The sequence below is a fragment of the Clostridium cavendishii DSM 21758 genome (genome assembly GCF_900141845.1).
Classification (GTDB): Bacteria; Bacillota; Clostridia; order Clostridiales; family Clostridiaceae; genus Clostridium_AG; species Clostridium_AG cavendishii.
This window is the reverse complement of record NZ_FQZB01000009.1, coordinates 1-54,236: the sequence shown is the minus strand read 5'-3', so window position 1 is coordinate 54,236 and position 54,236 is coordinate 1. Positions and strand designations below refer to the sequence as shown.

Genomic DNA, 54,236 nt, shown 5'->3' with positions numbered 1-54,236 from the left:
TTTACTTGAAAAAATGGTAGACGAAGATTCTGAGCTTATAACTTTATTCTATGGTAAAGACTGTGAAGAAAATAAGGTAAATGAGTTTTTATCTAAAATTGAAGAAAAATATAAAGATTTAGATGTTCAATGCTATAAGGGTGAACAACCATTATATTATTTCATATTATCAGTTGAATAATATTTGAATAAAGATTATTATAAAAAGCGACATTGTCGCTTTTTTCTTTACCTAATAATATGTAGGGAGGTGCAAAAATGAATATTTATAGTGAAATCTCTGTTTTAAAGGGGGTAGGCCCAAAACTTAAGGAAAAACTAAATAAAAGTGGAATTTTTACGATTTTAGATTTGCTTTTGTATTTTCCAAGAGATTATGACTTTATTAATGGAGATATAGATATAAAAGATATAAAAGAAGATGAAAAGATTATTTTAAGATGTAAAGCTATAGCTGTAGAGAAAGATGTTAGGACTAGAACTTCCAAAACTATCTCAACTATTGTTTTTAATTATGGAAATGTTAAGGTTAAAGCTAAATGGTTTAATCAGTTTTACATAAAGAATAATTTTAGAATTGGAATGGAATATAATTTAATTGGTAAATATAAGAGGGTTAGAGATACTTTGGAAGTTGTAAATCCAATTATAGGGTGTAATGAAGCATATGAAAATGAAATTATACCAAAATATTCACTTAAAAATGATTTAACAGCAAATATTTTAGTTAAACTTATTCATCTAATATTACAAAATATCATTATACAAGAGAATCTACCTGAAGGTTTAATACGTAAATATAATTTGCTTTCACTAGATGAAGCTATAAGAACTATACATTTTCCGAAAGATAAGGAAACTTTAAAGAGAGCAATAGAAAGACTAAAATTTCAAGAATTATTTACTTATTCTATTAAGCTTTTAATTATAAAAAAACATCTTAAAAATTCGAAAAATGGTATAGCATTTAATATTTGTGAAGAACTTAAAGCTTTAAAGGAATGTCTCCCTTATAATTTAACTAATGCCCAATCAAGGGTGGTTAGAGAGATACTTATAGATCAGAAAAGGAATTCACCTATGAATAGACTTGTTCAAGGTGATGTTGGTAGTGGAAAGACAGTAGTTGCTTTGATTGCTATGTTTAATGCTTATATGAATGGTTATCAAGTAGCTATGATGGTTCCTACTGAGATTTTAGCTACTCAACACTATTTAGAGGCGAGAAAGCTTTTAGATGGGTTTAATGTGGATATAGAACTTTTGACAGGGAGTACTTCTAATAAAGAAAAATGTAGAATAAAAGAAAAAATAAAAATGGGTGAAAAAATCATAGTAATAGGAACTCATGCTCTTATACAAGAAGATGTAAAGTTTGAAAATTTAGGATTTATAGTTACAGATGAACAACATAGATTTGGGGTTGAACAAAGAAGCAAACTTATAAATAAGAGTAAGGAAACAGATTGTTTAGTTATGACAGCAACTCCTATACCAAGAACATTAGCTCTTTATCTTTATAGTGATTTAGATGTATCTATTATAGATGAGTTGCCACCAGGGCGTAAGAAAGTAGAAACTATGTTTTATGATGTGAATAAGAGACAAAATTGTTATAGTCTTGCGAGAGAGGAGGTTTTAAAAGGAAGGCAAGTATATATAGTATCTCCTTTAATAGAAGAAAATAATGAAATGAAATTAAAATCGGTAGAAGAGCTTTATGAAGAATTAAAAAGAGGTGTATTTAGTGATATTAATATAGAAATGCTTCATGGGAAAATGTCACCTAAAGAAAAGGATGAAGTTATAACTAAATTTAAAAATGATGAGACTAAGGTTATAATTTCTACAACTGTTATTGAAGTTGGAGTAAATGTTCCAAACGCTAGTATTATGATAATTGAAAATGCAGAGAGATTTGGACTTGCGCAGCTTCATCAACTGAGAGGAAGAGTTGGTAGAGGACAGTACCAATCTTACTGCTTACTTATTGCGAATGCTAAAAATGAAGTCACTAAAAGAAGAATGGAAATAATGACGGAAAGTAATGATGGTTTTTATATTTCAGAACAAGATCTTAAAATAAGAGGTTCTGGAGATATGTTTGGTATGAGACAAAGTGGAGATGCTGGTTTTATATTAGCTGATGTAGTAGAAGATATGAATATTTTGAGGTGCGCAAGTGAGGATGCAAAAAAGGTTATAAATAGCAATGAAAGAGAAGATGTTGTACTTTGTAATGAAATAATGAAAAATATAGAAAGAAGTAGTACGTATATTTGTTTTAACTAACAAATAATTGTGTACCTATGATGAATATGATAAAATAATATCTAAAGACATAAGAGGAGGCATATAAAAATGAGAATAATTTCAGGCAAAGCAAAAGGAAGAAAAATATTATCGCCAGCAACTAATGAAACAAGACCAACATTAGATAGAATAAAAGAATCAATATTTAATATTATACAAGGTTATATTATAGATTCAGTAGTTATAGATGTGTTTGCAGGTACAGGTAGCTTAGGATTAGAAGCAGCTAGTAGAGGAGCTAAAGAAGTATACTTAATAGATAAAAGTCCAGTAACTTATCCTTTATTAAAACAAAATATTGAAAATCTTAAATTTGAAGATGTTTGTACATCCGTAAATACTGATGCATATTCAGCTTTAAGAAGTTTTGCAAGTAAAGGAGTAGTATTTGATTTAATATTTATAGATCCACCATATATGAAGGATTTAATACCAGAAGCTATGGAGATTGTAGATAAAAATAAGATGCTACATGAAGATGGGATAATTGTTTGTAAAATAGATACAAGTGAAGAAATATTTGAGGGTACAGAAAATATAAAATTGGTCGATAAAAGAAAATATGGAAATACAACAGTTTGTTTTTATAAGGTAGAGGAGAAATAAAATGAAAGTAGGAATATATCCAGGAAGCTTTGATCCTATAACTAATGGTCATTTAGATATTATAAAAAGAGGGGCTAAAGTTTTTGATGAACTTATAGTTGGAGTTTTAGTTAATGTGGATAAAAAGGGATTGTTAGAAATTGAAGAAAGAGTAGAACTTATAAAAAAAGTAACAAAAGATATTCCTAATGTAAGAGTTCAAAGTTTTACTGGTTTACTGGTAGACTGTATGAAGGAAACCAAGGCTAGTGTTATTTTAAAAGGATTAAGAGCAGTTTCGGACTTTGAATATGAATTTCAAATGGCTCTTATGAATAATAAATTAGATCCAGAGGTTGAAACTGTTTTTATGATGACTAGTGCTGAATATTCATATTTGAGTTCTTCCGCAGTCAAGCAAGTGGCTAAATTTGGTGGCTGTATTGAAGGTTTAGTACCAGATGAAGTTATTCCTATAGTTATAAATAAAATAAAAGCTAAATAAGGGGGGTATGGATATGGCTGAAAATAATGTAGATATAATAGAACTTTTAGAATATTTACAAGATATTGTAGATGGGGCTTCTAAAGTTCCTATTACAGGTAAGGTTGTAGTTGATAAAAAGGAAGTTCTTGAAATTATAGAACAAGTGATAAACTGTCTTCCGGATGAATTCAAAAAAGCAAAGTGGATGATTGGAGAAAAAGAAAGAATTTTGGGTGAGGCTAGAAAAGAATATGAAGATTTAAGAAAGCAAACATCTGAATTTATGAAGAAACAAGTAGAAAACCATGATGTTGTAAAAGAAGCTAAGTTTATAGCCCAAGAAATAGTAGCTACAGCTCAAAGAGATGCTAAGGCTATTAGGCTTGGTGCTAGAGAATATGCAGATGAAATTTTAACTCAGCTAGAAAATGAAATCGAAGAAAAAACTGAGGAAATGGTAAATGTAATAAAAACTAATGTAGAGACTGTAGCTGTTAGCCTAAACAATGATATGACTAAAACAGCCTCTACTATAAGAGAAAATATAAAAGAATTAAGAACGTCTATAAAATAACTTAAAAAGTACAAGTAATATTATTGTTAATATTAAAAATAACATTAACGGGCTTAAGAATAATGCTTGAACAGGGCCAAAATGACTAGTTTCAACAGTAGCCAAGCTATTACCGATTAGTAGGTATAATATAGCGGTTATAAAAATGCTTATTATTCCTTGTAATAACTTGTACATAAAATATTTAGTGGTAGATATATTTAGATTTTGGAAAAAAGAGCTTGTTTGGGCTATTACAGAAAGACCACCAAAGGAAGATAAAAAGCTTATTATGCATAGTTTTGTTAAAGTATTTAGGTTAGGGCTTGAAGCTATTAAGTTACAGCCATTTGTAACCTCTATACTGCCAAGAAAAAGTCCTGAGATTAGTGAACTTTTAATATTATGTGTATTAAGAATGCTTGAAATAGGATTCGTTTTCAATATGTTTATAATAACCGAAAAAATTATAACATATCCAGCTATAAGTAAAGTTGTATTTAAGGCATCTTGTATAGAGTCCTTGATGGCTTCACCTATATTTAATTTTTTAGATGTAATATTGGTATCTAAATTTATATTGTTAGTTTTAAGAGGGGTTTTAAACTTCTCTTTTTTTAATGTTATGAAACCCATAAAAAATATACTAAGATAACTTGTGAAAAGCAATAAATAACCTAAATATGTATTAGAAAGTAGAGCTGTTCCTACTGCGCCTACTAAAAATAAAGGTCCTATATTACTAGCTATATTTATAAGTCTTTTAAATTCTTCTAGTGTTATTAGTTTGTTTTTATAAAGCCAAGTTGAATATTTAGCACCTAATGGATAACCACATAGCATACTAGCGACAATTGCAAAGCTACAATTATAATTAAGTTTAAGAGGTTTACAAATTATTGGGCCTAGAATTTTAGAATAAATTTTTATTCCGTCAAAAGCTATTAATAGATTACACATAACCATAAAAGGAAAAGTTGTAGGTAGTATTGCGATAACGAAAAGTTTGGCACCATCTAATGCATATTTTATACTAGCGTTTGGGGCTATAAAAAAGTATAGAATAAAAATACTTATTATAAAAACTATAAATAAGTTTGAATTTTTATGGATAAGCTTAGCTAAAATTAGAGAACTAATTATAAATAAAACACTAAAAAATAAAATACTATACATGAAATCTCCTCCTTCATATATAGTATTTATGCTTTGTATTATTAAATTATGTTATTTAATAATTATAGGACTTTTTAAATAATCCTCATAAAGTCTAATGTTAGAAACTAGTAAACTGTATAGATTTGTTGCTTTTATATCTAAAGAAAGCATTGGATCGTCAATAATTTTAGGAAGTTTGGTTATTATTTTAATATCTGAATTTTTCTTTATTGTCTTTAAGATTTTAGCGCCATTAGGATTAAAGCCAAGAACTCGTATATAATTTGGAGCTTTATTTCTTAAGGTTAAAGTATTTGAGTCAATATCTAAAAATAAACTACACAAAATCCTAGAAATTCTAGAGTAAGTATATCGTTTGCTCTTAACATTTAAAATAAATTCATCAATGTTAGAACTTTTTTTTAATTCGTTTATTATTTTATAACTTAATCCATCCTTTGCCTCTGGAATATTATGAACTAAATTTTCTGAAGAGATTATCTTATATTTAATATAAGAAAAGTATTTGTCATATGAGGCAAATGAATACTTATTTTCTAAGAAAGTATTTAAAATTTCATAAGATGAATCCGGTACATAAGGTTTTATTAAACTTAAATCTTGGTTCTGTTGTAAACTTTTCCTTATAGCGGAAGCAGAAGCATATAAATTATCTAAGTTTTCACTATTATAATTACTTCCTTCTCTCTTTATTGTATAGGCGTTTATATTGCTGTTTAGCCTATGTAGAGCTTTCATGTATTCTATTCCTAAAATATTATTAGAAGAGCTTAAAAAAGCATATAAATTATCATCTGACAAACAGTTATTATGTTCTTTTAAAATTGCTTTTAAGGCTTCAGCTCTTGCTTTAGGAAATGGAAGGCCTGAGTGTAATTTTTCTTTTAAATCTTTTCTAAAATTGAATGGTTCATCTACTAAAATTCTAGCTGTTTCTTTAATCAAAGATAATTCTCCTGCCTCAGATCCAAAACATAAATTGTCTATAATGTTAAGAGAATTTAGAGTAGATACAGCTCCAAATGCAAAAAATTCAGCTGATGATATAGCGTGAATTGTAGGAAGTTCTAGAACTAAATCTATACCGTTCTTTAAAGCCATATCAGTTCTGGTCCATTTATCAAGTAGGGCCGGCATACCTCTTTGTACGAAATTTCCACTCATCACACAAACGGTAAAATCGGAAGAGGAAATTTGCTTACTATTACTTAAATGGTAACTATGCCCTAGGTGAAATGGGTTATATTCTGTTATTAATCCTGTAACTTTCATATTATTACCACCTGTAAAAATTTTTAGTATCTTAATAATAATAACTTAAAGCTCTCAAATAATAAATACTAAAGGCTTATATAAAAATAATTCAGACTATTTTTAATATAAAAAAATATAAGCTTTGGCTATTTTTTGTTACTTTCAGGTTGAAATATATACTAATATAGGAGTATAGTATTATATGTAGATATATCCGCTTCTATTGATGAAAGGAGAAATGAACATGAAACTTATGGAACAAATATGGGAATCAGCACGTAAAGATATAAAGAAAATCGTGCTTCCTGAAGGTAACGAAGAAAGAACTTTAGTAGCAGCCCAAAAAATAAGAGAAGAGGGCTTAGCAGATGTTATTCTAGTAGGAGCTATTGACGAAATAAAAGCAAAAGCTTCATCTTTAGGGGTTAACTTAGAAGGAATAGAAATAGAAGATCCTTCAACTTCTAAAGTTTTTGAAAAATATGCAGAAGAATTTTATGAATTAAGAAAAAATAAAGGGATGACTTTAGAAAAAGCTAAGAAAATAGTTAGAGATCCTCTTTATTTTGGAACTATGATGGTAAAAATGGATGATGCAGATGGTATGGTATCAGGAGCAGTACATACAACAGGGGATCTTTTAAGACCAGGCCTTCAAATAATCAAGACTGCACCAGGAGTATCTGTGGTATCAAGCTTTTTCATAATGGTTGTACCAGGATCTAAATATGGTGAAGAAGGAATGTTATTATTCTCTGACTGTGCAGTTAATCCAAATCCTACATCTGATCAATTAGCAGCTATAGCTATAGCTACAGCTGATACAGCTAAAAAATTATGTAAGGTTGAGCCTAAGGTTGCAATGTTATCATTTTCAACTATGGGAAGTGCTGATCACGAATCAGTAGATAAAGTAAGATTAGCAACAGAAAAGACTAAAGAATTAAGACCAGATTTATTAATAGATGGTGAGATGCAACTAGATGCTGCGATTGTAGAAAAGGTAGCAAATCAAAAAGCTCCAAATAGCGAAGTTGCAGGAAAAGCAAATGTTCTTGTATTTCCAGATTTACAATCAGGAAATATAGGATATAAATTAGTTCAAAGATTTGCTAACGCAGAAGCTATAGGACCTGTATGTCAAGGTTTTGCAAAACCTATAAATGACTTATCAAGAGGTTGTAGTTCTGATGATATAGTAAATGTTGTTGCATTAACAGCAGTTCAAGCACAAAAATAATTACAGAAGCTTTATGAGGAGGAAGAAAAATGAATATTTTAGTTATAAATTGTGGAAGTTCATCATTAAAATATCAATTAATTAATATGACAAACGAAGAAGTCCTAGCTCAAGGTATAGTAGAAAGAATAGGGATAGACGGTTCAATCTTGACTCAAAAGGTTGAAGGTAGAGATAAATATATAATAGAAACTCCAATGGAAAGTCATAAAATAGCAGTTAAATTAGTTTTAGATGCTTTAGTAGATAATAAAAATGGAGTTATAAACTCTATGGATGAAATAGCAGCTGTTGGACATAGAATAGTTCATGGTGGAGAAAGATATGCTAAATCAGTTTTAGTAGATGATGAAGTTGTAAAATATATAGAAGAGTGTATAAAACTTGCACCACTTCATAATCCAGCACACATAATAGGTATAAATGCATGTAAAGAATTAATGCCAAATACAAAAATGGCAGTTGTATTTGATACAGCTTTTCACCAAACTATGCCTGAACATGCATACCTTTATGCCCTGCCATATGAATTATATAAGGAACATAACATAAGAAAATATGGTTTCCATGGAACATCACATAAATATGTTTCAGCTAAGGTTGCTGAAGTTATGGGAAAAGATATAAAGGATTTAAAGATAGTAACTTGTCATCTAGGAAATGGTGCAAGTATTACAGCTGTTAAAGACGGAATTTCTGTAGAAACAAGTATGGGATTTACTCCACTTGAAGGGGTTGCTATGGGAACTAGATCAGGTAATATAGATCCTGCTATAGTAACTTATTTAATGAAGGAAGCTAATTATTCATTAGATGAAGTTAATGAAATTTTAAATAAAAAATCAGGAGTACTAGGTATTTCTGGGGTAAGTAGTGACTTTAGAGATATAGAAGCTGCTGCATCTAATGGAAATCATAGAGCACAATTAGCTTTAGATATATTCCATTATAGAGTAAAACAACATGTAGCGTCATATGCAGCATCAATGGGTGGAGTAGATGTTGTAGTATTTACAGCAGGTGTTGGAGAAAATTCACCAGAAACAAGAGAAGAAGTTTGTAAAGGCTTAGAATTTATGGGGATAAACATAGACCCAGCTAAAAATAAAGTAAGAGGAAAACTTACAGAAATAAGCTCAGATTCTTCAAAAGTTAAAATTTATATTGTTCCAACTAATGAAGAATTAATGATTGCAAAAGATACATTAGCTTTAATAAGCAAATAAATAATAAAATTACTTGACTTTTAAAAAAGTAGTTTATATAATAAGTCTTGTGTTGTCAATAAATATTACTAATATTAACAAGGAGCGTGAATTCTTGTTATGGAATTGAAATTTTCAGAAATTTATTCAAAAAGAGAGAAGAAAAAGCAGCTTGATTTTGCCTTTGAAATTGAATCATTTGATTTTGAAGGTGAAGAGATTAAAGCTACGAAACCAGTACATGTTATTGGTGAGTTAGGATTAATTGGAAGTATCATAGAGCTTACAGTTCATATAAACACTGAACTAGAGTTTTTGTGTTCAAGATGCTTAAGTAGCTTTTTATATACTGTTGATATTGATGCAGTAGAAAAGTTTACAAATAACAAAGAGTATAATGAGGACGAAGATATTGTTGTAATAACCGATGATAGACTAGATATTAATGAGGTTATAATAAACAACATAATTTCAACCTTACCTATCAAGAGATTATGTAACAATGACTGTAAAGGGCTTTGTCAAGAGTGTGGAACTAATCTTAATTTAACTACTTGTAGTTGTAATTCAGGAGATGTAGACATAAGACTTGCTAAGCTTAAGGAATTGTTTAACTGATAAGGAGGTGTTACAATGGGAAATCCAGCTAGAAAGACTTATAGAGCAAAAAGAGACTCAAGAAGAGCTCAAACTTTTAAAGCAAGCATACCAGGTATCGTTGAATGCCCACAATGCCACGAAATGAAAATGGCTCACAGAGTATGTAAAAACTGTGGACACTACAAAGGTCACGAAGTAGTTGCTTCAGAAAAATAAAGAAAGTCTTATGACTTTCTTTTCTTTGTATATAGAGAAAAAAAGGGGTGAAAAATATGAGGATAGCTATTGATGGTATGGGTGGAGATAATGCACCTAAAGCTGTTATAGAGGGAGTAGTACAAGGACTTAAGGATTTTAAGGATATAGAGTTCTATATAACAGGGCCTGAAGAAGTTTTGAAAGCAGAATTAGATAAACATGAAGCAGATTTATCTAGAATTAAGCTTATAAATGCTACAGAAGTAATAAGTCCAAATGAGCATCCAGTTATGGCTATAAGGAAGAAAAAAGATTCTTCTATGGTTAAAGCTTTAAATCTGGTTAAAAATAAAGAATGTGACGCAATAATATCTGCTGGAAGTACTGGAGCATTTTTGGGAGGATCTACTCTTATAGTAGGTAGAATTAAGGGTATAGAGCGTCCAGCATTAGCGCCGATAATGCCAGGTAAAAATGGAGCGTTTATGGTGATAGATGCAGGAGCAAATGTAGACTGTAAACCACATTACTTAGTTCAATTTGCCAAAATGGGTTTAATATATTTTGAATCTGTTTTAAATGTTAAAAATCCGAATGTCGGACTTATAAATATTGGTGAAGAAGAAGAAAAGGGAAATGATCTTACGAAACAAGCGTTTAAACTTTTGAAGGAAGAAGATTTGAACTTTGTAGGTAACGTAGAACCAAGGGAAGTACCAAAAGGTGATGTAAATGTTTTAGTTTGTGATGGTTTTGTAGGTAATACTGTCCTTAAGATGTATGAAGGTGTTGCAAGTACTATATTTTCATTGCTAAAAAATGAAATAATGGCATCCTCATTCACCAAAATAGGTGGATTATTTTTAAAGCCTGTATTCAAATCTCTTAAAAAGAAATTTGATTATAAAGAATATGGTGGAGCACCATTTTTAGGTGTAGATGGTATATGCATTAAGGCTCATGGTAGTTCAGATGCAAGAGCTTTTAAAAATGCTATAAGGCAAGCAGAAAGTTTTTATTCTAATGGATTAATAGATAAGATAAAACTTTCTGTTAAACAAGAAGAAAATAATTAAATTTAAGAATAATCCAAGGATATATTGACTAGGATTTGGATATATAATATTATCTAAGTAGGTTAATATTAGGAGGTGACAATAGATGTTTGAAAAAATAAAAGCGATAATAGCTGATCAATTAAGTATAAACGAGGACAGTATTACTAAAGAATCTTCATTTATAGAAGATTTAGGAGCTGATTCATTAGATATAATGCAACTTATAATGGCACTTGAAGATGAACTAGAAATGGAAATACCAGATGAAGAAGCTGAAAAGTTTGTAACTGTAGGCGATGCTCTTAATTATATCAAGGCTCATAATGAAGAGTAATTAAGTCCCGCTGTAGCGGGATTTAATATTTTTACTTAAATCTAAAATAATTTAAGTTTATTCTTGAATTTGTTTTATAAGTTTAGAGGACAAACTGAAGAATAAACCTTAAGGAGTGAATTTTAAGGTGTTAGACTTTAATATTGAAAAAATAGAAAAAATCCTAAATATAAATTTTGATGAAAAGGAACATATAATAACAGCTTTAACTCATAGTTCTTTTGCTAATCAATTCAAAGATGTTAAATACAATGAAAGGTTAGAGTTTCTAGGTGATTCAGTGCTTCAGCTTTGTATGACGCAATATCTTTATAATAATTATAAAAATAAGTCAGAAGGTGAACTTACTAAAATAAGAGCTCTTATAGTTTGTGAAAATTCTTTATATGAAGTTGGTAAAAAGCTTAACTTAGGGTCAATGATAAGAATGAGCAAAGGTGAGGAACTTACTGGGGGAAGAGAAAGAATATCTATACAAGCAGATTGTGTTGAAGCGGTTATAGCAGCCATATATCTTGATAAAGGTATTGAAGTTGTTAATGAGTTTATAATAAATAATTTTAAAAATATAATAGAAAAAGCAATAAATGAAGAAATAGTTTTAGATTTTAAAACAAAGTTGCAAGAAATAATGCAAAGAAATGGTGAAGTAAACATAATATATGAATTAGTAAAATATGAAGGTCCGCCACATAGAAGAAAATTTTACACAAGAGTTCTTATAGACAGCATTATTATGGGAGAAGGGGCTGGCTTTAGTAAAAAGGAAGCAGAACAAAATGCAGCAAAACATGCATTGTCTAAGATGGAGGAAGTGGTATGAGTAAAAAGCATTACATAATACCTATATTTGTTCCACATGAAGGATGTCCACATGATTGTGTGTTTTGTAATCAAAATAAGATAACTGGTGAAGAAAGTAAAGTAGATAGCGATTTTGTTGTAAATACAATAGAAGAATATTTAGGTACAATAAATAAAAATGATGCTACTTTAGAAGTATCTTTTTTTGGGGGTACATTTACAGCAATAGATATAAATAAGCAAAGAGAATTATTACAAGTAGCAAAAGATTATAAGCAAAAAGGTCTTATAAATTTTATAAGATTATCTACAAGGCCTGATTATATAGATGACTTTATATTAACTCATTTGAAAGAATATTCAGTTGATATAATAGAATTAGGGGTTCAATCTTTAGACGAAGAAGTTCTTTTGAAGTCAGGTAGAGGACATACTGCAGAACAGGTTGGTGATGCATCCAGGCTTATAAAAGAGTATGGCTTTATATTAGGGCATCAGATAATGGTAGGATTGCCAGGTGATGATGCACTTAAATCTATAGATACAGCAAAGAAGTCAATAGCTATGGGTCCTGATATTTGCAGAATATATCCAGCCCTAACTATAAAAGATACTATGATGGAAAAGATGTTTTTAAACGGAGATTATAACCCTTTTTCATTAGAAAAAGCTGTAGAAGTTGTTGAAGAAATTTATAAACTTTATATTGAAAAAAATATAAATGTTATCAGAATAGGACTACAACCTACAGATAATATAAATCTGGGGAAAGATGTAGTGGCGGGACCTTTTCATGCAGCGTTTAGAGAACTTGTAGAAAGTAAAATAATAAATGATAAATTATTTAATGAACTTAATGGTTACAAAGGTGAAGTTACTGTTACAATAAGTAATAGAAGTATTTCAAAATTGTATGCAAATAAAAAGTATTATTTTAAAAAGTTAGATAATTCATTATCAGATATAGAATTAAAAGTTAATGTATTAGAGAAATTTGATATAAATAGTATAAGCTTAAAAAGTGAAAATTTTATTAAAACTATTATAATATAAATATTTAATAAAGATGAAGGAAATTTTTTTGTTGTAACGAATATAACTTCTATAATATAAATTGGGGGAGTTATATATGGATATTTTAAAAGTTTCGACGAAGTCAACACCTAAGTATGTAGCGGGGGTATTAGCTACTATTTTGAGAAAAAATAAAGTCGCAGAGATTCAGGCTATAGGGCCGGGAGCTGTAAATCAAGCTGTAAAGTCAATAACTATAGCCAGAGGCTTTATAGCTCCTAATGGGATGGAATTATTAGTCATACCTGCGTTTTCTGAAGTTCAGATTCAAGGTCATGAAAAGACTGCTATAAAATTTATAGTAGAATCTAGGTAAATAGCCTTAGAGTTAAAACTCTAAGGCTTTTCTTAAGTGATAATCAAAATTTTGAATCAAGCTATTAGAACTTCTTATATAAAGAATGGGCAATAGAGGTTTTATTTATGTATTTTAATGTTTGAAAAGGTGATGGTAGATGATAATTTTGAATAGTCACTTATTGATATTTATAAATATTTACTATAAACTAATATAGAATAAGGAGTGAGATAAATATGAAAAAATCAAGTAGACAAAAAACAATGCAAGTTATATTGATATTTATATTAGCCATGTTTGTTTTAGGTATAATAGGAACAGTTTTAGCACAGCTTAAAATACTATAGGGACAATATTTGGCAACATTTTAATAAGGAGTGAAGTTATGTTTTTAAAATCTCTTGAAATAAGAGGGTTTAAATCCTTTGCAGATAAAACAGAACTTAAATTTAAAAAAGGAGTAACGGCAGTAGTAGGTCCTAATGGTAGTGGGAAAAGTAATATTTCGGATTCGGTAAGATGGGTTTTAGGTGAGCAAAGTGTAAAAACTCTTAGAGGTGGAAAAATGGAAGATGTAATTTTTGCAGGAACCCATTTTAGAAAACCTGTAGGACTTGCTCAGGTTTCACTTACTTTAGACAATACAGATAAAGAACTTGCTACAGATTATTCAGAAGTTACCATAACAAGAAGAATTTTTAGATCAGGTGAAAGTGAATATCTTTTAAATAATACACAGTGTAGATTAAAGGATATAACAGCATTATTTATGGATACTGGTATTGGTAAAGAAGGCTATTCACTAATTGGACAAGGAAAGATAGAAGCTATATTAAGTGGTAAGCCTGAAGAGAGAAGAAATTTATTAGAAGAAGCTGCTGGTATAGTTAAATTTAAGTCAAGAAAAATAGAGGCTGAAAAAAAGTTAGAAAATACAGAACAAAACTTAGTTAGAATTAATGATATAATATCTACTTTTGAAGAAAGAATAGAACCTTTAAGGATAGAAAATGAAAAGGCTAATAAGTTTTTGGGCTATTCAGAAAGGCTTAAGGAAAAGGAAATATCATTAATAGTATATTTTTTGAGAAATATTGATAAAAATATAAATGAGCAAAAAGAAGCAATAGAAGTTTTAAAATCTGAAAACGAAAAAAGTAAAATATCTTATGAAATTAAATCAAAAAAGCTTGGAACGTTAAATGAAAATTTGGACATTCTTGAAAATAATCATAATAATGAAATAAATATATATTATGAAAATAAAGAAAAAATAAATAAAATAAGTTCTGATATAGATATTTTAAAAGAAAGAATAAATAGTATAAAAAATTTAATAAATCTTGATAAAGAATCCAAAACTAAACTAGAAGCATTAAATTATGATTTGAAATCATCTAAAGAAAATATAATTTTAGAAATAGAAAATAAAAGCTTAGAAGAAAAAAATATTTTAACTGAAATAAATGATTTAAAAGAGAAAGAGAACTTCTTTTTAGAAACTACTAAGGATAAAGAAGTATCGTTAAATGAAAAAAGAGATGAAGAGTTTGAAGTTTTAAAAACAATATCAGATATTAATAATAAAAATACAGTGCTTGTTAATCAGGAAAAATCTATAATTTCACTTATAGAAAACTCTAGAAATAATGTAACTAATTATGAGAATGCATTAAAGATAAATCTTTCTACTAAAAATATGCTAAATGTTAATTTAGATAATATAAAGCTAAAGGTAGAGGATTTACAAAAAACAATATTAAATAATAAAACTAGGCTTACAAAATCTATAGCTATTAATAATGAAAATGAGAAAAAATATAAGAATATAAATTTTGAAATAAATAAGCTTGAAGCTAATTCTAATATGTTATCAAATTTAGAAAAACAATATGAAGGTTATAATAGAGCTGTTAAATCTATAATGGAGAGTATTAAAAATTCAAAGCTTAATGTTTCAAAGGAACATTGTCATGTTTTAGGTGAAATTATTAATGTTAAAAGAGGCTATGAAGTAGCTATAGAAATAGCTTTAGGAGCTAGTGTTTCTAACATTATAGTTGAAAATGAAAATTTAGCGAAGGATTTAATATCCTATTTGAAAGCTAATAGGTTGGGAAGAGCTACATTTTTACCACTTACTACAATAAAAGGTAAAAAGATAGAAGTGCCTAAACATATAACATTAGAACAAGGATATCTAGGGGTTGCTTCAGAGCTTATAAGTTTTGATAAAAAGTATGAGAATTGTATTAATTATGTTCTTGGTAGAACATTAATTTGTGAAGATATCGATAGCGCTATAAGAGTAGCTAAGAAAACTAATTATAGTTATAAAATAGTAACACAAGAAGGTGAAGTTATAACTCCAGGAGGGGCATTAACTGGTGGTAGTATTCATAGTAAAAATTCAGGAGTTATTACAAGAAGAGCAGAAATAGATAAATTAGCTTTAGAGCTTAAAAATTTAAAAAATGTAAAACAAGAATTAGAAGTTAAACTTAAGGATTTAAAAACAGAAATAAAAAATCTAGATGAAGAGAATTTAAATCTTAAGGATGAGGTTCATTATAAAAATATTGAACTTACGAAGTTAGAATCTGAAATAGCTAATATTAACAAAGAAAAAAGTAGTCTAGCTAACAATATTGAAATATCAAAAAAAGATATTGAATTAAGTAGTGAGAGATTAGGGAAACTTAAAAATGATTTAGCAGAAAATAATGAAAAATTAGAAGCTGCTACTAAAAAACAAAAAGAGATTAGAGAAACTATTATAAGCTTGGAAAACTATATGAAGGAGGGAAGTGATTTTTTAAAAACAAATCAAGAAAAGCTTACAAGTTTAAAGGTAAACAAAGCAAAGCTTGATGAATATGTTTTAAGTAAGAAAAATGAACTTTTAAGAGCAGAAAAAGATATAGAAGACAACGAAGTTAGACTTAAAGAAATAGCTGTTAATATAGTAAACAATGAAAAACTTATAGAAGAAAATCATTGTAAAATAGATAAATACAATGAAGAAATAGAGGCTACTAAGCTAGCACTAAAAGAGACTGAAGAGCTATTTAAAGAATATGAAGTTAATAAAATTAAATTAAAGGAAGATATAAAATCGATAAGTTCAGAACTGGAATTTTTAAGGCTTGAAATCGGGAAGAAAGAAGAAGAAGTTCATAAGCAAGATATAGTATATACTAAATTGATATCTGAAAAGGATTCTCATTTTACAAGACTTAATGATGAGTTTGAAATTTCTTATGCTGAAGCTTTAGATTATGCAAAGGAAATTGTTGATTTAAGTGCACATAAGGATGAGATAGTCAAATTAAAGGGAAGCATATTTAGATTAGGAACTGTTAATGTAAGTGCAATAGAAGAATATAAAGATGTTTTAGAAAAATATAATTTTATGTCTTCACAGAGAGAGGATTTAGAAAAGTCAAAAGAAGAAATATTAAGTGTGATTTCAGATATGACAAAAAAGATGAAAGAAGTATTTAAGGAAAACTTTAATGTGTTAAATTCTTATTTTGATGAAACTTTTAAAGAGTTATTTAAAGGTGGTAGTGCAGAACTTATACTTTCAGAAGGGGATGAACTTACTGCAAATATAGATATAAATGTAGAACCACCAGGTAAAAAGGTTCAAAATATAAATCTTATGTCGGGTGGAGAGAAGGTTTTATCGGCAATAGCATTATTATTTGCGATACTTAAGATGAAACCAACACCGTTCTGTATACTAGATGAAATAGAGGCTGCTTTAGATGATGCAAATGTCTTTAGGTATGCTGAGTTTTTAAAGGAATTTTCAAAGGATGTACAGTTTATTGTAATTACGCACAGAAAGGGGACTATGGAAGCCTCAGATGTAATGTATGGAGTTACTATGCAGGAAAAAGGAGTTTCAAAAGTAGTTTCAGTAGATTTATCAAAATAAAGAATATTTAATAAAATAATATAAATCATAGGAGGAATTGTATGTTTGGAGGATTTTTTGACAAATTAAAGTCTGGCTTAACAAAAACAAGAGACAATTTAACTGACAAAATAAATGATGTTCTTAATTTAGCTATTAATATAGATGAAGATTTATATGAAGAACTAGAAGAAATACTTATAACATCAGATATAGGTATGGAAACTACTATGGAGATAATCCAAAGATTGAAAGTTAAGATAAGAGAAGAAAAGATAAATGATGTAGCAGAAGTAAAACCAGCTTTAAAAAGAGTAATTGCAGATATGCTAAATGAAGGAGATTACAAGAAGGATGAAACTTCTGAAAAAGAAGTAATACTTGTAATAGGTGTAAATGGTGTTGGTAAAACTACATCAATAGGAAAGCTTGCAGCAAAATCTAAAAATAGTGGTAAAAAGGTTTTACTTGCAGCAGCAGATACTTTTAGAGCAGCAGCTATAGATCAGTTAGAGGTTTGGAGTAAGAGAGCTAATGTAGATATAGTAAAGCATGGAGAAGGATCCGATCCAGCAGCAGTAGTTTTTGATGCAATTAAAGCTGCTCAAGCTAGAAATATTGATCTTTTAATTTGTGATACAGCGGGAAGACTTCATAATAAAAAGAACCTTATGGATGAGCTAGCTAAAATAAATAGAATTATAGATAGGGATCTTGTAGGGTATAAAAAAGAGACTTTATTAGTTTTAGATGCTACCACAGGACAAAATGCTGTAATACAAGCCAAACAATTTATGGAGGCTTGCCCAATAGATGGTATTATTTTGACTAAGTTAGATGGTACAGCTAAAGGAGGAGTGGTTATAGCGATTAAAAATTCTTTAAACATTCCTGTTAGATATATAGGTGTTGGAGAAGGGGTAGAAGATCTTCAAGAATTTAATGCCAGTGATTTTGCGGAAGCATTACTTTAATTTGAGGTATATTATGAAAGTAGTATGATATACTTGCTTGTTTTGTCTCTATTATTTTCTTTCACATAATTAAAATTAAAATAATAACAAAAAAACAAAGTGTTAAGTAAAAATACTTGACACTCTGTTTGAAATCTGATATTATCTTTTTTGTGAGCAAGGTGATTATATGGTAGATAGATTTAAAGTATCAATTTTATTAGATTACTACGGATGCTTACTAACTGCAAAACAACTTGATATTATGACGATGTACTTTAATGAAGATTTATCTTTAGCAGAAATTGCAGAGATAAATCAGACTAGTAGGCAAGCGATTCATGATTTAACAAAAAGGTGTTATAAGCAATTAGTAAGTTATGAAGAAAAGCTAAAGCTTTTACAAAAGAGTAATATAAGAAAAAAACTTAAAGAGGATTTAATTGATAAGCTAAATGTCTATTCTATAGAGGAAGAGCCTAAAGTACTTATCAATGAAACCCTAGAAGAGATATTAAACGCATAGGAGGGTTAACATGGCTTTTGAAGGTTTATCATCAAAATTACAAGATGCCTTTAAAAAATTAAAAGGTAAAGGTAAACTAACAGAAAAAGATATAAAAGAAGCCATGAGAGAAGTAAAGCTTGCATTATTAGAAGCTGATGTTAACTTTAAAGTTGTAAAGCAATTTGTAAGTAATGTTAGCAGTAAGTGTGTTGGTAGTGAGGTGTTAGAAAGTTTAACACCAGCTCAACAAGTTATAAAAATAGTAAATGAAGAACTTACTAATCTTATGGGGCAAACAGAAAGTAAACTTAACTACGCTGATAATGGACCTACAGTATTTATGCTAGTAGGACTTCAAGGTGCTGGTAAAACTACGATGTGTGGTAAACTAGCTTTGCACCTAAGAAAGAAGAATAAAAAACCATTACTTGTAGCGTGTGATATATATAGGCCAGCTGCTATAAAACAACTTGAAGTTGTAGGAAAGCAGATAGATGTTCCAGTATTTACTTTAGGTGATAAGGTAAAGGCGGTAGATATTGCAAAAGCTGGTATAGCTCATGCAAAAGAACATGGTCAAAATATAGTTATAATTGATACTGCAGGTAGACTTCATATAGATGGAGAATTAATGCAGGAACTTGAAGATGTAAAGGCTGCTGTAAATCCAAAAGAAATACTTTTAGTAGTGGATTCTATGACAGGGCAAGATGCTGTAAATGTAGCTGAAAGCTTTAATAATACCTTAGATATTTCAGGTGTTATTTTAACAAAATTAGATGGAGATACTAGAGGTGGTGCTGCACTGTCTATAAGACATGTAACACAAAAGCCTATAAAGTTTGCTGGTATTGGAGAAAAGATGAATGACATAGAAGTCTTCCATCCAGATAGAATGGCTTCAAGAATATTAGGAATGGGTGATGTACTATCCCTAATTGAAAAAGCACAGCAAGCAATAGATGAGGATGAAGCTAAAAAGTTAAGCGATAGGATGATGAATCAAGAATTTAACTTTGAAGATTTCCTTGCAATGATGGATCAGATGAAAAAACTTGGACCAATTAATAAACTTATGGAAATGGTGCCAGGTGTTAATTCAAAACAACTAGAAGGAATAGATTTTGCAGAAGGTGAAAAGCAAATTGCAAAACAAAAGGCAATTATTCAATCTATGACTGCAAAGGAAAGAAGAAATCCAAATCTTATATCTAGTTCAAGTTCAAGAAAAAAGAGAATCGCAAATGGTTCAGGAACTACAATTCAAGAAGTTAATAAGCTCATTAAGGGATATGAAATGGCTAAAAAGCAAATGAAACAAATGAAATCATTACAAAAGAATGCTAAAAAGGGTCTTTTTGGAAAGTTACCTTTTATGAGTTAAATATATAATATTTTTTAAAGGAGGTGAAATAGACATGGCAGTAAAGATAAGACTAAGAAGAATGGGTGCTAAAAAAGCTCCTTTCTACAGAGTAGTTGTTGCAGATTCAAGAAGTCCTAGAGATGGAAGATTCATCGAAGAAATAGGATACTACAATCCAGTTGCTAAACCAGAAGCAGAAGTTAAAATAGACGCTGAAAAGGCAAGCAAATGGTTAGGAAATGGTGCACAACCAACAGATGTTGTTAAAAGACTTTTTGTTAAAGCTGGAATTAACAAATAATACTTGGGAGGTGAATTCTGTTTAGCTTATGTTAAACAGAGGTTTATGAGAGAATTAGTAGAAGTAATTGCTAAATCACTAGTAGATAATCCAAGTTTAGTTAACGTTAATGAAATTGCAGGAGAACAATCTATTATCCTACAGCTTAAGGTTGCACCTGAAGATATGGGGAAAGTAATTGGCAAACAGGGAAGAATAGCTAAGGCTATTAGAACTGTGGTTAAAGCTGCTGCAATGAAAGAAAACAAAAGAGTAGTTGTAGAAATCATTTAAAGAAGAGTTAGGGTAACCTAGCTCTTTTTAAATATATAATAAAACATGAGGTGAAGTTATGAGCGAAATGTTAAATGTTGGTCAAATTATAAACACACATGGAGTAATAGGTGCTGTTAAGGTTCATCCTTTAACAGATAATATGTATAGATTTGATTATTTAGAAGATGTTTATATCGATGGAAAAAAGTATTACATAGAAGAAGTTAAGTATCTAAAGGATAAAGTTGTACTTAAGCTTGAAGGAATAAATTCTATGAATGATGCAGAGAAATATAAGACTAAGTATATACAAATAACTAGAGATCAATCAGTTGAATTAGATGAAGATACTTTTTTTATAACAGATCTTTTAGGTTGCACAGTAGTAGATACTCAGGATTTTGAATATGGTAAGGTTTTTGAAGTTATTCAAACAGGAAGCAATGATGTTTATTGGGTTAAAGGTAATAAAGAGATATTAATTCCAGTTCTTAAAGAAATAGTTTTAGATATAAATGTAGAAAATAAAAAAATAGTTATTAAACCAGCAGGTGAATGGCAAGATGAAGATTAATATTCTAACGTTGTTTCCAGAAATGTTTGATATCTTTAATCATAGTATTATAGGGCGATCTAAAGAAAATGGACTTATAGATATTGAAGCTATTAATATTAGAGATTACACTTTAAATAAGCATAGAAAAGTGGATGACTATCCATATGGTGGTGGAGCTGGAATGGTTATGAGTGCTCAGCCAGTAGTTTCTGCTATAAAACATGTTAAGAATTATAATGATGGAAAGGTTATATTCTTAGGACCTAGAGGAATAACTTTTAATCAGACTTTGGCTACAGAGCTTAGTAAAGAAAACAATTTAATCTTTGTTTGTGGTCATTATGAAGGAATTGATGAAAGAGCCTATAAATATTTTGATATGGAAATATCTATTGGAGATTATGTTTTAACAGGTGGAGAAATGGCGTGTATTCCAATTGTTGATAGCATATGTAGACTTATACCAGGTGTTCTAGGAAAAGAAGAAAGTTTTATGGAAGAATCCTTTTATAATGGACTTTTAGAATATCCTCAATATACAAGACCAGAGGTTTTTGAAGATGAAAGGGTGCCGGAGGTTTTGCTTTCTGGACACCATGAAAATATAAGAAAATGGAGAAGACGTGAGTCTCTACTTATAACTAAAGAAAGAAGGAAAGACTTATTTGATAAGATTGTATTAACCAAAGAAGACATTAAATTATTAAAATAAAAATTATTGATTTAGTGCATAATTTATGTTAAAATAAGCTTTGTGTTAGTACGGACGGTCCTCTGTCATATAATATTGTTAAGAACGTCAAAAAAAACTAAGGAGGGACTACACATGAACGAAATAATAAGATTAATAGAACAAGAACAAGTGAGAACTGATTTACCAGCATTCAACGTTGGAGATACAATCAAAGTTCACGTAAGAATTAAAGAAGGTAACAGAGAAAGAGTTCAAATGTTCGAAGGAACTGTTATCAAAAAACAAAATGGTGGAATAAGAGAAACTTTCACTGTAAGAAGAGTTGCATTCAACACTGGAGTTGAAAGAACATTCCCACTAAATGCTCCAATTATAGAAAAAATTGAAGTTACTAGAAGAGGTAAAGTTAGAAGAGCTAAATTATTCTACTTAAGAGATAGAGTAGGTAAAGCTGCTAAAGTTAAAGAAAGAATGTAATATGTACTTATAAAAGACGGGGACTAATTTAGTCCCGTTTTTTGTTATATAAAAAAATAGGGAGGGATAATTGTATGGCTATTAATTGGTTTCCGGGACATATGGTAAAAACAAAGAGAGAAATAAAGGAAAATTTAAAGCTTGTAGATGCAGTTATAGAGATTAGAGATGCTAGAATCCCAAGAGCTTCATCTAATCCGGAAATAGAAGGTTTAACTCAAGGAAAGCCAAGGCTTATATTACTTAACAAAAGTGATTTAACAGATAGTAAGGTTACCAAAGAATGGATAAAAATGCTTACTAAAGATGATGTAAAGGCTATAGAAGTGAATTCGCTTCAAGGTGACGGACTTAAGAATATAAAACCAGCAGTACTTAGCCTTCTAAAGGAAAAGCATGATAGAATGAAAGCTAAAGGACTTGTAAATATAACAACTAGAGTTATGGTTGTTGGTATACCTAATGTAGGAAAATCTACATTTATAAACAAAATGGCTAAAAATAATATAGCTAAAACTGGAGATAGACCCGGTGTTACCAAAAGTAAACAATGGATAAAAACATCTATTGGACTTGAGCTTTTAGATACTCCAGGTATATTGTGGCCTAAATTTGAAGATGAGGAAGTTGCTTTAAATCTTGCATTTACTGGTGCTATAAAGGATGAAATAATGGATACAGAGGAGCTTGCGTTTAAATTAGTAGAAAGATTAATGAAAATTGCTCCCGAAATGCTTATGACAAGATATAAACTAGAAAGTTTAGATGAAGATCCATTAGAGAATCTAAATTCTATAGCTAGAAAAAGAGGAGCTTTAATATCAGGTGGAGAAATAAACTATAATAGAATAGCTGCTATATTATTAGATGAATTTAGATCAGGTAAAATAGGAAAGATTTCTTTAGAAAGACCATAAAGAGGGTGTTTTTTTGAAAAATGTAATAGAATTTTTAAATATAGATACTACATCACTTAAATTTAAAGATATAAATGAATACGTAAAATCAATAAATGTATCAGAAATAGATGAAGAAATGTTAGACTCTATTATAGAAAAACTTTCATTAGACAGTAGAAAAAATGTTAATATATTAGCTACAAAACTTTTAAAAGATATTAATAAATTAAAAGCAGAGAAGGAAAGAGTAGCATTAATGTATAATTTCGATAAGTCTTTTGGAATCTATAATTTAGTAGCAGGAGTTGATGAGGTTGGTAGAGGTCCTCTAGCGGGTCCTATAGTTTCTTGTGCTGTTATATTAAAAGAAGATAGTATGGATGATCATATATTAGAGATAAATGATTCTAAAAAATTAAGTGAAAGTAAAAGAGAAAAGCTTGCGGAAATAATAAAGGAAAGAGCAATAGCATATTCTATAGCTTTTTGTGATAATAAAGAAATTGATATGAAGGGCATTGGTGTGTGTAATAATCAAATATTTATAGATGCTTGCACATCTCTGAATCCTAAGCCAGATTTAATATTATCAGATGGTTATCTTATAAAAAATATAGATATAGAAAATAAATCAGTTATTAAAGGTGATACTAAAAGTGCAGCAATCGCATGTGCTTCAATAGTTGCAAAAGTGTATAGGGATAATTTAATGAAAGAATATCATAAAGAGTTTGCTGTTTATGATTTTGCGCAAAATGTAGGATATGGAACTAAGAAACATGTAGAGGCAATTTTAGAATATGGACCATGTGAAATCCATAGGATGAGTTTTTTGAAAAATATATTAAGTATATAAAAAAGTGGGTTTAAAATTAAGATGTATTTTGTATCAGACAAGGAGATAGGTTCATCTGATAATTAACTATCAAGTGAACCTATTGACGCAATATGATACATAATAAATTTATTATTTTTGAAAGATATCTTAAGCTATAATCTAAAAGCATCCTTAATAAAATTTATTTTATAAGTATTATCATTATAGTTTAAAATAACTTCCATAATATCGAATCTAACATTTATATTAAAAAATTTTTCTTTAAAAATATAATAATTTGCAGTATTTATGATTTTTCTTATTTTAAAGTAGGTTACAGCTTCACATGGGTTACCATATGAAGCTGAGAACCTACTTTTTATTTCAATAAAACTTAGAATATTGCCTTGTATAGCAATTATATCAATCTCACCCATCCTACATCTGAAATTTTTTTCTAATATTTTATAACCCAAGTTTTTAAGGGTTTTAGAACAAATATCCTCACCATATGAGCCTATTAATTTATTATATGCTTTCAAAAAAATCACCTCCTAACAAAATTATTGACAAAAAAGTACTAAATTAAAAACAGTGATTATTAATTTACTAAATTATGTCAATAATCAATAGATGTAATTATCTTATAAGGAAGTGAGAATATTGACCATAAGTTTAAAGAGTGCAACATTTAATGGAATTGACGGACATATAATTGAGGTGGAAATAGATATAACGCCTGGGATGCCATCTTTTACTATAGTTGGCCTCCCTGATATTTCAATAAAGGAAGCTAAGGAAAGGGTTAGAAGTGCTATTATAAATAGTGAATTTAAATTTCCTCTAGGAAGAATAACTGTAAACCTAGCTCCTGCTAATATAAAAAAAGTTGGTTCGTTGTTAGACTTGCCTATAGCTATAGGTATTTTAATTGTTAGTGAACAAATTTTATTAAAAAGTAATAAGGAATATATGTTTATAGGTGAATTATCTCTAAATGGAGAGATTAGAAGGATTAATGGAGCGCTAACGTCTGTACTTGCAGGGATAGATGAAAATATTAAAGAATTTATAATACCAGAGGAAAATGTTGTAGAATGTTCATCTATAAAAAATGTAAATATATTTTCTTTTTCCAACTTAGACCAAGTAGTTAAATATTTAACTTATGAAGATTTAAAGCCTATAAATAGTAGTTATGCATATGAAGAAATTACTGAGAGTTCTATTGAAGATTTTAAAGATGTAGCAGGGCATGAAACTACAAAAAGGGCATTGGCAATAGCAGCAGCAGGTTATCATAATGTAATACTTCAAGGTCCACCAGGTTCGGGAAAAACAATGTTAGCAAAAAGGATAAATAGTATAATGCCGCCTTTAACTTTTGAGGAAGCATTGGAGGTAACAAAGATATATAGCGTATCAGGACTTTTGAAGAAAAATGAGGGACTAATAACTAATAGACCATTTAGAAACCCTCATCATAATTCGACACCGATTTCTATAGTGGGTGGAGGTAGAGATTTAAAACCAGGAGAGATAACATTGGCGCATAATGGAGTTTTATTTTTAGATGAGCTTTTAGAATTTGATAAAAAAATACTTGATTTACTTAGAGAACCATTAGAAAATAAAGAAATAAATATTACAAGAAATAGTGGATTTATAACATTACCAAGTAATTTTTTATTTATAGCCTCGTATAATCCATGTCGGTTAAGATGTCAAGTTTGACCCAGTTATAAACAACTCTAACAGTTACTTTCTTAATAGAGCCTTCTATAACAGTAGTTGCTATAATTTCTTTAACTATAATTTTTAATAAATCTCTTTTTTCGTCATAATTCAGAGAATCTATACGTTTATTATATTCCTCTAGCTTAATTTCTAATTCTTTTAGCAATTTATCTTTAGATTTTAATTTTTCTAATTGTTTTTCCGTTGTGGCGATTATTCTTTTCATGTTGTTTTCTTCTTTATTGATATCACTTAGTTGTTCTTCTAATTCAGTATCTGTTATTATTTTCTTTCTATATAATTTTAAAATCTCATTTTTTTCGGATTTAATGTTTTTTAATATTGAATCATTTTTTTTTATTTGATTAAGTACTTCACTTAAATTATTGGAATCATCATTATTTTTAATATTTTCTATTTCATTTTTGTAATTTCTAACAAAATGTAATATATCATTCCAAACAACCTGCTCTATTTCATCAACCAATATGTTTCCTGAAGTACACTTAAATCCTAAACGATTTTGTTCAGCACTTCTTTTCCCATTACAAGCATAAACATCATTTTTAGTTTTATAGCTTATTCCACAATAAATTTTGCCGCAATGTCCGCAACGAATAAGGCCTCTTAGAAGATATTCCCTATTCTTCATGCATCTAAAGCTTTCATTTGAATTTTGTTTTTTTTGTTTTTGCGCCATATTCCATAACTCTTCACTTATTAAAGCTGGTACTTTTCTTATTATAGTTTCTTTTCTTCTTGTAGCTTTTTTGCCATACTCATGTACACCTTTGTATGTTGTATTAGAAATAATTCTTAAAACCGAAGATGTTCTCCATTTTCCTGTCATGCTTTTGGTTTTTTGTGTTCTAGTTATACTGTAACTAGGAATATTGTTGGTGTTTAAATAAGTAGCTATCCCTAAAGTGCTTATTTTATCGACTACGTACATATTAAATATTTTTCTAATTACTTTTGCTTCACTTTCATTTATTTCTAAATAACCATCACTATTTACTAAATATCCATAAGGTACAACACCACCGAGCCATTTTCCCATCTTAGCAGCTCTTGTAGCACCTATATACATTCTGTCTAGTATATTATTTCTTTCAAGTTCAGCCATGCTTAAATAGGTCGTAAACTGAAATTTACCAGTTGGGGTATTTAAATCAAATGGTTCAGATACGCTCAATATTTCTATATTTAATTTAGTTAATATTTCTGCAGCATTAAGACCGCTTAAGGTGTCTCTCCCAAATCTATCAATTTTATAAACTAAAACGGCATCAAATAATTTGTTTTTGGCATCTTCTAATAATTCTTTTCCGCCTGGTCTTTCGCCAAATGGAATTGTTCCGCTTACACCATTATCTAAATATTCTTTGAAAATCTCTAAATCTTCTTTTAATTCAATATAAGTATTTAATATCTCAACTTGATTCTCGATTGTGTCACGTTCTTTTTGATCATCAGAAGATACTCTACAATATAGAGCAACTCTTTTCATTACTTATCACCTCTTTGCATTCTAATAATATTAAAGCAATTAATCATATTCATTTGTATTTGCTTAATTTCTAAATCGGATAATTCAATATTATCTAAAGTTAACCCTTCGCTAGAAAAGATTAAATTCATAGTTTCTTCTATATCAGTTACTATATATTTTTGTCCTTCTTCTAAACTGAATAGTTCATTTGTGCTTACATTAAGTGCATTTGCTATTTTTTCTAATGTATCAGCGTTGAGTGTTTGCCTTTTGCCACTTTCTATTTGGCTTATTGTTGCATTACCAACATTAGCGTCTTTAGATAATCTATAGGCGCTCACACCTTTAGACTCTCTTATTTTTTTTATGTTTTGTCCTAATATACTAATCATTTTTTTATTCTCCTCATATACTTTCGTTTATAAAAGTATTATATCAAAAACAATATATACTATACAAGTTAAATTTCATAAACGAAAGTAAAATAAAGAAAAATACTTTCGACAATGAAATTAAAAAACAAAGAATACTGTCGAATACGAAAGGGAAACGGAGCAAATCAAATATAATTACATATATTAGCTTTTTAGGATACTTGTATACTTTCGAATGTGAAAGCATAATAAGAGTATAGTTTCGTTTGCGATAGTAAATAACGAAAAGTAAATGAAATTTATAAATTCTAAAGAAGGAGTAACTAAAGTAAATGAATGGTGAAAAATTAAAACAAAAAATGGAGGAAAGAAAAATTACAGGTTATGAAATGGAAAGAATTACCGGAGTTAGTCAGACAACAATAAGTCAAATTAAAAAAGGTGAGAGAAACAATCCTAAAATTTTGACTGTAAAAAAAATAGCAGAAGCGCTTGATGTTAGAATTGAAGAATTGATTTAGGAGGGATTTTATGGAGGTAACAACAGAATTTATTAATGGCAAAAGAAAATTAGTAATAACTAGAGTATCGAGTGGGGTGGATAAATCTAAAGAATTAATAAGAGCAGTAATGCCGGAATGTACAATTACGTTCAAAGATGAAGTTGAAGAAGGAGGACAAGCTTAATGGATAAGAAAATTCAAATGAAACAAGAGGTAAGAGATTTAATAAAAATAATGGACGAGCATGGAAAGCAACTTGTAGATGCTAGAGAGCTACATGAGTTTTTAGAAAGTAAACAAGATTTTTCGACATGGATAAAAAACAGAATAGAAAAATATGAATTTGTTGAAAATGTTGATTTTTCCACATTCCATAAATTTGTGGAGCGTGAAGGAACAAATTTAGGTTCAAAGAGAACAGAGTATGTTTTAACTATCGAAATGGCAAAAGAGTTAAGTATGGTAGAAAACAATGACAAAGGGAAAGAGGCAAGGAAGTACTTTATAGAGTGTGAAAAAGCTTATTTAAATTCTAATTCACAAGTCAAAAAGCTAACAACAGAAGAAATGTTAGAGCTACAATTCAATTTTACTAAAGAAGTAAAAGCAGAAGTTAAAGAGGTTAAGGATAAAGTAACAGTAATTCAGGAGTTTGTAGATGCAACCGAGTTATCTACGGCTGATAGCAAAAGATTAACAAGTTTAGCAAATAAAATAGTAGTTACTTTACTAGGCGGCAAGAAGAGTAAGGCATATGAAACTCTTAGTAAAAAAGCTTTTTCAGACTTGTACAAGCAGTTACACAGAGAATTTGGAGTGTCTTCTATAGCAGAAATAAAGAAAAAAGATGTTGAGTTAGCTAAAGAGGTTATTCAAAACTATAAAGCTCCAATAGTTCTACAAGAGGAAATTGCAAAAGCTAATAATCAAATTAATTTTAAGGGAGTTATTTAAATATAAAATGAAAAACAGCATAAAAGAATATATGATTATAAAAAATGAAGATGGAACTGAAACAAAGGAGTTAACAAGAGAAATATTTTTAGATTCAGCTCCAACTAGACAAGAAATATATAAACAATACTTAAAAAGAAGAAGAATATGTATTGGGATATATCTATCGCTTAATATAATCATCATCACAATTTTAATGTACTATTATTTAAAATTTAAATAAGGAGAGATTCAGATGGAAAACAACAAAATTCATTCAGTAAGTATTATAAACAATGAGATCAAATTAGATAACTTCAAGGTAGAAGGAGTACTTGATTATAACTTAAAACGTTCAGGAAAAGGAGAGGCTACATTAAACTTAACTTTACTTGTAAGAAGTCAAGAGGTTGAAATTAAACTTGATGGTGAAGAAATGGCTAATACAATTATTCCTTTAGAAAATACAAAATTTATAAATGAGTTATCAAATGCAATAGGCGAAAAATGGGTTAACTGTTCAGGTGAACAAAAGGGGTTACCTTTATTCTCAAAACAGGATGAATTAGAAAGAGCTGAAAAAATAGTTCACGTTTTGGAAGGCATGTCTATTGAATCAGCTCAAGAAATTCTAAGCAAAATTAATAAAGCTTTATTACAATTAATTTTTATTAGTTGATCTCATTATTTCAATAATTTCTTCACAAGTTTCATCAAAGAGTTTCATAAGTTCTGGTAATGACATTTCTTTGACGTTGTAATGAGATTGAATATATAAGGTAGCGACCTTTTCAATACGGTCAACCATGAAAAACACCCCCTTTCAAACAAAATTTTACCATAAAGGGGATAAGAATACAAAAGGAGGTAAAAGGTATGTGTAATCTAGCAAACATAGTTAGATTTAACACAGAAGAAGAAAAGAAAATAGTTTTTGAAGAAGTAACAAGAGATATAAAAGTTAATAGAATAGACTATGGGAAAAAAACGACATTAAAAGATGTAATTTCGCTAATGAGAATAACTTTAACAATAGTAAGGAGGTGCTGATTTGGGAGTACTAATGAGAGAAAAACTAGAGATAGCAGACGAAGCAAGAAGAATTTATTTAGAGAGTAATGGAAGGTTAGCTTATGACGAAGCATTAAGACAAGCTCAAAAAGAATATGAAGAATGGAAATCTATAAAAGGTTATGATGATAAATATTTTATCAGTAACAAAGGAAGAGTTAAAAGCATTAAATATAAAGCTCCTAGAATATTAAAACCTAGAGTAGATAATTATGGATATTACCGTGTTGCTTTATGTGAAGGTAATAAAGTAAAAGATTATAAAATTCATAGATTGGTAGCAAGCGCATTCTTAGAAAATGCAGAAAATAAAACAACAGTTAATCATATAGATGGAAATAAAACTAATAATTCTGTTGAAAATTTAGAATGGGCAACTAGTAGCGAACAAATGTTACATGCTTATAAAAGTAATCTACGAGGTAGCAATAAAAAGAGGATTAGCAAACTTAAAGTAACTGAATCTTGCAGGAATAGAAACTTTAAAAAAGCTAACCCAAATGAAATGTCCAATTTAATTATAAATGAAAATGAAGATATAGACAATAAGGGAATTATAGGGGGATTAGAAAATGGAATGTAAATGTTGTGGCAGAAAGCCAAGTGAAATAGAGGAATATATTGAAATGGTTGAATGTGGAGAATATAAAACAGCGGAATTAGCTGCAAAAGATGATGGAACATATAACCCATCAACAGAGAAGTTCTTATGTACAAGTTGTTATATAAAAGTAGGAATGCCATTAGGGAGGGCTTAGAAATGAATTTGTTAATTGAAAATGATTTAGCTCAGGAAAGAGAAGGATTTAAAATAGAAGACTTAGAGGGTGCTACATGGGCGTTCAGAAAGTTAAGAGCAATAGAAAATAAGCAAGTAGAAATAAAAGCTATAGCAGATGAAGAAATATCAAGGATTAATGAATGGAAAGATGCTGAATTAAAGCAATATGAAGCAGATAGACAATACTTTAACTTTTTACTAGAAGAGTATTACAGAAATGAAAAAACTAAGGATAAGAAATTTAAATTATCAACGCCATATGGTAATGTTTCAGCAAGAAAATCTAAAACATGGAATTATACCAATGAAGAGGCATTAACTAAATACTTAAATGATAATATTCCAGAACTTATAAGAGTTAAGGAAGAAATAAATAAGACAGAGCTTAAGAAAGTATTTAAAGATGGAATAAATCAAGAAACTGGCGAAGTATTACCATTTGTAAATATTGAAGATACTGAAACTATAACAATTAAGGTTAAATAAGGGGAGTATTAGATAATGTTAGAGTTTGATGAAAAAATAAAAGGTCTTAATTTATTTGAGAAGATAGCAAATATAAGTTCAGAAATAGATTATTTACAAAAAGATGATAAGGTTGGTTTTGGAAATAATGCTTATAAAGCTATAAGCTCTGAAAAAGTTATAGGCGTGTGTGCTGAAAAGATGAATAAGTATGGCATAGTTATTATTCCTGTAGATCAAGTTTATAAGAGAACTGATGAATTAGTATCTGTAGATAATGAGGGAAAAAGTAAATATAACAGAATATCAGATGTTGATGTTAAGTATGAGGTTATAAACATTCATAATACTACTCAAAAAATAGTTACTATAGCAAGTGGTACAGGCGTTGATACACAAGATAAAGGAGTAGGTAAAGCGCAAACTTATGCTTATAAAAATATGTTAGTTAAATTATTTGCAATTCCAACAGGTGATGATACAGATAAAGTACATTCAGATGATTATAACAAAAAGTTATATGGGGATACAAAAAAAGAAACTACGATATCCAAGCCTAATAACCAACATTTGCAAACTCATAAGTGTTCTAAATGTGGTGTTGATGTAAATGAAAATGTAGCAAAATTCAGCAATGCAAAATATAAGAAAGTTCTATGTATTAATTGCCAAAAAGCAGAAAAGTAAGGGGGAGTATTTGTGGAGATTAAAAGCGGAGATTTAATGTATTACTTCAACATAGAATTAGATGAAACTGGATTAGTTAAAACAATTGTTAAAACTTATCCAATTATAGCTACAAAAGAAAAGTTTGAAGATAATCAAATTATGGTTATAGATAATTTAAATTATACAACATTACAAACTAAAGATGAAAAGTATTCTACTCATACCATATTTAATAAAGTTAGATGTTACGAAATGAATTATCATAGCAGGGGATTAAAAGATAGTGTAACAGGATATTTGTACACCACAAATTCTAATAAAAAAGTTGCTATAACTAAGATTAAAAAGGCTATGGAAAAGTATCTAAAAGATAAGTATGGTAAGTACGGGAATTTTATAGAATTACTTAATAAAATAGAGGCTTGATATTATGGCGAATAGAAAACAATAATATTAAAATTAACACTATTTCAAAGAAAAAAATGTAGGAGGTAAGTAAATGTCAGAAGGGTGGTTTAAGCTGCATAGATGCTTATTTGAAAAAGCTATATGGCAACAATCTACTCCTGAACAGAAAGTTATATTAATAACCCTTCTAGGTCTGGCTAATCATAAGGGAAGAGAATGGGAGTGGAAAGGAACACAATTTAAGGCTGAACCAGGTATGTTAGTAACTTCACTTGAGAGCATAACTGCAAGGTGTGGCAAAGGAATTTCAATACAAAATGTTAGAAGTGCTATCACTAAATTTAAAAAGTATGGATTTCTAACAGAGGAAGTAACAAAGACAGGAAGGCTCATAACAATACTAAATTGGGGGCTTTACCAAGGTGGCGAATATATAACTAACAAAGATACTAACAATCAAGTAACAAACAACCAACAAAGCACTAACAAAGAGGTAACAAACAGCCAACAAAGAGGTAACAAAGAGGTAACACCTAACAAGAATGATAAGAATATAAAGAATGATAAAAATGAGAAAGAAGGAAAAGAAAGAGAAGAAGAAATATCTATCCTTCCACCTCTATCATTTCCTACCGAATACCATAAAAGTATTTTTGATAAAGTTGGAGAGGTTGGTTATAGAACATGGTTTATAAATTCTAATATTACAGATGGTCCAGTAATAACTATAGAAGCTCCTAATGAGTTTACTAAGAATATTGTAGAAGAGAAATATAAAAAGCATTTAGAGCTTATTTTAAAAAAGAAAATAGAAATTAAGTAAGGAGGATGAATAATTGAAGATATGTATATGTGGTAGAAGAGCAACAGAATTACATCACATAGTTTTTAGGAGTCAAAATAAACCTTTAGAAAATTGTAAATTTAATCATATAGATTTATGCCAGGAGTGCCATAGAGGTACAAGAGGTGTACATGGTTCTAAAGGGCATAAATTAGATATAAAACTAAAGTTAAATTTTCAAAATAAGCTTAATGAGGTATTTAAAAATGAAGAACTAACTAAAGAAGAAATAAGAACAATATTAGATGTAAATAGAAATGCAGTGGACAGGCTATTAAAAGGCGTTAAAGTTAACGGAGATAAATATATTAAAGAGGATGTAATAAGGGCGTGTATGGCGGGGAGATTGATTTTAAATGAGTAACACACCATATGAAGAAGAATACACCGCAGAGGTTAACTTATTTAATAGTATTACAAGACGATTTGAGAGCCTACAAGAAAACGACATAGTAACAGCTTATAATCTTATGAAAGATAGTCTACAAGCTTATAACAGATGGTCAAAGATACGCTGTGATGTAAGAAAAGATTTAACTAGAGGGCAAGGAGCGGAGCTTAAGGACAGATTAGAAGAAATGGTTAAGTATTTAAAAGAGGTTCATGTTGTTAGTAGAATGGTTTGGAAGTCAGCAAGAGAGGATTTTATTAATCATAAAGAAGATTTATAAGAAGAGTTTAGAGATATTGTTTAAAAAGAAAGTTGAGGTTAAGGAGTGAAAAAGAAAATAGGGTTAATAGATGTTGATGGACATAACTTTCCCAACTTAGCATTAATGAAAATATCAGCATATCACAAAAGCATAGGTGATGAAGTAGAATGGTTCTTTGGATTTAATTCATATGACAGAGTATATATGAGTAAGGTATTTACCTTCACAGAAGATTTTCACCAGGTTATAAACGCTAATGAAATAATAAAAGGTGGTACAGGCTACGACTTAAAAAATGAGTTACCACCTGAAATAGAAAATATATATCCTGATTATGATTTATACGAGATAAAAGATACAGCTTATGGATTTTTAACAAGAGGTTGTCCAAGAGGTTGTAAATTTTGTATAGTAGCTGAAAAAGAAGGTAAGTGTAGTAAGAAGGTTGCAGACCTAAGCCAATTTTGGAGAGGTCAAAAAAACATTGAGATTATGGATCCAAATCTTTTAGCTTGTGAAGATTGGAAGGACCTACTACAACAACTTATAGATAGTAAAGCTACAGTAAATATAAACCAAGGTATGGATATTAGATTTATGACTAAAGAAAAAGCAGAAATGATAAATAAACTAAAGATAAAAATAATACATTTTGCATGGGATAATTACGAATTTAGTACGTATGAGAAATTAAAAGAGTTTAGACCACTTTTGAAATTTGATAGTAGAAGATTAAGAGTTTATGTTCTTACTAATTTTAATACAACATTCGAACAAGATTTAGATAGAGTTTATAAACTTAGAGAGTTAGGTTACGACCCATATATAACTATTTTTGAAAAGTGGAATGCGCCAAAGGAAATCAAAAGGTTACAAAGATGGGTTAATAGTAAATTTATTTTTAGAAGTTGTGAGAGATTTGAAGATTATAAGTAATATGAAAATATTGCGAACTAATAATCAGGATTGAGAATACGAATAATGCTCTTTGAAAATTGAATAATACGGTATAAAAATGATTGCCAGATTGTATAAAAATATGATACTATTTCCATATAAATGCAACGAAAGAGGGGATAGTTGGTCATGGATGAAAATTTTTATACTTCTGCACAAAAACTATCAAAAAATCCTTTAGGGATACTGGCATTATTTTTAGTCTTAACTTATGCAATTTTAGCAATAATTACAGGATTTGGACAATTAGATGGTTTGTTAAAAACTATTCTGGTTGCATATCTTATTATTTTTCCATTAGTTGTTCTTTTTGTATTCTATAATCTAGTAGTAAATCATCATAGCAAATTATATGCACCAACAGATTTTAAAGATGATAAAAGTTTTTTAAAATCTATGGAGTTAAATATTAAAAGCTTAGAATTATCGAAAGAAATTGATAAGACTTCAGAAAAAATAGTGCAAAATGACAATTTAGGTAATATTAAAGAAGAAGTTACTAAAGTGGTTTTTAAAAGTATACTGACAATATATGGAGGTCTCACACTAAAAGTTTTGTACTATGATCTAGATGGGAGAGTTAGATTCAGATTTGATAAAGAAAAACAGATAGTGACAACAATTTTTGATGGTATAGAAATAGGTGGATATAAGTTGGATTCATTTTATGAAGATTACAGAGATCTCCATAATAAAGGGATTATAAATATATCTTCATTTGATCCATTTGAATTTACTATTGCGAATTCTGCAAAACCATCTATTAAAGAACTGTATGAAGATACCTTAAAAGAATTTGAAAATCAAAAATCAGTTCCAATGATATCTGTAAAAAAGAAATAAAAGTATCATATAAAGTAAAGTACTTGATTTAGCTTTATATTAAATTTGGACAAACCTTTATATAAGTGACAGTATCATATTGCATTAAACTAAGTTTAACTAAGAATAGACAATCAGTAAAAATGAATAGTTTTTAAAATACCGTATTATTCAGAAATGGATTTTGCGGTATTTTTATTTTGTAATAAAAAAGGGGAGATAGAATTGTCATTAGAAGAAGTAGAGTTATTAGAATATCAAATAGAGTATCCAACATTAAATTTAGTAATTAAGAAAGATAACAAAAGAATGTTTGATTATGGAATGTTATATTGTTATACCAAGGAATGTGAAAAAGGTTTTAAGGTAAAGAAGGTTAACAAGACTACTAAAAAAGGAACTAAGTTCACATATACAGCAATAAAAAATAAACAGGATTTTGAAGAATATAAGAAAATGGTTAATGAAATGATTGATAATTTCAATATGAAACACGGATCTAAAATAAAAGCTCAATAACTAATAATGCAAAGATAATATAAATTTGAACATTTTTATAACCTTATATTATCATATGAAAATCAATTAATAAGTAAAGCGGTGATAAATTGGAATTGATTTTAGAAGATATAAATTTTATGTGGAAAAAAGAAGAGATTAATAAAGTTAAAGATATGTGGAATGGTGGAGAAAGCTTAAAAGATATTACAGAAGCAGTTAATAGAGAAGGGGATGAAGTCTTTCTCCTTCTACTCCATCTAGCAAGACAGAGAAAAATAAAAATAAGGAAGGGGTTTATATGGGGCAAGTAGCTTTAACTAAAGAGCAGTTTATGGCTAAAGTTATTGAAGATAAAAAACTAAAGCAAGAAAAGCAACGTGAAGAATATAGAGATTACTATGACTATAAGATAGATACAGTAAGTAAGGCTAGAAAGAGATATTATAAAAATTATTATAGGTAGGTGAAATAAATGAAATTTTATGAATTTAATGATTTTGAATATTACGCATTAATAATAGCAAATGATGAGGAGAACGCAATGTTAGGTTATGAAGAAATTGTTGCAGATTTAGAAGAAGACGAAAAAGAATTAAGTCCTGATGTTATTGACTATAACGAAGCACTAGAAAGATATAAAAAAGGTAATATCGAAGGATGTGAAACAGAAGAAGATAAAATAAATGATTTCAATGAAAATGTAGACAATTTCTCGAGATATGTAAGCAGTTGGAAAGAACCTTGGACAGTACTGCTTATAGATGGAAGTTTAATATAGGAGGGTTAGGATATGAATAATCCATTTAATGCTATGTCTGATGAAGAATTTTTATATCAAATATGTGCTTTTATGGGAAAGGAGAATTTTATAAGATTTATAGATATAACAAATAGGAATTGTCCAAATAGCAGGTGCATTAATGAGAAAGACAAATGTGGAGAGTGTTTTTATGAGTTTTTAAGAGAATATGAAAAGAATAATAAAGAGGTAGAAGAATGCTAGAAATTTCGATTATATTTTTAATAATAGTAACGGTATGGAATGCTAGAGACATTAGTTATTTAAAGAAAAAAGATGTCTTACAAGATAGATTAAATGAGCAATCAGTTGAAGTTGAAGGTAGCTTAGTAAAGTCAGTAATAGATCATAAAAATAGAATTGAGGTGCTAGAGAATGGCAGAGAAAAAGAGGATAAACAGTAAGCAAAAGGGTGCAAGATTTGAAAGAGCTTTAGCATCTAAGTTAAAAGAGTATGGTTATAACTGTAGGAGAGGGCAACAGTACTGTGGAGCTAATGGTGATGCTGATGTAGTTGGATTACCTGGTATTCATATAGAAGCCAAACATGTGGAAAAATTAAATATATTTGATGCAATGGCACAGGCTAAGGCAGACTGTAGAGAGGGAGAATTACCAGTGGTATTTCATAAGAAGAATAATACTGAAATAATGGTCACAATGCGTATAGATGATTGGATGAAGGTATATAAAAGGAGTGGGTTAGATGATAATTAATTTTGAAGTTGAAATTGAAGGTGTGTTGTTAAATGGCAGTTTTGAATTAAGTTCTTCAGATGGGAAAAAGTTTGAAAGGTTCAGTTTATCAAAGAAGGAAAATGTTATTAAAGAAGCAGTTAAAGAAAATATAAAAGTAAATTCGTTCAATTGTATCGAGATGCAATAATGTTTTTTGGAACTAGATAGGAGTGATAGAATGGATAAGGAGTTATTTAGAAAAACCGAAGGTCGGTTATACAGATATTTTAAACAACTTAAATTAATAGAAAAGCTTAAAAATAAAGTTGTATTATTGTACAAGCAACAAGAAGCTATAAAACAAGAAATTCATAATCTAAAAAATCTTAAAATAGAAACTGGTTTGAATATGGGGATAGATTACTCTAGAGATAAAATACAAAGTAGTTCGGATGGCTCTGGTGAAGCAGAAAGAGAAACTATTAAGTATATAGAAAACTTAGAAAAGGAATATAGGTATGTAGTTAAAAAAATGCTTAAGATAAATGCTAGGATAAGAGAAATAGAGATACAGATTCAAGATATGCAATATAATCTTTCTATGTTAAGCGAAGAAAGTAAAAGGTTTATAGAATGGAAATATGCAGAGCTTAAATCAATAGATTGGATAGCAGTAGAGATGTATGGAGGTGCTAGGAGTACTGCTTATAGGAAAAGAGAAGAGTTAGTTGAGAATATAGCTAATTATAGTAATATATTAGTTTAGATTATGAAAATATTGAGAACTAACTACTGAAACTAGAAGTACTGATAATGTTTATAAATGTTCTTTTAAAACTGAATAATACAGTAATTATTAATTACCTTTTAAAAGTATTATATAATGAATTCAATCGGAATATATTGTATAATTATTACTATAATAAATTAAAATAAAAAGGTAAAAATGAGGTGAGCTTTATGGGCAGCAATAGTCAATATTCAAAAGTTGTAGAAGTAAGTAAGATCACTGGATACGGGTTGATGGATGCTTTTAAGGCATTAAAAAAAACAGAATGGGACATACAAAAGGCTGCGAAATATTTAAAAGAACATCCTCCAGCATATCTAACTTAAGTTTAATAGTTTACATTTGTTTAAACACCGTATTATTTAATTGAATTTTACGGTGTTTTTGGTTCGCAATACAAAGAAAAAGTTAATAAAAAATAATATTTAAAAACTTGGGACAAAAATGGGACAAAATTGGGACAAAAATATAATATAGAAGAAGTATAATAGTATTAAGAAAAAAATTAATAAGCCCTCTTTCATATGGTTAGCTTGCAGCAGGGATTACACAGGATTGTAAGTCTAGCCAACTAAATTAAAGCATCCTACTAGTTAGGGTGCTTTTTTGGGAGGAAATTAAAGGTTTTCGTAGAATTAGTACATTAGAAAATAAAAGGGGAGAATGGTTATGGAACTAGATTCTAAACAAAAGGTGTTAGTTGCTATATATACAGAATATCAAAAAGAAGACTTTGACATGAGGACAAATATTAAGGCAGATGTTATAGGAATTGAATATCAAATTTTTGCAAAAGCTATAGTAAAATTAATTAATGAAGAATATATAACAGGAGTGAAACTTGTGAGAGGTGGTATAGGCAATAAAATTCATTCTATACTTTTAGATGACATGTTGATAACTAAAGAGGGTATAGAATATGTAGAAAGTAAGATAGGATTAGAAAAAACATTAAGTGGTAAGGAAAAAGCAAAGCATATAGGCAAAAAAGCGTTAGAAGCAGGATGGGATAAAGGCAGTGATTTAGCAGCGAAAGTAATAGGTGAATTAATAAAACAAAGTTAAATTTAAGAACTCTAGAAATAGGGTTCTTTTTATTTTATATACAAGCCTACAGTAAAATGAATTAAAAAAAGAAGGAGTGTGAATATCCCTCTTCACACTATATGGTAACTGTAGGTTTATATATGGAATAAAGTTTATTATAGAAATTAATTAAATGGAGGATAATGAAATGAATGAATTTGAAAAAGAAATGGAAAGAATAGAATTTAGACATGCTATGGAAGATATAAATAATAGAATGGATCAAGTGTTGCAATCAATACAAATGGCATCTAAAATACAAAGAAATTATTTTAATGGACTTATTGAATCAGGATTTAATGAAGAGCAAGCCTTACAAATAGTTATAGCACATGGTGTCAATATAGGTGGCTCAGTACAATCAAAAGAAGAATAATTTTAAAAAATATAAGAGAGGTGGTGGTGTTATGAAGCTAACAGATAAACAAATAATATTTGTAAATGAATACCTAGTGGATTTAAATGCCACTAGAGCTTACAAAAAAGCTTATCCTAATGTAAAGAAAGATAGTGTTGCAGCATCAGCAGCAGTTAGAATGTTAAGAAATGTTAAGGTTAAAAACTATATAGATGAACAGCTTAAAAAAATAGAAGATGAAAGCATAGCCAATGCAACAGAAGTAATGAAGTATCTAACTAAGGTTATGAGAAATGAAACATCAGAAGAAGTTGTTATTGCTTGTGAAGGTGGATATGCTAAGGTTGATAAGACACCATCTGAAAAAGATAGATTGAAAGCAGCTGAATTATTAGGGAAAAGATATAGGTTATTTGTAGATAAGGTTGAGAGTGAAAATAAAACTAAGGTTGAAACTACTACAAAGATTGATTCAATACTTGAACAAATGAGGAAAAGGCATAATGAGTAATGAATATAATTTATCTGATAAATACCTGGATTTCTTAGAACATGATGCACAAGTTGAATTTTTAGAAGGAACAACGGCAGCTGGAAAAACAACAGTAGGCATTACTAAGTTCATGTTAAAGGTTGCTGAATCACCTAAAAAAATGCATGTTATAGCAGCCAAAACAACAGGGGTTGCAGAAAAGAATATCATAAATAAAGAATATGGGATTAAAGATGTATTTGGAGATTCAGTTAAGTATAATGGTAATGGAGATAAGGACGATAAGATTCCACATATAAGATATACAACACCTAATGGTGATAAGATAATATATATACTAGGATATGACAATAGGGATAAATGGGAAATGGTTCTAGGGTCTCAATTTGGTTGTGTTCTTATAGATGAAATTAATACAGCTAGTATAGATTTTGTAAGAGAAATATCCACTAGAAATGACTATCTAATGGGTACACTTAATCCGGATGACCCTAACTTACAAGTATATAGTGAGTTTATAAATTGTAGTAGACCATTAGAGAAGTATAAAAAAGATGTACCAAAAGAGATACAGGAGCAATTGAACAGTGAGGAAAAGCCAAACTGGACATATTGGTTCTTTTCTTTTTATGATAATGCATCTTTAAGTGAAGAAGATATAGAGAAAAAGAAGCTATCAGCACCTAAAGGAACTAAGTTATATAAGAATAAGATATTAGGGTTAAGAGGTAGAGCAACAGGCCTTATATTCTCTAACTTTGAAAGAAAGAATAATGTAATTACAAAAGAAAAGGCTAAGAAATTTAAGTTCATTCAGTTTACAGCGGGACTTGATACAGCATACAGCCAAGAAAGTCCAGATACATTTGCATTTACTTTCTCAGGTATTACAAGTAATAAAGAGTTAGTGGTGTTAGATGAAGAAGTATATAACAATAAGGATTTAGATATACCATTAGCACCTAGTGACATAGCGCCTAAGTTCTTTAAGTTCTTAGAAAAGAATAGACAAGACTGGGGATTTGCTAGAGATGTATTTATTGATTGTGCTGACCAAGCAACAATAATGGAGCTTAAGAAGTTTAAGAGAACTAATCCTTGTATATATAACTTTATTAATTCATATAAGAAGATAACTATTATAGATAGAATACACTTAATGTTAGGTTGGCTTAATACTAATAATAAGATATTCTATTATGTTTTAGATACTTGTGTAGAGCATATAAGAGAGTTAGAAGTCTATAGTTGGAAAGACGATAAGTATGAGCCAGAAGATGCTAATGACCATACAATTAATAGTTCTCAATATGCATGGATACCTTTTAGAAAGATGATAGGAGATTATAAGGAGGAATAGAAATGGGGTGGTTTAAAGATATGGCAACTAAAGCAGCAATAAAATTATTGAATATACAACCAGCAATGTCAACGCAAATTACAATTCAAGAAGCTTATACCTACGAAACTAATTTAATGCGTAATAAGATATGGTATAGGGGTGAAGCTTATGAGTTAGACCAGTTTTTTAAGAACATAAGTAGTGATCCAGTAAATAAAGCTAGGTTTTGGAGTGCTGTACCTAGCAAAGATTTAAGTATTAGAAAGATACACAGCGGTTTACCAGCAATAATAGTTGATAAATTAGGTGATATAGTAGTATCTGATATTGATAAGATAGAGGTGGCTAAAGAAGAGTTTAATAATACATGGGAAGAGATTAGGAAAGACAATAAGTTTAATGATATGTTACCGGATGTTATAGCATCAACCTTAATTTCAGGGGATGGAGCATTTAAAATTACAATAGATACTGATATTACACCTTATCCAATCATTGAATACTTTGACGGTGATAGGGTAGAGTGTATTAGGAGAAGAGATAGGTTATATGAGGTAAAATTCTTTACATTTTATAACCTTAAGAATAGGCAATATAAGCTCATTGAGACATATGGTAAAGGATATGTTAGATATAGGTTAGTAGATGATAAAGAAAATGAGGTCCCACTATCAACAATACCTGATACAGCAGATTTACTTAATGTTGAATTTGATGGTGATTTTATTATGGCGGTACCATTGATGTTCTTTAAGTCTCCTAAGTGGGATGGACGAGGAAAGAGTATATTTGATAGTAAATCAGATAGCTTTGATGCTTTGGACGAGGTAATAAGTCAATGGATAGATGCAATTAGGGATGGAAGAGTTCAAAAGTATATTCCAGAAGATTTGATACCATGTGACCCTAGCACTGGAGAGATGCTTAAACCTAATCCGTTTGATAATAAGTTTATTGCGGTAGGTTCTAATAAGTCAGAAGATGTAAATAATCAAATAGACATGAAACAAGCTGATATAAATTATTTAGCTTATGTAGAAAGTTATGCTAATGCTATTGATATGTGCTTACAGGGTATTATATCTCCTTCTACATTAGGTATAGACTTAAAGAAAACAGATAATGCAGAGGCACAAAGAGAAAAAGAAAAAGCAACTCTATACACTAGAAATAAGATGGTAGATATATTAACAGAAGTGATACCTCAGTTAGTTAATATAGTTCTTAAGACAAATGATGTGCTTAATAGTAAGTCAGTTGGAGAATATGAAACAACAATAGCCTTTGGAGAATATGCATCACCAGACTTTGATTCTACAGTAGAAACAGTAGGTAAAGCTAAGAGCTATGGAATAATGAGTGTAGAACAGTGTATTGAGGAACTATATGGAGATACATGGACAGATGAAGAAAAAGCAGAAGAAGTACAGAGAATAAAAGAACAAAATGGAATGATAGAGGCAGAAGAACCAAAGGTAGTAGATGGTGATGAACTAAACAATATAGATGATCCAGTTAATAATGAGGATGATTTAAATGGACAAGAAGAATAATCCTAGTAAGTTAGGAGAAATACTTAAGAATATAACTAAGCAGTCTATACAATATAATGCAGCTAAAGAAAGAGAAAAGTCTTATGACATTAGAAGGATATTCGAGCAAATGGAGCTTGATTTGATTTCTAGTATGCATAGGGCTTTTTATTTTCACCAAACTGAACAACTTAAAGAAGGTTTTGAATGGGAACAATGGCAGTTATCCAAGCTAAGGTCTATGGAAAAGTATAGGCAGAAGAATAAAGAAATAATAGGCTCTTATTCTAATACAATAGAAGAAACAATAGAAAGAGAGTTACAAGGTAGTTTTAGCAAGGGTGAAAATAGAGTAGATGATTTAGTTAATAGTTTTGAAAAGGCAAAAGAGGCTAAAGAAGAAGCTAAGGTTGGTTTGCCTGATGATATAGCAGAAAGACAGAAGAAAACAATAAATAAAGGTAATGTACCAGAGGATAAGGACTTCTTTGGTCTTAATGAGAAGAAATTAAACGCACTACAAGATACAGTTAAGAGAGATTTAAAAGAAGCTCAGCATGCTGTACTTAGAAAGATGGATGATGTATATAGGCAAACAATATTTAAAACTCATGTATATATGCAATCAGGTACTAAGAGCTTATATCAAGCTATAGATATGGCTACTAAGGACTTCTTAGACAAGGGTATTAATTGTATAGAATATAAGAATGGCGCTAGGGTAAATATAGCTAGTTACGCAGAAATGGCATTAAGAACAGCAAGTCAAAGGGCAACATTCTTAGGAGAAGGTAAGAAAAGAGACGAGTTTGGAATACATTTAGTGGTTGTGAGCGCTCATGCAAATACTTGCGCTATGTGTGAGAAGTGGCAAGGGAAAGTACTTATTGATGATATATTTAGTCATGGTAGTAAATCAGATGGTGAGTATCCTTTACTAAGCGAAGCAATTAAACAAGGTTTCTTACATGCTAATTGTAGACATACTTTAATAACTTATTTTGAGGGGATAACTTCTCTACCAACTGTACCTGATGGTAAAGAGGCTATTAAAACTTATGAGGTTGAACAAAAACAAAGAGCTTTAGAAAGGCAGATAAGAAAGTGGAAAAGATTTAAAATAGGCACTACAGACGAAACAAATAAAGAAGATGCATTAATGAAAGTAAGACAATACGAAAAAGAACTTCAAGAGCTTATTCAAAGAAATCCTCAACTTAGAAGGAACTACAAGAGGGAAGAAGCTGACATAAGAAGTATTAAAGAAATAAATCATAAAGCAGATTTAAAAGAATATGAAAAGTTTAAAAGAGTATTAGATAATGAAGTACCAGAAACAATTGATAAGTTTCAGGAATTGAAGTACAATGATGTTAAGAAGTGGAAGTCCTTAAAACAGAAAATTAGGATAAAAGATGATAGCATTATAGGAAACCCTAATACACCTAATAAATTTGTTAATTCAAATGTTAAGTGGGATAAACATTTAGGGGTGTCTCAAAATATTTCTGATAAATTAAATAATATTCATACAGAATTAAGCGAATTTATGAGTAAAAACGATAGGGAAAAGGTTATTTTATTAGATATAAATTCAAGTAAATTAGCTTATGAATTAGAAGGTAGTAAGAATGATGAAGTAATATTAAATAAGGAAGTTCTAAAAATATTGAAAAATAGTAAAGAAAATAGTATTACGCTTACACATAATCATCCATCAAGCGCTCCTTTTTCAAGAGCAGATATTGATAAAATAATGCACTATAATTCTGTAAAGGCACTTACTTTAGAATGTGCTAATGGTGATAAGTACTTATTTGATAGAAATAATCAGAATATTGGATTCTTTAAATATATGGCTTTTGATTCAGAATACGATAAGATTTATAATAGGGTTGCACAAAAATATCCACAATTAAATGATGAAAAAGAGATATTTAATATCTGGAACATATTTTTAAATGATGTTAACGAAGAGATTTCTAAAAAATATAATATGGTATATAGAAAGGTGGATTAAATTTTAATGAAAGAGCAATTGCTTAAAATTAAACCTCCAAAGAAATATAAAGAGGGTTTAATAAAATATGAGATTGGATTAGATACTGTACCAGATTGGCCAATGTTACAAGCACATGGATGGACATTTGAGGAACATTTAAAATTAGAACAATTAATATCAATAGAAAATATGAGATTTTCTTTAAATGAAGCTATAGAAGAAAATGAGGCTACAGAAGAAGAGATTAAAGAATGTAGAATATTAATTGAAAAAGCTATTGAAAAGTATAATAATATGTAAAGCACTTACTTAAATAAAGAGTAGGTGCTTTTATTATACCTAAAATTAAGGAGGAAAAGGAAATGGAAGAAAAAAATAAACTTATTAAAAATGTGAAATTTGATTTTTTAAGAGATGGCAAAATAGGTTGTTGCCATATTGAAGTTAATTGCGAAACTACAGAAGACTTAAAGGAGGCACTAGAGTTTGCTAGAAGTGCAAGCAATCTAATACCTCCAATTGGTGAAACAGTAGATGAGCACACATCAAAATTGTCAAAATCTAAAATTAAACCAATAAGATAGAATAATCATTAGTAGTAGGCTTTGATTATAGCAACATTGTCTTGATATAAGTCATAATCAATTTCATTAATCCAATGATCAAGTATAAATTGACCACAAATACCATGTGGATTTTTTAAATCATCAGCGATAATTGCTAAGTAGTTCCCGTGATTATCGTTTAGTTCTAAAACTTTAGTATTTATACCGTTTATACAAACATCAATAAGTTTAGAAGAATTTTGATGAAATAATTCTTGTGGACAAATATCCAATTTGTTCATAAATTCACCCCCTTTTAATAAAATTTTACTATATTTATTAAAAATGGACAATTTGTAAGGAATAAGTCTTAGGAAACTAAGGCTTTTTATTATGCCCAAAACGTGCTTAAGGCTCTAAACTGTGCATGGAATTAACAGCCGACAGGCTATAAACGGAGAGGTATGTATGTTTATTAAAAATTCAAGATTTAAAAGGATGTTTTTTCAAGCTGATAATGGAGCAGGTGAAGGTGGTAGCACAGAAGAAACCACTAAAGAAACTACTGAAACCAATGAAGAGACAAAAGAAGAAACAAAGGAAGAAAAGACTTTTACACAGGCTGAGCTTGACACAATAGTAAAAGAAAGAATTTCTAGAGCAACCAAAGGTCAACTTTCTAAAGAGGAAATAAAAGCTTATAACGAGTGGAAAGAAAGTCAAAAGACAGAAGAAGAAAAGAAGAATGAAGCTTTTACTAATGCAGAAAAAGCAAGAATAGCAGCAGAGGAAAAAGCAACAGCTCTTGAAGCAAAGGTAACTTGTCTATCGAAGGGAGTTACAGCTAATTCAGTTGATGATGTAGTAGTACTTGCTAAAGCTATGGTTACAGAAGAAGTTACTATAGAACAGGCTATTGATAAAGTACTAGAAAAGTACCCAAGCTTTAAGGGTGAACAGCAGCAACAAGAACAGCAAAAAGGATTTAAAATCGGTGCTGATGGACAAAAACAAAAAGAAGGTCCAAGTGATGCTTTAGCTAAAGCATTTGGAAATAAATAATTTTAGAAATGGAGATGAATTAAATGGCAGTATACAGTTATGCTGAACAATTTGAAAGTGAATTACAACAAAAATATTCAAGGGAGTTAACATCTTATGATTTAGAGCAATCTAATCCACAGGTTAAGTTTATTAATGCACAAACTATTAAACTACCTAACATTACAGTAAGTGGCTATAAGGACCATAATAGAAATGCTATGGGATTTAATACAGGTTCTATAGGTAATGATTGGGAACCCAAAAAATTAGCACATGATAGAGATATAGAATTCGCTATTGATCCTATGGATATTGACGAAACTAATTTAACAGTAGAAGTTGCAAATATTCAAAATGTATTTGAAACTGAACAGGCTATACCTGAAAAAGATTCGTACAGATATTCTAAACTATATTCAGAAGCTAAGGTTTATGCATCTAATGGAGCTATAATTGATAATACAGTTTTAACAGAAGCAAATGTATTAGAATGGTTCGATACTCAAATGGAAAAGATGGATGACCAAGGGGTACCAAGTGAAGGCAGAATAATTTATTGTACACCTGCAATGAATAAGATTTTAAAGAGAGCTCAAGGGTTACAAAGAAACATTGATGTAAATAACAATAATGGTGTAATTGATAGAAGAGTGTATTCGTTGGATGATGTGAAAATAAAGCCAGTTCCAAGTGCTAGACTTAAGACAAAGTATGATTTTACAAATGGATGTGTTCCAGCAGCAGATGCAAAACAAATTAATTTAATACTTATTCATCCATCATGTCAAGTAACAAGAAGTAAGTACTCATACATTAAGTTATTTACTCCTGGTACAGACAGTAGAACAGCGGATAAATACGTATATCAAAATAGAAATTATGGAGATACATTCTTAATAAAAAATAAGGCTTGTGCTATATCTATTAATGCAGATAAAGAGGCTTAGGAGGGATAACAATTGAAAGCAACTAAAGGAAATAAAGTTTATATAATAGGAGAATCTGAAAAGAAATATTATGTAGCTCAAGGTTACGATATTGTAGATGATGAAGGAAACATAATAGAGTATGGAGCAGGAAAAACAGTTGAATATAAGAAGTATAAAGAAATAGAAGATAAGGCTACAAAATTAGAAAAAGAAAATAAAAAGTTAAAAGAAGAGCTTAAGGAATTAAAGAAGGATGCAAAGTAGTGTCCTTCTTTTCTTATAAGGATGTGACTTTATGTCTTATGTAGATGAAAAATATTATACAGGTGTATTTAAAGGTACTGTTTTAACTAGAGATAATATTCTTAATAAGTTAGAGAGAGCATCAGATCAAGTTGATACACTCACTTATAATAAAATCGTAGGCAAAGGTTTTAATAATCTTACAGAATTTCAAAAAGATAAAGTACAGAAAGCAGTATGCCTCCATGCTGACTTTGTAGAAAAGTATGGCGAATATATTGATATGCCATTAAGTGGTTTTAGCGCTGGTAGTATAAGCGTTAATTTCAATGCTCAAAAGATTAATGGCATTACTACTACACAAGAAGTTATTAATTATCTTAAGCAAACAGGATTAACTTGTAGGAGGTTGTGAGCATGGGATTAAAATTACCATTTCCGAAGTTTTTAGCTAAAACAGATATAAAAGTATGCAGTACTACGCTTGGTGAGGATGGAGAAGAAACAACGCAATTGTATACAGGGAAATGTATTTATACTGATAAAACAAAGCAAGTGATGAATGCAGAAAGACAATTAATAACTCTTACAGGCAAAGCAGTAATTGAGGGTGATATTAATCCAGGTAAGTTAATACAGGGATTTATAGAAGTTAATAATATTAAGAAAAATATTTATGGAACTGAAAGACCTCTTAACCCAGATGGGACAGTATTTTCTACGGAGTTGAGCTTGCAATGAGTGTAAATGTAACTATTAAATTATACAATGATAAAATTGAAGGGTTACAAAATGTTAGTAAGCAAGCCCTAGAAATGACAGTTGAAGCAGTATTAAGTGATATAAAGACTAGTGCAGTTATACCTAAAGATACTGGAGAATTAGAGCGTTCAAGCTTTGTTGATACAAGCCAAATAGAAAACATGGTAGTATCAATAATCTTTGACACTCCATACTCTAGGCGTTTATATTGGCATCCTGAATATAACTTCCGTACAGATAAAAATATAAATGCACAAGGCAAGTGGATGCAGAGCTATATAGATGGAGATAAAAAAGACTTTATAAAAGAGACATATGCTAAATTCTTAAAACAACTCAGTAAGGGGTTGATAAAATAATGCTTTTAAGTGAAGTGAGAGAGTATTTAAAGACTAAAATAGAATGTCCGCAATGGTATGCAGGTAAGATTGATGGAAGTAAAGAGCAATGCATAGGACTATATAATATTATGGGCTCTAGTCCAAATTTAGCCTTAGGTGGTTTAGCTAATACAAGCTATTCTACTAAGGCTATTTCTATACTTGTACATTGGGGGAAAAACAATAATATAGCAGAGCAAAAGGCACAAGATGTATATAATGCTTTGTTTGGACAAGAAGCCATTATCGGTGGCAAAAGGGTTATAAATTTTGATATGAGAACTTCTGAACCAATAGGAGTTGGTACAGATAGTAATGGTGTCTTTGAATATGTAATAGAAGTAAATATAATACATGAAAGGTAGTGATTTTAATGGCAGGATTTACAGGTGTATTTCCAGTTTATAATATTAAATTTAAAATAGGTTTAAAGGGTTTATCTAGTACAGATGTTGATTTAGTAAATATAGCTGACATGGAGACTTTTGGTATAAAAATAGATGGTAAAGCTGAAACATGGACTTCTTTTGATACAGCTGGATGGGAAAGATCATTAATGACAAGTAAAGCATTTTCAGTTGATTTAAAAGGGAAAAGAAATGTAGGGGATCCAGGTAATGATTATGTTGCTGCAACTGCATGGAAAGATGGGTTAGATTGTAGTGGAAAAGCTCAAATTTTATTTCCAGATGGGGCTAAAGTAGATTTTAATTGTGTAATAGATGTAAAGAACGTGGCGGGTGGAGATGCTAAAAACGTTGCACCTTTGGAATTTGAATTAAAAGGTGATGGAAAACCACAATATACTCCAGCACCAAAAACAGTTTAGGAGGAATTAAGGAATGACTAAAGTTTATAATATAATGGATAGGCTTACAAATGATAAGCCAGTAATTAAAATAGATAATGAACATGAATATACAGTGAACAATAGTAAGAATCAAGCAATATTTATTAAGCAACTTTCTGAGGATGAAAAACTAGATGACTTCGAGAAGATAGATAAAATAATCGAAGCAAGTCTTGGTAAAGATGCACTGAATTATATAAACAGTCTTAAACTATCCGTTAAAGCTACCAATACAATTATTAATACAATAATGGCAGCTTTAAATGAAGTTGAGCTTGAAGAAATAGAACAGGAAGCAGTTAAACAAGCGAAAGGTTTTCGGAAGAGATAAATGGTATGATCTTGTTGAGGATTGGGGGCTTATAGAAGCCTCCTTTACAGCTCAGTATGGCATAAGATTGAGAAATGAAGTTGATATGTCTTGGAGTGAATTCTGTACTCTCTTAACTGGGATAATGCCTAAGACCCCCTTAGGGCAAATAGTTAGTATTAGAAGTGAAGAAAACGAAGATATGCTTAAAAACTTTACTCAAGAACAACATAAAATCCGTAATGATTGGAGAAATAGAAATAATCCAATAGCAGATATGACTGACGAAGAGAAAGAAGAAGAAATGAGAAAAGTACAAGAAATCTTTGCAAAAGCTTTTGGATAGTATATACTAGGATTAATAGTTAATTTATGGAGGAGTAGATTTATGTTAGCTTTAGATGGTAAATTAGGCAGAAAGGTTGTTGTTGAAGGGGAAATAGTGAAAATAAGTATGGGATATTTACCTTTTCAAAAGCATAGAAATAAATCAGTTTTAATAAAGGATATAGTTTCAGTTGAAGTTAAAAAACCAGGATTATCTTCTGGATTCATTTTATTTCAAATATGTGGTGAAGATAATAAGGCTAGAAAAAGCATTTCAGATGCTCCAAGTGACAATGAGATACTTTTTGGTTCGAAATCAAAATATGAGACAGCCTTAAAAATTAAAGAATATATAGAAAATTTCAAGAAAAATAGTAATCATTCTAAAACTAATAACGCAAGTACAGCTGATGAAATAATGAAGTTTAAAAAACTTTGTGATGATGGAATAATAACTAAAGATGAGTTTGAAAAACAAAAAAGTAAATTATTAGGTTAATAGAAGCACTTAGAGAAATCTAGGTGCTTTTTCTATGCAGAAAGGAGGTATTATAGTGAGTGATAGCGTAGGAAAGATTACTTTAGACTTAGAAATTGCAAGTGATATTGGGAAACAAGTAAGTGCAATAAGTAATCTAATGGGTAAAAATTTGAAAGATACATTAAACAATTCTTTTAAATCATCTTTTGATGGAATAAATAAAAGTGCTAAAGAGAGCCTTAATAGTGTTGATAGTACAATGAAAAACATGCTATCTAGAATAAAAGATTCAACTAGAAAAACACTTTCTTCAGCATTTGCAACTATGAAAAAAATTAAGTTGCCAACGCCAAAGTTTCCAGAAGTTAATATAGCCAAGCCTAAAGTAGCTAGTATTTCAAAAACTATAGGAACTAGGGGACCGCCAACTGTTAACAAAGAAATGCTAAAATCTCAAATTGAAGGCATAGAAAGAACGCTAGATAACACAAATGCTAAAATCGAACAACAACAAGCTAAATTAGCTGGATTAAGAGAGGAATATAACAATACCTTCAATCAAGCTAGAAAGAACAAATTAGAAGAACAGATATTAAAGACAGAAGGGGCTATAAATAAGCTTATAGCTGCCTCCGATAAGTTAGGTTTTAAATTAGCTGATTTAGATGCAGGGTTTAAAATGTTAGGGGTTGCACCTATGTTAGCAGGTGCAGAAACAGCAGCCTTAACTAATAAAACAAAGGCATTTGCTACTAATGCTGGCAAAGCAGGGAATAGTACTAAAGGTTTTTCAAATGCATTAAAGCAACTTGGATTTGGGGCTAAAACAACAGGAAACAACTTTAGAGGCGCTTATAACGGTGTAGGAATGTTTTTTAGTTCTTTATTTAAATGGGGGATAGTATTTCCTCTTATTATCAGAGGGATAGGAGCAATGTCAAAGAGTTTATTTGATTCATTAATGACTAATCAACAATTTGCTAATTCTCTGCATCAAATACAAACAAACTTAATGGTTGCTTTTACACCTATTTTTTATGCTGTACTCCCTGCTATAAATGCTTTAATGAGTGCGTTAGCTACAATAACAACTTATATAGCTATGTTTACAAGTATGCTGTTTGGAAAGACTTATCAAGCTAGTTATCAAGCCACACAAGGGTTAATTAATGCTAAAGAAGCTATGGGGGCTTATGGAAATAGCGCTAAGAAAGCTGGTAAAGATGCAAAAGGAGCATTAGCCGGATTTGATGAAATTAATGTACTTGCAAACAATAAGCATGATTCTGATGGCGGTGGAGGCGGAGGTGGTAAAAGCAAAGTTCCTAAATTAGCAGCACCTAGCATAAACACTGCCCCAACTTCTGCAGCAGGAAAAGCAGTTGAAAAGATGATTAATGATTTAAAGGCAGTAATGGCTACTTTATTTAATCCATTAAAATCAGCTTGGCAAAAAGATGGGGCTAGTGTTATGAGCGCATTTTATCGGGCCATTGATGGAACTAAAAACACATTAAAACATTTATATTCTGTATTGCAAACTCCGCCTGTGCAACTTTTTATAGAAAATATAGCCAGAATAGGATTAGCATTAGCTAAATTAGCCTTATCAATTTATAATAACTTTATATTACCTATGGTTAATTGGTTTATAAGTGTAATGCCTGGTCTATCAAAAGGCTTAAATCCTTTATTGGAAGGTATTAGAAAGTTTATAGACTTTCTTTCCTCTAGTCCTAATCTGCTTACTGTTGTATGTAGTACTGTTTTAGGGTTAATCGCTGCATTTAAAATTCTAGAGGTATCATTAGTAGTTGTAAAATCTATAGAAAAGCTAAATGCAATCTTATTCATTCTTGCTGAAAACCCAATAATTTTAGTTATAGCAGCAATAGCAGCTTTAGTTGTAGCATTCACAGCTCTTTATGCATCTAATGAAAAATTTAGAAATAAAGTAAATGAAGTAGCTTCTGCTATAAGTAGTTTTTTTATGCCTGTAATTAATACATTAAAAGGAGTATTATTAGATGTTTGGAATAAAGCGCTAATCCCATTAGGTAATTGCTTGATTGATATATGGAAAACTGTAATAGAACCTCTTAGTGTTGTTATTAAAGATGTTTTAGGAATGGCTATTAAATTTATAATAGATATAGCAACTATGCTATGGAAAAATGTACTGTATCCATTTATTGATTTTCTGTCTAGCATTTTTATACAGGGGATACAAGCAGCTATCGAAATATACAAGGCTTGGAAGCCTGTAATACAAGCAATTATAAATATAATGTTGTTCTTATGGAAAAATGTTTTAGCGCCTGTTGTTGGTTTTATGCTAGGTACATTTAAAGGTGCCTTTGAGGGTGTATTTAGAAGTATAAAAGATATTATTGGGGGATTAAAAGTATTCTTTACAGGAATTATAGATTTTATTACTGGAGTGTTTACTGGAAATTGGAGTAGAGCATGGAAAGGTGTAGTTGAAATTTTTAAAGGTATAGTTAGTGTACTTGGAGGAATTTTTAAAACTCCTTTAAATGCTGTTATAGGTCTTATAAATGGTGCTGTAGATAGTATTAATAATATCAAAGTACCAAAGATAGATTTACCATTTGGTATGGGTACCGTAGGCGGATGGAATTTAGGAATTAAACATATACCATACTTAGCTAAAGGTGGTGTTATAGATAGTCCAACACTTGCAATGGTAGGAGAAGCAGGAAAAGAAGCTGTAGTTCCTTTGGAGAATAATACAGGATGGATGGATAAAGTTGGTAGTGTAGTAGCTAGTGCTGTTTTAGCAGCAATGCAGTTTAATACACAATCAAGTAATAATCCAAATAATAATTCAGGTGATACTATACTACAATTAGATGGTACTACATTTGCAAGACTCATAAAACCATATGTAGATAGCGAAAATCAAAGAATCGGTAATATGATAATAAAACCTGTGTAAAGGAGTGAGGTAAGATGATTAAAATAAATGGAGTAGTTTTACCTGCTCCTACTGATTATCAAGTATCTATAAATGACATTTCTAATGCTGAAAGAAACGCTAACGGAACTATGATAATAGAAAGAATAGCAACAAAAAGAAAGTTAGAATTAGCATGGAAGTTCTTAAGTAAAGAAGATCTAAGTA

79 protein-coding genes (1 of these 79 running past the window's edge) are annotated in these 54,236 nt (G+C 29.7%); 72 read left to right on the top strand and 7 right to left on the bottom strand.

Going from position 1 to position 54,236, the window contains the following annotated elements; all coding sequences use genetic code 11:
* From BUB01_RS10400 to BUB01_RS10380, 5 genes are all read left to right on the top strand, one after another.
* Positions 1-181, top strand: partial view of a DAK2 domain-containing protein gene (locus BUB01_RS10400; protein WP_072986956.1) — the final stretch only. The gene continues 1,475 nt to the left of window position 1, outside the view; the window shows 181 of its 1,656 coding nt (coding positions 1,476-1,656); the start codon falls outside the window, past its left edge; the stop codon is at positions 179-181.
* 77 nt (positions 182-258) lie between these two features.
* Positions 259-2,292, top strand: coding sequence for an ATP-dependent DNA helicase RecG (gene recG / locus BUB01_RS10395; protein WP_072986950.1), 2,034 nt, complete (start codon positions 259-261; stop codon positions 2,290-2,292).
* A gap of 69 nt (positions 2,293-2,361) precedes the next feature.
* Positions 2,362-2,919 (top strand): 16S rRNA (guanine(966)-N(2))-methyltransferase RsmD, encoded by a 558-nt coding sequence (gene rsmD / locus BUB01_RS10390; protein WP_072986948.1) that lies wholly within the window; start codon positions 2,362-2,364, stop codon positions 2,917-2,919.
* A 1-nt stretch (position 2,920) separates the two neighbouring features.
* Positions 2,921-3,403, top strand: a complete 483-nt coding sequence (gene coaD / locus BUB01_RS10385; RefSeq protein WP_072986946.1) for a pantetheine-phosphate adenylyltransferase — start codon at positions 2,921-2,923, stop codon at positions 3,401-3,403.
* Between the two features lie 13 nt (positions 3,404-3,416).
* Complete coding sequence (locus BUB01_RS10380) at positions 3,417-3,959, top strand: ATPase (protein WP_072986944.1); 543 nt, start codon at positions 3,417-3,419, stop codon at positions 3,957-3,959.
* On the opposite strand, the gene ylbJ is transcribed toward BUB01_RS10380, so the two are convergent.
* Both ylbJ and BUB01_RS10370 read right to left on the bottom strand, forming a co-directional pair.
* On the bottom strand, positions 3,939-5,114 hold the full coding sequence (gene ylbJ, locus BUB01_RS10375) for a sporulation integral membrane protein YlbJ (protein ID WP_072986941.1): 1,176 nt from the start codon (positions 5,112-5,114) through the stop codon (positions 3,939-3,941). The genes BUB01_RS10380 and ylbJ overlap by 21 nt on opposite strands.
* A 51-nt stretch (positions 5,115-5,165) precedes the next feature.
* Complete coding sequence (locus BUB01_RS10370) at positions 5,166-6,389, bottom strand: nucleotidyltransferase (protein WP_072986938.1); 1,224 nt, start codon at positions 6,387-6,389, stop codon at positions 5,166-5,168.
* A 226-nt stretch (positions 6,390-6,615) separates the two neighbouring features.
* On the opposite strand from BUB01_RS10370, the gene pta reads away from it, so the two are divergent.
* From pta to BUB01_RS10270, 20 genes are all read left to right on the top strand, one after another.
* Positions 6,616-7,611, top strand: coding sequence for a phosphate acetyltransferase (pta, locus tag BUB01_RS10365; protein ID WP_072986935.1), 996 nt, complete (start codon positions 6,616-6,618; stop codon positions 7,609-7,611).
* A gap of 29 nt (positions 7,612-7,640) precedes the next feature.
* Positions 7,641-8,837 carry an acetate kinase gene (locus BUB01_RS10360; protein ID WP_072986932.1) on the top strand — a complete coding sequence of 399 codons (1,197 nt, stop codon included), beginning with the start codon at positions 7,641-7,643 and terminating at the stop codon, positions 8,835-8,837.
* Positions 8,838-8,936: 99 nt separating this feature from the next.
* A complete protein-coding gene (locus tag BUB01_RS10355; RefSeq protein ID WP_072986929.1) occupies positions 8,937-9,434 on the top strand; it encodes a YceD family protein in 498 nt (165 codons plus the stop codon).
* Positions 9,435-9,449: 15 nt separating this feature from the next.
* Complete coding sequence (gene rpmF, locus BUB01_RS10350; RefSeq protein ID WP_072986926.1) at positions 9,450-9,632, top strand: 50S ribosomal protein L32; 183 nt, start codon at positions 9,450-9,452, stop codon at positions 9,630-9,632.
* A gap of 56 nt (positions 9,633-9,688) precedes the next feature.
* Positions 9,689-10,690: a phosphate acyltransferase PlsX gene (plsX, locus tag BUB01_RS10345; protein ID WP_072986923.1), complete on the top strand. Its 1,002-nt coding sequence runs from the start codon at positions 9,689-9,691 to the stop codon at positions 10,688-10,690.
* An 85-nt stretch (positions 10,691-10,775) separates the two neighbouring features.
* On the top strand, positions 10,776-11,006 hold the full coding sequence (gene acpP, locus BUB01_RS10340; protein WP_072986920.1) for an acyl carrier protein: 231 nt from the start codon (positions 10,776-10,778) through the stop codon (positions 11,004-11,006).
* Between the two features lie 142 nt (positions 11,007-11,148).
* Positions 11,149-11,829, top strand: a complete 681-nt coding sequence (rnc, locus tag BUB01_RS10335; RefSeq protein ID WP_423231124.1) for a ribonuclease III — start codon at positions 11,149-11,151, stop codon at positions 11,827-11,829.
* The gene (locus BUB01_RS10330; RefSeq protein WP_072986915.1) at positions 11,826-12,863 is read left to right on the top strand and encodes an elongator complex protein 3; all 1,038 of its coding nucleotides are present in this window, start codon (positions 11,826-11,828) and stop codon (positions 12,861-12,863) included. The genes rnc and BUB01_RS10330 overlap by 4 nt, the downstream gene beginning before the upstream one ends.
* A gap of 76 nt (positions 12,864-12,939) precedes the next feature.
* On the top strand, positions 12,940-13,200 hold the full coding sequence (locus tag BUB01_RS10325) for a stage V sporulation protein S (protein ID WP_072986913.1): 261 nt from the start codon (positions 12,940-12,942) through the stop codon (positions 13,198-13,200).
* 367 nt (positions 13,201-13,567) lie between these two features.
* Positions 13,568-17,125, top strand: coding sequence for a chromosome segregation protein SMC (gene smc / locus BUB01_RS10320; protein WP_072986911.1), 3,558 nt, complete (start codon positions 13,568-13,570; stop codon positions 17,123-17,125).
* Between the two features lie 41 nt (positions 17,126-17,166).
* Positions 17,167-18,078: a signal recognition particle-docking protein FtsY gene (ftsY, locus tag BUB01_RS10315; RefSeq protein ID WP_072986909.1), complete on the top strand. Its 912-nt coding sequence runs from the start codon at positions 17,167-17,169 to the stop codon at positions 18,076-18,078.
* 169 nt (positions 18,079-18,247) lie between these two features.
* On the top strand, positions 18,248-18,583 hold the full coding sequence (locus BUB01_RS10310) for a putative DNA-binding protein (protein WP_072986908.1): 336 nt from the start codon (positions 18,248-18,250) through the stop codon (positions 18,581-18,583).
* 10 nt (positions 18,584-18,593) lie between these two features.
* On the top strand, positions 18,594-19,949 hold the full coding sequence (ffh, locus tag BUB01_RS10305; RefSeq protein WP_072986906.1) for a signal recognition particle protein: 1,356 nt from the start codon (positions 18,594-18,596) through the stop codon (positions 19,947-19,949).
* A 34-nt stretch (positions 19,950-19,983) separates the two neighbouring features.
* Positions 19,984-20,232, top strand: coding sequence for a 30S ribosomal protein S16 (gene rpsP / locus BUB01_RS10300; protein WP_072986904.1), 249 nt, complete (start codon positions 19,984-19,986; stop codon positions 20,230-20,232).
* A 45-nt stretch (positions 20,233-20,277) separates the two neighbouring features.
* Positions 20,278-20,505, top strand: coding sequence for a KH domain-containing protein (locus BUB01_RS10295; RefSeq protein ID WP_072986902.1), 228 nt, complete (start codon positions 20,278-20,280; stop codon positions 20,503-20,505).
* A gap of 58 nt (positions 20,506-20,563) precedes the next feature.
* Complete coding sequence (rimM, locus tag BUB01_RS10290) at positions 20,564-21,061, top strand: ribosome maturation factor RimM (protein ID WP_072986900.1); 498 nt, start codon at positions 20,564-20,566, stop codon at positions 21,059-21,061.
* Positions 21,051-21,755 (top strand): tRNA (guanosine(37)-N1)-methyltransferase TrmD, encoded by a 705-nt coding sequence (gene trmD, locus BUB01_RS10285; RefSeq protein WP_072986898.1) that lies wholly within the window; start codon positions 21,051-21,053, stop codon positions 21,753-21,755. The genes rimM and trmD overlap by 11 nt, the downstream gene beginning before the upstream one ends.
* Positions 21,756-21,869: 114 nt before the next feature.
* A complete protein-coding gene (gene rplS, locus BUB01_RS10280) occupies positions 21,870-22,214 on the top strand; it encodes a 50S ribosomal protein L19 (protein ID WP_072986896.1) in 345 nt (114 codons plus the stop codon).
* A 74-nt stretch (positions 22,215-22,288) separates the two neighbouring features.
* The gene (gene ylqF / locus BUB01_RS10275; protein WP_072986894.1) at positions 22,289-23,131 is read left to right on the top strand and encodes a ribosome biogenesis GTPase YlqF; all 843 of its coding nucleotides are present in this window, start codon (positions 22,289-22,291) and stop codon (positions 23,129-23,131) included.
* A gap of 13 nt (positions 23,132-23,144) precedes the next feature.
* A complete protein-coding gene (locus tag BUB01_RS10270; RefSeq protein WP_072986891.1) occupies positions 23,145-23,969 on the top strand; it encodes a ribonuclease HII in 825 nt (274 codons plus the stop codon).
* Positions 23,970-24,103: 134 nt separating this feature from the next.
* On the opposite strand, the gene BUB01_RS10265 is transcribed toward BUB01_RS10270, so the two are convergent.
* The gene (locus tag BUB01_RS10265) at positions 24,104-24,472 is read right to left on the bottom strand and encodes a YraN family protein (RefSeq protein ID WP_072986889.1); all 369 of its coding nucleotides are present in this window, start codon (positions 24,470-24,472) and stop codon (positions 24,104-24,106) included.
* A gap of 121 nt (positions 24,473-24,593) precedes the next feature.
* Here BUB01_RS10265 and BUB01_RS10260 point away from each other — a divergent pair, with 121 nt between their 5' ends.
* Entirely contained in the window at positions 24,594-25,664 is a 1,071-nt protein-coding gene (locus tag BUB01_RS10260; protein WP_072986887.1) for a YifB family Mg chelatase-like AAA ATPase, read from the top strand.
* On the opposite strand, the gene BUB01_RS10255 is transcribed toward BUB01_RS10260, so the two are convergent.
* Both BUB01_RS10255 and BUB01_RS10250 read right to left on the bottom strand, forming a co-directional pair.
* Positions 25,621-27,177 carry a recombinase family protein gene (locus tag BUB01_RS10255; RefSeq protein WP_072986885.1) on the bottom strand — a complete coding sequence of 519 codons (1,557 nt, stop codon included), beginning with the start codon at positions 27,175-27,177 and terminating at the stop codon, positions 25,621-25,623. The genes BUB01_RS10260 and BUB01_RS10255 overlap by 44 nt on opposite strands.
* Positions 27,177-27,551: a helix-turn-helix domain-containing protein gene (locus BUB01_RS10250; protein WP_072986883.1), complete on the bottom strand. Its 375-nt coding sequence runs from the start codon at positions 27,549-27,551 to the stop codon at positions 27,177-27,179. The genes BUB01_RS10255 and BUB01_RS10250 overlap by 1 nt, the downstream gene beginning before the upstream one ends.
* 314 nt (positions 27,552-27,865) lie before the next feature.
* On the opposite strand from BUB01_RS10250, the gene BUB01_RS10245 reads away from it, so the two are divergent.
* Genes BUB01_RS10245 through BUB01_RS10230 form a run of 5 tightly spaced genes read left to right on the top strand, consistent with a single transcriptional unit; the run spans position 27,866 to position 29,648 of the window.
* On the top strand, positions 27,866-28,054 hold the full coding sequence (locus BUB01_RS10245; protein WP_072986880.1) for a helix-turn-helix domain-containing protein: 189 nt from the start codon (positions 27,866-27,868) through the stop codon (positions 28,052-28,054).
* Between the two features lie 10 nt (positions 28,055-28,064).
* Entirely contained in the window at positions 28,065-28,220 is a 156-nt protein-coding gene (locus BUB01_RS23195; RefSeq protein WP_159433232.1) for a hypothetical protein, read from the top strand.
* On the top strand, positions 28,220-28,990 hold the full coding sequence (locus BUB01_RS10240) for an antA/AntB antirepressor family protein (RefSeq protein WP_072986878.1): 771 nt from the start codon (positions 28,220-28,222) through the stop codon (positions 28,988-28,990). The genes BUB01_RS23195 and BUB01_RS10240 overlap by 1 nt, the downstream gene beginning before the upstream one ends.
* Positions 28,991-28,997: 7 nt before the next feature.
* A complete protein-coding gene (locus BUB01_RS10235; protein ID WP_143152483.1) occupies positions 28,998-29,213 on the top strand; it encodes a hypothetical protein in 216 nt (71 codons plus the stop codon).
* A gap of 12 nt (positions 29,214-29,225) precedes the next feature.
* The gene (locus BUB01_RS10230; protein ID WP_072986874.1) at positions 29,226-29,648 is read left to right on the top strand and encodes a hypothetical protein; all 423 of its coding nucleotides are present in this window, start codon (positions 29,226-29,228) and stop codon (positions 29,646-29,648) included.
* Here the strand turns inward: BUB01_RS10230 and BUB01_RS23190 are convergent.
* Positions 29,631-29,777, bottom strand: a complete 147-nt coding sequence (locus tag BUB01_RS23190; protein WP_159433231.1) for a hypothetical protein — start codon at positions 29,775-29,777, stop codon at positions 29,631-29,633. The genes BUB01_RS10230 and BUB01_RS23190 overlap by 18 nt on opposite strands.
* A 68-nt stretch (positions 29,778-29,845) precedes the next feature.
* Here BUB01_RS23190 and BUB01_RS23185 point away from each other — a divergent pair, with 68 nt between their 5' ends.
* The 29 genes from BUB01_RS23185 (at position 29,846) to BUB01_RS10095 (ending at position 45,804) form a co-directional block, all read left to right on the top strand.
* Positions 29,846-30,019: a hypothetical protein gene (locus BUB01_RS23185; RefSeq protein WP_159433230.1), complete on the top strand. Its 174-nt coding sequence runs from the start codon at positions 29,846-29,848 to the stop codon at positions 30,017-30,019.
* Between the two features lies 1 nt (position 30,020).
* Positions 30,021-30,623: an NUMOD4 domain-containing protein gene (locus tag BUB01_RS10225; protein ID WP_072986872.1), complete on the top strand. Its 603-nt coding sequence runs from the start codon at positions 30,021-30,023 to the stop codon at positions 30,621-30,623.
* Positions 30,613-30,798, top strand: coding sequence for a hypothetical protein (locus BUB01_RS10220; protein ID WP_072986870.1), 186 nt, complete (start codon positions 30,613-30,615; stop codon positions 30,796-30,798). Before BUB01_RS10225 ends, BUB01_RS10220 begins: the two co-directional genes overlap by 11 nt.
* Before the next feature lie 2 nt (positions 30,799-30,800).
* Positions 30,801-31,307 carry a host-nuclease inhibitor Gam family protein gene (locus tag BUB01_RS10215; protein ID WP_072986868.1) on the top strand — a complete coding sequence of 169 codons (507 nt, stop codon included), beginning with the start codon at positions 30,801-30,803 and terminating at the stop codon, positions 31,305-31,307.
* A gap of 15 nt (positions 31,308-31,322) precedes the next feature.
* Positions 31,323-31,973 (top strand): ERF family protein, encoded by a 651-nt coding sequence (locus tag BUB01_RS10210; protein WP_072986858.1) that lies wholly within the window; start codon positions 31,323-31,325, stop codon positions 31,971-31,973.
* Between the two features lie 12 nt (positions 31,974-31,985).
* The gene (locus BUB01_RS10205; protein ID WP_072986856.1) at positions 31,986-32,381 is read left to right on the top strand and encodes a hypothetical protein; all 396 of its coding nucleotides are present in this window, start codon (positions 31,986-31,988) and stop codon (positions 32,379-32,381) included.
* A gap of 73 nt (positions 32,382-32,454) precedes the next feature.
* Positions 32,455-33,186 carry a DnaA N-terminal domain-containing protein gene (locus tag BUB01_RS10200; RefSeq protein ID WP_072986854.1) on the top strand — a complete coding sequence of 244 codons (732 nt, stop codon included), beginning with the start codon at positions 32,455-32,457 and terminating at the stop codon, positions 33,184-33,186.
* Positions 33,187-33,199: 13 nt separating this feature from the next.
* Positions 33,200-33,571 (top strand): hypothetical protein, encoded by a 372-nt coding sequence (locus BUB01_RS10195; RefSeq protein ID WP_084108658.1) that lies wholly within the window; start codon positions 33,200-33,202, stop codon positions 33,569-33,571.
* On the top strand, positions 33,564-33,878 hold the full coding sequence (locus tag BUB01_RS10190; protein ID WP_072986852.1) for a hypothetical protein: 315 nt from the start codon (positions 33,564-33,566) through the stop codon (positions 33,876-33,878). The genes BUB01_RS10195 and BUB01_RS10190 overlap by 8 nt, the downstream gene beginning before the upstream one ends.
* A 45-nt stretch (positions 33,879-33,923) precedes the next feature.
* Complete coding sequence (locus BUB01_RS10185) at positions 33,924-34,796, top strand: radical SAM protein (RefSeq protein ID WP_072986849.1); 873 nt, start codon at positions 33,924-33,926, stop codon at positions 34,794-34,796.
* A gap of 150 nt (positions 34,797-34,946) precedes the next feature.
* Positions 34,947-35,660 (top strand): hypothetical protein, encoded by a 714-nt coding sequence (locus tag BUB01_RS10180; protein WP_072986831.1) that lies wholly within the window; start codon positions 34,947-34,949, stop codon positions 35,658-35,660.
* A gap of 204 nt (positions 35,661-35,864) precedes the next feature.
* Positions 35,865-36,158 (top strand): hypothetical protein, encoded by a 294-nt coding sequence (locus BUB01_RS10175; RefSeq protein ID WP_084108655.1) that lies wholly within the window; start codon positions 35,865-35,867, stop codon positions 36,156-36,158.
* Positions 36,159-36,247: 89 nt separating this feature from the next.
* On the top strand, positions 36,248-36,451 hold the full coding sequence (locus tag BUB01_RS10170) for a hypothetical protein (RefSeq protein WP_072986825.1): 204 nt from the start codon (positions 36,248-36,250) through the stop codon (positions 36,449-36,451).
* On the top strand, positions 36,439-36,603 hold the full coding sequence (locus BUB01_RS23180; RefSeq protein WP_159433229.1) for a hypothetical protein: 165 nt from the start codon (positions 36,439-36,441) through the stop codon (positions 36,601-36,603). The genes BUB01_RS10170 and BUB01_RS23180 overlap by 13 nt, the downstream gene beginning before the upstream one ends.
* Positions 36,604-36,612: 9 nt before the next feature.
* Positions 36,613-36,918, top strand: coding sequence for a hypothetical protein (locus BUB01_RS10165; protein WP_072986822.1), 306 nt, complete (start codon positions 36,613-36,615; stop codon positions 36,916-36,918).
* Positions 36,919-36,930: 12 nt separating this feature from the next.
* Complete coding sequence (locus tag BUB01_RS10160) at positions 36,931-37,143, top strand: hypothetical protein (protein WP_072986819.1); 213 nt, start codon at positions 36,931-36,933, stop codon at positions 37,141-37,143.
* Positions 37,137-37,343 carry a hypothetical protein gene (locus BUB01_RS10155; protein WP_072986817.1) on the top strand — a complete coding sequence of 69 codons (207 nt, stop codon included), beginning with the start codon at positions 37,137-37,139 and terminating at the stop codon, positions 37,341-37,343. The genes BUB01_RS10160 and BUB01_RS10155 overlap by 7 nt, the downstream gene beginning before the upstream one ends.
* Complete coding sequence (locus BUB01_RS10150) at positions 37,315-37,656, top strand: putative PDDEXK endonuclease (protein ID WP_072986814.1); 342 nt, start codon at positions 37,315-37,317, stop codon at positions 37,654-37,656. The genes BUB01_RS10155 and BUB01_RS10150 overlap by 29 nt, the downstream gene beginning before the upstream one ends.
* On the top strand, positions 37,646-37,825 hold the full coding sequence (locus BUB01_RS10145; RefSeq protein WP_072986809.1) for a hypothetical protein: 180 nt from the start codon (positions 37,646-37,648) through the stop codon (positions 37,823-37,825). Before BUB01_RS10150 ends, BUB01_RS10145 begins: the two co-directional genes overlap by 11 nt.
* A gap of 30 nt (positions 37,826-37,855) precedes the next feature.
* Positions 37,856-38,383 carry a hypothetical protein gene (locus tag BUB01_RS10140; RefSeq protein ID WP_072986806.1) on the top strand — a complete coding sequence of 176 codons (528 nt, stop codon included), beginning with the start codon at positions 37,856-37,858 and terminating at the stop codon, positions 38,381-38,383.
* A gap of 194 nt (positions 38,384-38,577) precedes the next feature.
* Positions 38,578-38,733, top strand: a complete 156-nt coding sequence (locus BUB01_RS10135) for a UBA domain-containing protein (protein ID WP_072986804.1) — start codon at positions 38,578-38,580, stop codon at positions 38,731-38,733.
* Positions 38,734-39,076: 343 nt separating this feature from the next.
* A complete protein-coding gene (locus BUB01_RS10130) occupies positions 39,077-39,472 on the top strand; it encodes a YjcQ family protein (RefSeq protein WP_072986801.1) in 396 nt (131 codons plus the stop codon).
* A 169-nt stretch (positions 39,473-39,641) separates the two neighbouring features.
* Positions 39,642-39,869 (top strand): hypothetical protein, encoded by a 228-nt coding sequence (locus BUB01_RS10125; protein WP_072986798.1) that lies wholly within the window; start codon positions 39,642-39,644, stop codon positions 39,867-39,869.
* Between the two features lie 31 nt (positions 39,870-39,900).
* On the top strand, positions 39,901-40,362 hold the full coding sequence (locus BUB01_RS10120; protein ID WP_072986796.1) for a terminase small subunit: 462 nt from the start codon (positions 39,901-39,903) through the stop codon (positions 40,360-40,362).
* Positions 40,355-41,704, top strand: coding sequence for a terminase large subunit domain-containing protein (locus BUB01_RS10115; protein WP_072986793.1), 1,350 nt, complete (start codon positions 40,355-40,357; stop codon positions 41,702-41,704). The genes BUB01_RS10120 and BUB01_RS10115 overlap by 8 nt, the downstream gene beginning before the upstream one ends.
* Before the next feature lie 2 nt (positions 41,705-41,706).
* Positions 41,707-43,239 carry a phage portal protein gene (locus tag BUB01_RS10110; RefSeq protein ID WP_072986791.1) on the top strand — a complete coding sequence of 511 codons (1,533 nt, stop codon included), beginning with the start codon at positions 41,707-41,709 and terminating at the stop codon, positions 43,237-43,239.
* A complete protein-coding gene (locus BUB01_RS10105) occupies positions 43,223-45,238 on the top strand; it encodes a phage minor capsid protein (protein ID WP_072986789.1) in 2,016 nt (671 codons plus the stop codon). The genes BUB01_RS10110 and BUB01_RS10105 overlap by 17 nt, the downstream gene beginning before the upstream one ends.
* 6 nt (positions 45,239-45,244) lie before the next feature.
* The gene (locus BUB01_RS10100; protein ID WP_072986787.1) at positions 45,245-45,520 is read left to right on the top strand and encodes a hypothetical protein; all 276 of its coding nucleotides are present in this window, start codon (positions 45,245-45,247) and stop codon (positions 45,518-45,520) included.
* Between the two features lie 62 nt (positions 45,521-45,582).
* Positions 45,583-45,804 carry a hypothetical protein gene (locus BUB01_RS10095; protein ID WP_072986784.1) on the top strand — a complete coding sequence of 74 codons (222 nt, stop codon included), beginning with the start codon at positions 45,583-45,585 and terminating at the stop codon, positions 45,802-45,804.
* Between the two features lie 8 nt (positions 45,805-45,812).
* Here the strand turns inward: BUB01_RS10095 and BUB01_RS10090 are convergent, their stop codons facing one another.
* Positions 45,813-46,067 (bottom strand): hypothetical protein, encoded by a 255-nt coding sequence (locus BUB01_RS10090; RefSeq protein ID WP_072986782.1) that lies wholly within the window; start codon positions 46,065-46,067, stop codon positions 45,813-45,815.
* Between the two features lie 166 nt (positions 46,068-46,233).
* On the opposite strand from BUB01_RS10090, the gene BUB01_RS10085 reads away from it, so the two are divergent.
* The 12 genes from BUB01_RS10085 to BUB01_RS10030 are packed head-to-tail and all read left to right on the top strand — an operon-like array spanning position 46,234 to position 54,050.
* Positions 46,234-46,827 carry a hypothetical protein gene (locus BUB01_RS10085; protein ID WP_072986779.1) on the top strand — a complete coding sequence of 198 codons (594 nt, stop codon included), beginning with the start codon at positions 46,234-46,236 and terminating at the stop codon, positions 46,825-46,827.
* 23 nt (positions 46,828-46,850) lie between these two features.
* Complete coding sequence (locus BUB01_RS10080) at positions 46,851-47,756, top strand: capsid protein (RefSeq protein WP_072986776.1); 906 nt, start codon at positions 46,851-46,853, stop codon at positions 47,754-47,756.
* Positions 47,757-47,768: 12 nt separating this feature from the next.
* A complete protein-coding gene (locus tag BUB01_RS10075) occupies positions 47,769-48,002 on the top strand; it encodes a hypothetical protein (RefSeq protein WP_072986773.1) in 234 nt (77 codons plus the stop codon).
* A 31-nt stretch (positions 48,003-48,033) separates the two neighbouring features.
* Positions 48,034-48,396 carry a head-tail connector protein gene (locus BUB01_RS10070; protein WP_072986770.1) on the top strand — a complete coding sequence of 121 codons (363 nt, stop codon included), beginning with the start codon at positions 48,034-48,036 and terminating at the stop codon, positions 48,394-48,396.
* A gap of 2 nt (positions 48,397-48,398) precedes the next feature.
* The gene (locus BUB01_RS10065) at positions 48,399-48,722 is read left to right on the top strand and encodes a hypothetical protein (RefSeq protein WP_072986766.1); all 324 of its coding nucleotides are present in this window, start codon (positions 48,399-48,401) and stop codon (positions 48,720-48,722) included.
* Positions 48,719-49,102 (top strand): hypothetical protein, encoded by a 384-nt coding sequence (locus BUB01_RS10060; RefSeq protein WP_072986763.1) that lies wholly within the window; start codon positions 48,719-48,721, stop codon positions 49,100-49,102. The genes BUB01_RS10065 and BUB01_RS10060 overlap by 4 nt, the downstream gene beginning before the upstream one ends.
* Positions 49,102-49,488, top strand: a complete 387-nt coding sequence (locus BUB01_RS10055; RefSeq protein WP_072986760.1) for a phage tail terminator protein — start codon at positions 49,102-49,104, stop codon at positions 49,486-49,488. Before BUB01_RS10060 ends, BUB01_RS10055 begins: the two co-directional genes overlap by 1 nt.
* Positions 49,489-49,496: 8 nt before the next feature.
* On the top strand, positions 49,497-49,952 hold the full coding sequence (locus BUB01_RS10050; protein WP_072986757.1) for a phage tail tube protein: 456 nt from the start codon (positions 49,497-49,499) through the stop codon (positions 49,950-49,952).
* A 13-nt stretch (positions 49,953-49,965) separates the two neighbouring features.
* Positions 49,966-50,304: a hypothetical protein gene (locus BUB01_RS10045; protein WP_072986754.1), complete on the top strand. Its 339-nt coding sequence runs from the start codon at positions 49,966-49,968 to the stop codon at positions 50,302-50,304.
* 31 nt (positions 50,305-50,335) lie between these two features.
* The gene (locus BUB01_RS10040; RefSeq protein WP_072986751.1) at positions 50,336-50,629 is read left to right on the top strand and encodes a Gp15 family bacteriophage protein; all 294 of its coding nucleotides are present in this window, start codon (positions 50,336-50,338) and stop codon (positions 50,627-50,629) included.
* Between the two features lie 42 nt (positions 50,630-50,671).
* A complete protein-coding gene (locus tag BUB01_RS10035; RefSeq protein WP_072986747.1) occupies positions 50,672-51,109 on the top strand; it encodes an SHOCT domain-containing protein in 438 nt (145 codons plus the stop codon).
* 55 nt (positions 51,110-51,164) lie between these two features.
* Complete coding sequence (locus BUB01_RS10030) at positions 51,165-54,050, top strand: hypothetical protein (RefSeq protein ID WP_072986744.1); 2,886 nt, start codon at positions 51,165-51,167, stop codon at positions 54,048-54,050.
* Positions 54,051-54,236: the final 186 nt, after the last annotated feature.

What these genes read in the sequence shown, in the direction of transcription:
- recG (WP_072986950.1), top strand. Translation starts at nt 259, where the DNA reads ATGAATATTTATAGTGAAATCTCTGTTTTAAAGGGGGTAGGCCCAAAA.
- rsmD (WP_072986948.1), top strand. Translation starts at nt 2,362, where the DNA reads ATGAGAATAATTTCAGGCAAAGCAAAAGGAAGAAAAATATTATCGCCA.
- coaD (WP_072986946.1), top strand. Translation starts at nt 2,921, where the DNA reads ATGAAAGTAGGAATATATCCAGGAAGCTTTGATCCTATAACTAATGGT.
- BUB01_RS10380 (WP_072986944.1), top strand. Translation starts at nt 3,417, where the DNA reads ATGGCTGAAAATAATGTAGATATAATAGAACTTTTAGAATATTTACAA.
- ylbJ (WP_072986941.1), bottom strand. Translation starts at nt 5,114, where the DNA reads ATGTATAGTATTTTATTTTTTAGTGTTTTATTTATAATTAGTTCTCTA.
- BUB01_RS10370 (WP_072986938.1), bottom strand. Translation starts at nt 6,389, where the DNA reads ATGAAAGTTACAGGATTAATAACAGAATATAACCCATTTCACCTAGGG.
- pta (WP_072986935.1), top strand. Translation starts at nt 6,616, where the DNA reads ATGAAACTTATGGAACAAATATGGGAATCAGCACGTAAAGATATAAAG.
- BUB01_RS10360 (WP_072986932.1), top strand. Translation starts at nt 7,641, where the DNA reads ATGAATATTTTAGTTATAAATTGTGGAAGTTCATCATTAAAATATCAA.
- BUB01_RS10355 (WP_072986929.1), top strand. Translation starts at nt 8,937, where the DNA reads ATGGAATTGAAATTTTCAGAAATTTATTCAAAAAGAGAGAAGAAAAAG.
- rpmF (WP_072986926.1), top strand. Translation starts at nt 9,450, where the DNA reads ATGGGAAATCCAGCTAGAAAGACTTATAGAGCAAAAAGAGACTCAAGA.
- plsX (WP_072986923.1), top strand. Translation starts at nt 9,689, where the DNA reads ATGAGGATAGCTATTGATGGTATGGGTGGAGATAATGCACCTAAAGCT.
- acpP (WP_072986920.1), top strand. Translation starts at nt 10,776, where the DNA reads ATGTTTGAAAAAATAAAAGCGATAATAGCTGATCAATTAAGTATAAAC.
- BUB01_RS10330 (WP_072986915.1), top strand. Translation starts at nt 11,826, where the DNA reads ATGAGTAAAAAGCATTACATAATACCTATATTTGTTCCACATGAAGGA.
- BUB01_RS10325 (WP_072986913.1), top strand. Translation starts at nt 12,940, where the DNA reads ATGGATATTTTAAAAGTTTCGACGAAGTCAACACCTAAGTATGTAGCG.
- smc (WP_072986911.1), top strand. Translation starts at nt 13,568, where the DNA reads ATGTTTTTAAAATCTCTTGAAATAAGAGGGTTTAAATCCTTTGCAGAT.
- ftsY (WP_072986909.1), top strand. Translation starts at nt 17,167, where the DNA reads ATGTTTGGAGGATTTTTTGACAAATTAAAGTCTGGCTTAACAAAAACA.
- BUB01_RS10310 (WP_072986908.1), top strand. Translation starts at nt 18,248, where the DNA reads ATGGTAGATAGATTTAAAGTATCAATTTTATTAGATTACTACGGATGC.
- ffh (WP_072986906.1), top strand. Translation starts at nt 18,594, where the DNA reads ATGGCTTTTGAAGGTTTATCATCAAAATTACAAGATGCCTTTAAAAAA.
- rpsP (WP_072986904.1), top strand. Translation starts at nt 19,984, where the DNA reads ATGGCAGTAAAGATAAGACTAAGAAGAATGGGTGCTAAAAAAGCTCCT.
- BUB01_RS10295 (WP_072986902.1), top strand. Translation starts at nt 20,278, where the DNA reads ATGAGAGAATTAGTAGAAGTAATTGCTAAATCACTAGTAGATAATCCA.
- rimM (WP_072986900.1), top strand. Translation starts at nt 20,564, where the DNA reads ATGAGCGAAATGTTAAATGTTGGTCAAATTATAAACACACATGGAGTA.
- trmD (WP_072986898.1), top strand. Translation starts at nt 21,051, where the DNA reads ATGAAGATTAATATTCTAACGTTGTTTCCAGAAATGTTTGATATCTTT.
- rplS (WP_072986896.1), top strand. Translation starts at nt 21,870, where the DNA reads ATGAACGAAATAATAAGATTAATAGAACAAGAACAAGTGAGAACTGAT.
- ylqF (WP_072986894.1), top strand. Translation starts at nt 22,289, where the DNA reads ATGGCTATTAATTGGTTTCCGGGACATATGGTAAAAACAAAGAGAGAA.
- BUB01_RS10255 (WP_072986885.1), bottom strand. Translation starts at nt 27,177, where the DNA reads ATGAAAAGAGTTGCTCTATATTGTAGAGTATCTTCTGATGATCAAAAA.
- BUB01_RS10250 (WP_072986883.1), bottom strand. Translation starts at nt 27,551, where the DNA reads ATGATTAGTATATTAGGACAAAACATAAAAAAAATAAGAGAGTCTAAA.
- BUB01_RS10245 (WP_072986880.1), top strand. Translation starts at nt 27,866, where the DNA reads ATGAATGGTGAAAAATTAAAACAAAAAATGGAGGAAAGAAAAATTACA.
- BUB01_RS23195 (WP_159433232.1), top strand. Translation starts at nt 28,065, where the DNA reads ATGGAGGTAACAACAGAATTTATTAATGGCAAAAGAAAATTAGTAATA.
- BUB01_RS10240 (WP_072986878.1), top strand. Translation starts at nt 28,220, where the DNA reads ATGGATAAGAAAATTCAAATGAAACAAGAGGTAAGAGATTTAATAAAA.
- BUB01_RS10235 (WP_143152483.1), top strand. Translation starts at nt 28,998, where the DNA reads ATGAAAAACAGCATAAAAGAATATATGATTATAAAAAATGAAGATGGA.
- BUB01_RS10230 (WP_072986874.1), top strand. Translation starts at nt 29,226, where the DNA reads ATGGAAAACAACAAAATTCATTCAGTAAGTATTATAAACAATGAGATC.
- BUB01_RS23190 (WP_159433231.1), bottom strand. Translation starts at nt 29,777, where the DNA reads ATGGTTGACCGTATTGAAAAGGTCGCTACCTTATATATTCAATCTCAT.
- BUB01_RS23185 (WP_159433230.1), top strand. Translation starts at nt 29,846, where the DNA reads ATGTGTAATCTAGCAAACATAGTTAGATTTAACACAGAAGAAGAAAAG.
- BUB01_RS10220 (WP_072986870.1), top strand. Translation starts at nt 30,613, where the DNA reads ATGGAATGTAAATGTTGTGGCAGAAAGCCAAGTGAAATAGAGGAATAT.
- BUB01_RS10215 (WP_072986868.1), top strand. Translation starts at nt 30,801, where the DNA reads ATGAATTTGTTAATTGAAAATGATTTAGCTCAGGAAAGAGAAGGATTT.
- BUB01_RS10210 (WP_072986858.1), top strand. Translation starts at nt 31,323, where the DNA reads ATGTTAGAGTTTGATGAAAAAATAAAAGGTCTTAATTTATTTGAGAAG.
- BUB01_RS10200 (WP_072986854.1), top strand. Translation starts at nt 32,455, where the DNA reads ATGTCAGAAGGGTGGTTTAAGCTGCATAGATGCTTATTTGAAAAAGCT.
- BUB01_RS10190 (WP_072986852.1), top strand. Translation starts at nt 33,564, where the DNA reads ATGAGTAACACACCATATGAAGAAGAATACACCGCAGAGGTTAACTTA.
- BUB01_RS10180 (WP_072986831.1), top strand. Translation starts at nt 34,947, where the DNA reads ATGGATGAAAATTTTTATACTTCTGCACAAAAACTATCAAAAAATCCT.
- BUB01_RS23180 (WP_159433229.1), top strand. Translation starts at nt 36,439, where the DNA reads ATGGGGCAAGTAGCTTTAACTAAAGAGCAGTTTATGGCTAAAGTTATT.
- BUB01_RS10165 (WP_072986822.1), top strand. Translation starts at nt 36,613, where the DNA reads ATGAAATTTTATGAATTTAATGATTTTGAATATTACGCATTAATAATA.
- BUB01_RS10160 (WP_072986819.1), top strand. Translation starts at nt 36,931, where the DNA reads ATGAATAATCCATTTAATGCTATGTCTGATGAAGAATTTTTATATCAA.
- BUB01_RS10155 (WP_072986817.1), top strand. Translation starts at nt 37,137, where the DNA reads ATGCTAGAAATTTCGATTATATTTTTAATAATAGTAACGGTATGGAAT.
- BUB01_RS10150 (WP_072986814.1), top strand. Translation starts at nt 37,315, where the DNA reads ATGGCAGAGAAAAAGAGGATAAACAGTAAGCAAAAGGGTGCAAGATTT.
- BUB01_RS10145 (WP_072986809.1), top strand. Translation starts at nt 37,646, where the DNA reads ATGATAATTAATTTTGAAGTTGAAATTGAAGGTGTGTTGTTAAATGGC.
- BUB01_RS10140 (WP_072986806.1), top strand. Translation starts at nt 37,856, where the DNA reads ATGGATAAGGAGTTATTTAGAAAAACCGAAGGTCGGTTATACAGATAT.
- BUB01_RS10135 (WP_072986804.1), top strand. Translation starts at nt 38,578, where the DNA reads ATGGGCAGCAATAGTCAATATTCAAAAGTTGTAGAAGTAAGTAAGATC.
- BUB01_RS10130 (WP_072986801.1), top strand. Translation starts at nt 39,077, where the DNA reads ATGGAACTAGATTCTAAACAAAAGGTGTTAGTTGCTATATATACAGAA.
- BUB01_RS10125 (WP_072986798.1), top strand. Translation starts at nt 39,642, where the DNA reads ATGAATGAATTTGAAAAAGAAATGGAAAGAATAGAATTTAGACATGCT.
- BUB01_RS10120 (WP_072986796.1), top strand. Translation starts at nt 39,901, where the DNA reads ATGAAGCTAACAGATAAACAAATAATATTTGTAAATGAATACCTAGTG.
- BUB01_RS10115 (WP_072986793.1), top strand. Translation starts at nt 40,355, where the DNA reads ATGAGTAATGAATATAATTTATCTGATAAATACCTGGATTTCTTAGAA.
- BUB01_RS10110 (WP_072986791.1), top strand. Translation starts at nt 41,707, where the DNA reads ATGGGGTGGTTTAAAGATATGGCAACTAAAGCAGCAATAAAATTATTG.
- BUB01_RS10105 (WP_072986789.1), top strand. Translation starts at nt 43,223, where the DNA reads ATGGACAAGAAGAATAATCCTAGTAAGTTAGGAGAAATACTTAAGAAT.
- BUB01_RS10100 (WP_072986787.1), top strand. Translation starts at nt 45,245, where the DNA reads ATGAAAGAGCAATTGCTTAAAATTAAACCTCCAAAGAAATATAAAGAG.
- BUB01_RS10095 (WP_072986784.1), top strand. Translation starts at nt 45,583, where the DNA reads ATGGAAGAAAAAAATAAACTTATTAAAAATGTGAAATTTGATTTTTTA.
- BUB01_RS10090 (WP_072986782.1), bottom strand. Translation starts at nt 46,067, where the DNA reads ATGAACAAATTGGATATTTGTCCACAAGAATTATTTCATCAAAATTCT.
- BUB01_RS10085 (WP_072986779.1), top strand. Translation starts at nt 46,234, where the DNA reads ATGTTTATTAAAAATTCAAGATTTAAAAGGATGTTTTTTCAAGCTGAT.
- BUB01_RS10080 (WP_072986776.1), top strand. Translation starts at nt 46,851, where the DNA reads ATGGCAGTATACAGTTATGCTGAACAATTTGAAAGTGAATTACAACAA.
- BUB01_RS10070 (WP_072986770.1), top strand. Translation starts at nt 48,034, where the DNA reads ATGTCTTATGTAGATGAAAAATATTATACAGGTGTATTTAAAGGTACT.
- BUB01_RS10065 (WP_072986766.1), top strand. Translation starts at nt 48,399, where the DNA reads ATGGGATTAAAATTACCATTTCCGAAGTTTTTAGCTAAAACAGATATA.
- BUB01_RS10060 (WP_072986763.1), top strand. Translation starts at nt 48,719, where the DNA reads ATGAGTGTAAATGTAACTATTAAATTATACAATGATAAAATTGAAGGG.
- BUB01_RS10055 (WP_072986760.1), top strand. Translation starts at nt 49,102, where the DNA reads ATGCTTTTAAGTGAAGTGAGAGAGTATTTAAAGACTAAAATAGAATGT.
- BUB01_RS10050 (WP_072986757.1), top strand. Translation starts at nt 49,497, where the DNA reads ATGGCAGGATTTACAGGTGTATTTCCAGTTTATAATATTAAATTTAAA.
- BUB01_RS10045 (WP_072986754.1), top strand. Translation starts at nt 49,966, where the DNA reads ATGACTAAAGTTTATAATATAATGGATAGGCTTACAAATGATAAGCCA.
- BUB01_RS10035 (WP_072986747.1), top strand. Translation starts at nt 50,672, where the DNA reads ATGTTAGCTTTAGATGGTAAATTAGGCAGAAAGGTTGTTGTTGAAGGG.